Origin of the sequence: Acinetobacter sp. CIP 102637 (genome assembly GCF_000368425.1) — a bacterium.
Lineage (GTDB): Bacteria > Pseudomonadota > Gammaproteobacteria > Pseudomonadales > Moraxellaceae > Acinetobacter > Acinetobacter parvus.
This window is the reverse complement of sequence record NZ_KB849435.1, coordinates 393,889-434,908: the sequence shown is the minus strand read 5'-3', so window position 1 is coordinate 434,908 and position 41,020 is coordinate 393,889. Positions and strand designations below refer to the sequence as shown.

Annotated in this window: 34 protein-coding genes, 2 pseudogenes and 1 CRISPR repeat array; of the genes and pseudogenes, 16 read left to right on the top strand and 20 right to left on the bottom strand. The window is 42.4% G+C overall.

Annotated elements, in window-relative coordinates:
* The 5 genes and pseudogenes from F967_RS05075 to F967_RS05055 all read left to right on the top strand — a co-directional run.
* Window positions 1-249 (top strand): annotated as a pseudogene (locus tag F967_RS05075) (IS701 family transposase); the annotation flags it as partial.
* 167 nt (window positions 250-416) lie between these two features.
* Window positions 417-1,004, top strand: coding sequence for a 5-formyltetrahydrofolate cyclo-ligase (locus tag F967_RS05070; protein ID WP_004675848.1), 588 nt, complete (start codon window positions 417-419; stop codon window positions 1,002-1,004).
* Between the two features lie 146 nt (window positions 1,005-1,150).
* Complete coding sequence (gene lon, locus F967_RS05065; protein ID WP_004798601.1) at window positions 1,151-3,580, top strand: endopeptidase La; 2,430 nt, start codon at window positions 1,151-1,153, stop codon at window positions 3,578-3,580.
* Between the two features lie 316 nt (window positions 3,581-3,896).
* Window positions 3,897-4,376 carry a 23S rRNA (pseudouridine(1915)-N(3))-methyltransferase RlmH gene (gene rlmH / locus F967_RS05060; RefSeq protein ID WP_004770208.1) on the top strand — a complete coding sequence of 160 codons (480 nt, stop codon included), beginning with the start codon at window positions 3,897-3,899 and terminating at the stop codon, window positions 4,374-4,376.
* 106 nt (window positions 4,377-4,482) lie between these two features.
* Entirely contained in the window at window positions 4,483-5,256 is a 774-nt protein-coding gene (locus F967_RS05055) for a DODA-type extradiol aromatic ring-opening family dioxygenase (protein ID WP_004681300.1), read from the top strand.
* A 281-nt stretch (window positions 5,257-5,537) separates the two neighbouring features.
* Here F967_RS05055 and F967_RS05050 read toward each other — a convergent pair whose 3' ends face one another.
* Both F967_RS05050 and gdhA read right to left on the bottom strand, forming a co-directional pair.
* Entirely contained in the window at window positions 5,538-6,596 is a 1,059-nt protein-coding gene (locus F967_RS05050; RefSeq protein ID WP_034431044.1) for an RNA-guided endonuclease InsQ/TnpB family protein, read from the bottom strand.
* Between the two features lie 203 nt (window positions 6,597-6,799).
* Window positions 6,800-8,167 (bottom strand): NADP-specific glutamate dehydrogenase, encoded by a 1,368-nt coding sequence (gene gdhA, locus F967_RS05045; RefSeq protein ID WP_392389552.1) that lies wholly within the window; start codon window positions 8,165-8,167, stop codon window positions 6,800-6,802.
* 384 nt (window positions 8,168-8,551) lie between these two features.
* Between gdhA and F967_RS05040 the strand changes: the two genes are divergently transcribed.
* Window positions 8,552-9,349 (top strand): RnfABCDGE type electron transport complex subunit B, encoded by a 798-nt coding sequence (locus tag F967_RS05040; protein ID WP_004681307.1) that lies wholly within the window; start codon window positions 8,552-8,554, stop codon window positions 9,347-9,349.
* Complete coding sequence (nth, locus tag F967_RS05035) at window positions 9,350-10,036, top strand: endonuclease III (protein ID WP_004681309.1); 687 nt, start codon at window positions 9,350-9,352, stop codon at window positions 10,034-10,036. It abuts the gene before it with no gap.
* Here nth and F967_RS05030 read toward each other — a convergent pair.
* The 4 genes from F967_RS05030 to F967_RS05015 all read right to left on the bottom strand — a co-directional run bounded on the left by F967_RS05030 (window position 10,033) and on the right by F967_RS05015 (window position 12,903).
* Entirely contained in the window at window positions 10,033-10,215 is a 183-nt protein-coding gene (locus F967_RS05030; RefSeq protein ID WP_004681311.1) for a hypothetical protein, read from the bottom strand. The two genes, nth and F967_RS05030, sit on opposite strands and share 4 nt — an antisense overlap.
* Window positions 10,216-10,275: 60 nt before the next feature.
* Window positions 10,276-10,929 (bottom strand): adenylate kinase, encoded by a 654-nt coding sequence (gene adk / locus F967_RS05025; RefSeq protein WP_004681312.1) that lies wholly within the window; start codon window positions 10,927-10,929, stop codon window positions 10,276-10,278.
* Window positions 10,930-11,012: 83 nt separating this feature from the next.
* Entirely contained in the window at window positions 11,013-12,326 is a 1,314-nt protein-coding gene (locus F967_RS05020) for a DUF445 domain-containing protein (RefSeq protein WP_004798596.1), read from the bottom strand.
* A gap of 58 nt (window positions 12,327-12,384) precedes the next feature.
* Complete coding sequence (locus tag F967_RS05015) at window positions 12,385-12,903, bottom strand: hypothetical protein (RefSeq protein WP_004755791.1); 519 nt, start codon at window positions 12,901-12,903, stop codon at window positions 12,385-12,387.
* 229 nt (window positions 12,904-13,132) lie between these two features.
* Here F967_RS05015 and mrdA point away from each other — a divergent pair, with 229 nt between their 5' ends.
* The gene (mrdA, locus tag F967_RS05010; RefSeq protein WP_004798594.1) at window positions 13,133-15,157 is read left to right on the top strand and encodes a penicillin-binding protein 2; all 2,025 of its coding nucleotides are present in this window, start codon (window positions 13,133-13,135) and stop codon (window positions 15,155-15,157) included.
* Complete coding sequence (gene rsmD / locus F967_RS05005) at window positions 15,157-15,705, top strand: 16S rRNA (guanine(966)-N(2))-methyltransferase RsmD (protein ID WP_004755796.1); 549 nt, start codon at window positions 15,157-15,159, stop codon at window positions 15,703-15,705. Before mrdA ends, rsmD begins: the two co-directional genes overlap by 1 nt.
* Here rsmD and F967_RS05000 read toward each other — a convergent pair.
* Window positions 15,702-16,109 carry a hypothetical protein gene (locus tag F967_RS05000; RefSeq protein WP_004763907.1) on the bottom strand — a complete coding sequence of 136 codons (408 nt, stop codon included), beginning with the start codon at window positions 16,107-16,109 and terminating at the stop codon, window positions 15,702-15,704. The genes rsmD and F967_RS05000 overlap by 4 nt on opposite strands.
* A gap of 326 nt (window positions 16,110-16,435) precedes the next feature.
* Between F967_RS05000 and F967_RS04995 the strand changes: the two genes are divergently transcribed.
* The 3 genes from F967_RS04995 to F967_RS04985 all read left to right on the top strand — a co-directional run bounded on the left by F967_RS04995 (window position 16,436) and on the right by F967_RS04985 (window position 18,577).
* The gene (locus F967_RS04995; protein WP_081399071.1) at window positions 16,436-17,464 is read left to right on the top strand and encodes an IS701 family transposase; all 1,029 of its coding nucleotides are present in this window, start codon (window positions 16,436-16,438) and stop codon (window positions 17,462-17,464) included.
* A gap of 88 nt (window positions 17,465-17,552) precedes the next feature.
* Window positions 17,553-17,900, top strand: coding sequence for a hypothetical protein (locus tag F967_RS04990; RefSeq protein WP_004681322.1), 348 nt, complete (start codon window positions 17,553-17,555; stop codon window positions 17,898-17,900).
* A 41-nt stretch (window positions 17,901-17,941) separates the two neighbouring features.
* Window positions 17,942-18,577, top strand: a complete 636-nt coding sequence (locus tag F967_RS04985) for a DUF2238 domain-containing protein (RefSeq protein WP_004798588.1) — start codon at window positions 17,942-17,944, stop codon at window positions 18,575-18,577.
* 30 nt (window positions 18,578-18,607) lie between these two features.
* On the opposite strand, the gene sohB is transcribed toward F967_RS04985, so the two are convergent.
* The 7 genes from sohB to F967_RS04950 form a co-directional block, all read right to left on the bottom strand.
* Window positions 18,608-19,570 carry a protease SohB gene (gene sohB / locus F967_RS04980; RefSeq protein WP_004798585.1) on the bottom strand — a complete coding sequence of 321 codons (963 nt, stop codon included), beginning with the start codon at window positions 19,568-19,570 and terminating at the stop codon, window positions 18,608-18,610.
* 147 nt (window positions 19,571-19,717) lie between these two features.
* Window positions 19,718-20,632: a phosphate ABC transporter ATP-binding protein PstB gene (pstB, locus tag F967_RS04975; RefSeq protein WP_004755804.1), complete on the bottom strand. Its 915-nt coding sequence runs from the start codon at window positions 20,630-20,632 to the stop codon at window positions 19,718-19,720.
* Between the two features lie 14 nt (window positions 20,633-20,646).
* Window positions 20,647-22,041 carry a phosphate ABC transporter permease PstA gene (pstA, locus tag F967_RS04970; RefSeq protein ID WP_004798582.1) on the bottom strand — a complete coding sequence of 465 codons (1,395 nt, stop codon included), beginning with the start codon at window positions 22,039-22,041 and terminating at the stop codon, window positions 20,647-20,649.
* Window positions 22,038-23,417: a phosphate ABC transporter permease subunit PstC gene (gene pstC / locus F967_RS04965; RefSeq protein ID WP_004681327.1), complete on the bottom strand. Its 1,380-nt coding sequence runs from the start codon at window positions 23,415-23,417 to the stop codon at window positions 22,038-22,040. The genes pstA and pstC overlap by 4 nt, the downstream gene beginning before the upstream one ends.
* A 99-nt stretch (window positions 23,418-23,516) precedes the next feature.
* Entirely contained in the window at window positions 23,517-24,548 is a 1,032-nt protein-coding gene (locus tag F967_RS04960; RefSeq protein WP_004681328.1) for a substrate-binding domain-containing protein, read from the bottom strand.
* Between the two features lie 298 nt (window positions 24,549-24,846).
* Window positions 24,847-26,379 (bottom strand): pyridoxal phosphate-dependent decarboxylase family protein, encoded by a 1,533-nt coding sequence (locus F967_RS04955; RefSeq protein ID WP_004755813.1) that lies wholly within the window; start codon window positions 26,377-26,379, stop codon window positions 24,847-24,849.
* Between the two features lie 3 nt (window positions 26,380-26,382).
* A complete protein-coding gene (locus F967_RS04950; protein ID WP_004759219.1) occupies window positions 26,383-27,753 on the bottom strand; it encodes a diaminobutyrate--2-oxoglutarate transaminase in 1,371 nt (456 codons plus the stop codon).
* Window positions 27,754-28,219: 466 nt separating this feature from the next.
* Between F967_RS04950 and F967_RS04945 the strand changes: the two genes are divergently transcribed.
* Window positions 28,220-28,921 carry an SIMPL domain-containing protein gene (locus F967_RS04945; RefSeq protein WP_004798579.1) on the top strand — a complete coding sequence of 234 codons (702 nt, stop codon included), beginning with the start codon at window positions 28,220-28,222 and terminating at the stop codon, window positions 28,919-28,921.
* Between the two features lie 58 nt (window positions 28,922-28,979).
* Here F967_RS04945 and F967_RS04940 read toward each other — a convergent pair whose 3' ends face one another.
* Both F967_RS04940 and F967_RS04935 read right to left on the bottom strand, forming a co-directional pair.
* Window positions 28,980-30,074: a fatty acid desaturase family protein gene (locus F967_RS04940; RefSeq protein ID WP_004798577.1), complete on the bottom strand. Its 1,095-nt coding sequence runs from the start codon at window positions 30,072-30,074 to the stop codon at window positions 28,980-28,982.
* A gap of 14 nt (window positions 30,075-30,088) precedes the next feature.
* Window positions 30,089-31,156, bottom strand: a complete 1,068-nt coding sequence (locus tag F967_RS04935; RefSeq protein WP_004798575.1) for a ferredoxin reductase — start codon at window positions 31,154-31,156, stop codon at window positions 30,089-30,091.
* Window positions 31,157-31,425: 269 nt separating this feature from the next.
* Here F967_RS04935 and fabR point away from each other — a divergent pair, with 269 nt between their 5' ends.
* On the top strand, window positions 31,426-32,124 hold the full coding sequence (gene fabR / locus F967_RS04930; RefSeq protein WP_004759216.1) for an HTH-type transcriptional repressor FabR: 699 nt from the start codon (window positions 31,426-31,428) through the stop codon (window positions 32,122-32,124).
* Between the two features lie 220 nt (window positions 32,125-32,344).
* The gene (dps, locus tag F967_RS04925) at window positions 32,345-32,842 is read left to right on the top strand and encodes a DNA starvation/stationary phase protection protein Dps (protein WP_004755823.1); all 498 of its coding nucleotides are present in this window, start codon (window positions 32,345-32,347) and stop codon (window positions 32,840-32,842) included.
* A 65-nt stretch (window positions 32,843-32,907) separates the two neighbouring features.
* Here the strand turns inward: dps and rapA are convergent, their stop codons facing one another.
* From rapA to thiE, 4 genes are all read right to left on the bottom strand, one after another.
* The gene (gene rapA, locus F967_RS04920; RefSeq protein WP_004798572.1) at window positions 32,908-35,745 is read right to left on the bottom strand and encodes an RNA polymerase-associated protein RapA; all 2,838 of its coding nucleotides are present in this window, start codon (window positions 35,743-35,745) and stop codon (window positions 32,908-32,910) included.
* A gap of 145 nt (window positions 35,746-35,890) precedes the next feature.
* Entirely contained in the window at window positions 35,891-36,535 is a 645-nt protein-coding gene (locus F967_RS04915) for an RluA family pseudouridine synthase (protein ID WP_010589397.1), read from the bottom strand.
* Window positions 36,536-36,686: 151 nt separating this feature from the next.
* Window positions 36,687-37,994: a glutamate-1-semialdehyde 2,1-aminomutase gene (hemL, locus tag F967_RS04910; RefSeq protein WP_004681343.1), complete on the bottom strand. Its 1,308-nt coding sequence runs from the start codon at window positions 37,992-37,994 to the stop codon at window positions 36,687-36,689.
* Between the two features lie 51 nt (window positions 37,995-38,045).
* Window positions 38,046-38,657 carry a thiamine phosphate synthase gene (thiE, locus tag F967_RS04905; RefSeq protein WP_004681344.1) on the bottom strand — a complete coding sequence of 204 codons (612 nt, stop codon included), beginning with the start codon at window positions 38,655-38,657 and terminating at the stop codon, window positions 38,046-38,048.
* Between the two features lie 285 nt (window positions 38,658-38,942).
* Between thiE and F967_RS04900 the strand changes: the two are divergent.
* Window positions 38,943-39,497 (top strand): annotated as a pseudogene (locus F967_RS04900) (helix-turn-helix transcriptional regulator); the annotation flags it as partial.
* Between the two features lie 353 nt (window positions 39,498-39,850).
* Window positions 39,851-41,020: a CRISPR direct-repeat array (repeat unit 28 nt; unit sequence TTTCTAAATGGCGTATGTCGCCCTGAAC).

The window sequence follows — 41,020 nt, the reverse complement described above, 5'->3', positions numbered from 1 at the left end:
CAATATCACCGAGTGATTAAACAGGTTTGTCATATTGAAAAGTTTCAAGTAAGACGATCTAAACTGATTTTGAATCATATTTTTTCAGCCTTGATGGCCTACGTCGAGATACAAAAGAACCAGTTTGAGGGGATCTTTGAAAATGTATATCGTTGGCAGAAGAAATTATTTAGACCAATCATCAAAGACTTCATTGATGACTTTATTCTCGATAAAAATCATCTGCTACCACAGAGAATCTATAAATAATAGTGCGTAAGTCCTATAAATTGTAAACTTAAGACATTTAGGCGACAATTTATGTCGCACAACTCATCCTGCTTTCCATAAGAACCCGATCTAATTATTCAGTTCCATATTCAAGAATCTCGCCAAAATCGGGTATCATTCTTCAAAAGAAAATCATTTCAAATCTCATGAACCAGCTTTTAAACCCATTAAGAAAACAGCTTCGCCTAAAAAGAAAGCGACTTTCTCCTTATGAACAAAAGAAAGCTGAACAACAGGTTTTAAATCGACTCAGATATTTGCCACAGTTCAAGTCAGCCCAAAAAGTTGGCCTATATCTACATGCCTTTGGTGAAGTGCATACCCGAAAAATCATCCAGTTCTGTTTTCAAAAAAACAAGCAGGTCTATCTACCCACGATCTGTAATATGAACCAAAATCTGGTTTGGGTAAAAATCAGCTCCAATCAATATTTAAATAAACGTTTTTCCCATCATCCTCTCGGTATGAAAGAACCAATGGCGACGCGTGGGCAGCATGTTTCCACCCTGGATTTACTGATTATGCCTTTATTGGCCTGTGACCAGCTTGGAACGAGAATCGGTATGGGAGGTGGATTTTATGATCGTACTTTGGCAACTGCCCCACATCGTCCTTTTCGGCTGGGTCTCGCCCATTCTTTTCAATATATAAATGAACCTTTATTCAGACAAAAATGGGATCAACCCATTGATGGATTATTAACCCCTCAAAATTTTTATTATTTCAAACGATAAATAGCTAATTTTATTAATTTTAACCGCCAATCTTGAGTAATTTAGTCTTTTTTTTAATATTTTATAAATTAAAACCCTTGTAATTTTAAAAATGCACTTCACTATAAAAAACATGGCAACACCGTTGTCACTCATTAGGAGTGCCCATGTCTGAATATATTTTAAATAATGAATCAAGCTTAGAGCCACAGGTTCCAAGTGTATTACCACTATTAGCATTACGTGATGTTGTGGTCTATCCACACATGCAAATTGCGCTATTTGTGGGTCGTGAAAAATCGATCAATGCAGTGGATGTGGCTCGTAACGGTGACAATTTAGTATTTGTAGTTGCGCAAAAAGATTCGCTTACAGAAGAAATTGATCACGATAACCTCTATCAATATGGAACCGTGGCTAAAATCGTACAGGTCGTCAATCATGAAAATGATGAAAACTGCATTAAAGTACTGATTGAAGGTCTGCATCGTTCTAAATTAGAGCGCATTATTGATGGTGAAGAATACTTGACTGCCGAGCACAGTCTCAGTCCAATTACATTACCATTGGATGAGGAAGCTCAAGCAACTCGCTTAAACGAATTACGTACCCTGTTCGCCCAATATGCGGAAGCGAAACTGCGTAATGCGCGTGAACTGGTTGCAGCGGCAAATAAAATCGAAGACCTGTTACAACTGATGTTCTTCGTTGCGACCCGTGTGCCTTTAAACATTGAAGTGAAACAAAACTTTTTAGAGCACGACGAGTTTGAAGCGCATTTGCAAGAGTTGATGAGCTATTTGGTGAATCAATCTGCTGAACAGCAAATTGAACAAACGTTACATGACAGTGTTAAACGTCAAATGGAAAAGAACCAGCGTGAATACTTTCTAAATGAAAAAATGAAAGTTATTCAACGTGAGCTTTCCGATATGAATGGTGGTGCTGAGGATGACGTTGCGGAAATCGAGAAACGTCTTGCTGAAGCAGATTTACCTGAACATGTACGCAAAAAAGCTGAAGCTGAGTTCCGTAAACTCAAGGCAATGCAACCTGCATCCAGTGAAGCAGCCGTTGTTCGTAACTATCTAGAAGTCATTTTAGATACGCCTTGGAATAAGGCGAGCAAAGTCAGCATTAACTTGGCCAAAGCACAAGAGATTCTTGATGAAGATCACTACGGCTTAGATGACGTCAAAGATCGTATTGTTGAGTATCTGGCGGTTCAGTCGCGTGTTAAAAAACTCCGCGGGCCAATCTTGTGTTTAGTCGGCCCTCCAGGTGTAGGAAAAACTTCTCTTGGGGAATCAGTAGCGAAAGCGACTGGTCGTGAGTTTGTCCGCATGGCCCTCGGTGGCGTACGTGACGAAGCTGAAATCCGTGGTCACCGTCGTACCTATATCGGTGCGATGCCAGGTAAAATTGTACAGTCTTTAACGAATGTTGGGGTTAAGAACCCACTGTTCTTACTCGACGAAATCGATAAGATGGCACAAGACTACCGCGGCGATCCTGCTTCTGCATTGCTTGAAGTGCTTGATCCATCACAGAACAGTAAGTTCAACGATCACTATTTAGATCTTGATCTGGACTTGTCTGAAGTGATGTTCATCTGTACTGCGAACAGCATGAATATTCCAGAAGCTTTACTGGATCGTATGGAAGTGATTCGTCTACCGGGTTATACCGAAGATGAAAAAGTGAATATTGCTGAGCGTTACTTAGTGCCGAAAGCCATTAAAAATAATGGTCTACGTGCAAAAGAACTGACTATTCATGAAGAAGCCATTCGCGACATCGTACAACGTTATACATGTGAAGCTGGTGTGCGTAGCCTTGAACGTGAAGTGTCTAAAATTGCACGTAAAGTTGTGAAAGAGGCGGTGAGCAAGAAGTCTAAAAACCTACAGGTTGATGTGACTTCTGCAAATCTTCCAGAATACCTGGGTCCACACAAGTTTGACTTTGGTGTTGCTGAAGATGAAGCGCAAGTGGGTCGTGTCAATGGCCTGGCTTGGACTTCGGTGGGTGGTGAGTTACTGACCATTGAAGTTGCTGCCGTAAAAGGTAAAGGTAAATTCATTACCACGGGTTCGCTCGGTGATGTAATGAAAGAATCAATTACCGCAGCAATGACCGTTGTTCGTACACGTGCGGATGAATTGGGAATTGAATCATCTCGTTTCGATGAAACTGATGTCCATGTTCACTTACCTGAAGGTGCAACACCAAAAGATGGCCCATCAGCTGGTTTAGCCCTGACCACTGCCCTTGTATCGGCATTTACAGGTATTCCGATTCGTCCAGACATTGCCATGACAGGTGAAACAAGTCTTGGTGGTCGTGCGATGCGTATTGGTGGCTTGAAAGAAAAGCTTCTTGCGGCACACCGTGGTGGAATCAAGCTGGTGTTCATTCCACAGGATAACGTCCGTGACTTGGCTGAGATTCCAGACAATGTTAAGGAAGGCTTGGAAATCAAGGCTGTGAAAAGCATTGATGAAATCCTGCCTTTGGCTTTGACGGATACACCAAAACCTTTGCCGAAAACACCGATTCTAAAACCAGTGGAAGAAGCAAAGGCTGCACGTCACTAATCCTTGAAAAAATTAAAGAGAGCTTCGGCTCTCTTTTTTTGTTACATATTTTGGTTGAAAAATAACCAGTATATTGCATAATGAAATGGAGTCGACAAAACAAAGGCCAAACTTGACTCATGAACTCATTTTAGTGCCATCTGAACTCCAGACAGATGGCACTTTGATCGCAGCTCATACGCATGTTGAGCTGCGTTTTTTATGGAGAGAATAATCCGCTATTTTGTATCTTTTATGACAAGATAAACCGTTTGCACCATCCCATGACAACCAGCAGCATTTATAATGTGCTGAATCTATCGATTTAAACAATCCTATGAAAATTCGTATTCTCACCATTGGTCAAAAAATGCCTGCCTGGGTACTCACTGGCTTTGAAGATTACTTCAAACGTATCCAGCCCTTTGTACAGACTCAGGTGATTGAGCTGCCTATGGCGAAACGTGGAAAAAATGACTCTGAGGCAGATATCCTAAAATACTGTCAAATTGAGGGTGAAAGTATTTTGAATGCCCTCAAGCCAAATGAGACATTGATCGCTTTAGAAGTCGGCGGGCGCGAACTCAGCACTGAAAAGCTGGCAGACACCATGAAGCAATGGATGCTAGAGGGCAATGACATCGCACTTGCCATTGGTGGCCCAGATGGCCATTCCGAAGCGGTACGCAAGGCTGCGGCCTGGCACTGGTCATTGTCCAAGCTCACCATGCCCCATCCCATGGTGCGTATCTTGCTTATTGAACAACTGTATCGTGCGATGAGCATTAACCATAACCATCCTTATCATCGGGCATAGCGCTATACTTGTTCTGATTTTAGAACAATATGTTGAAGTTTAACTACTGTCATTCCTTTAAAGAATTTGTCACGATAATCAGGTCTCTCCAATCAGGTGCGCTGTTATGAACTTGCAAACTTTACCAGGGTTATTTATCTCTCATGGTTCGCCAATGCTCGCACTTGATCCTGAGCAGGTTGGTCCTGCCCTATATCGCCTAAGCAGCAATCTGCCAAAGCCCAAGGCCATTGTGGTGATGTCAGCGCATTGGGAAAGTCAGGCGCTGGAAGTCAGCACCTCCACTCGACCACAAACCTGGCACGACTTTCGCGGCTTCCCACCTGAACTGTATCAGATTCATTACCCTGCGGCAGGCGCGCCAAAGTTGGCCGAGGAAATACTGAGTTTATTTGCAGAAGCAGATATTGCGGCCCACGCAAACAGCACCCGTCCACGCGATCACGGCGTATGGATGCCGTTGTTACATATGTATCCAGAGGCAGATATTCCTGTGATTGAAATTTCCCTGCCAATTCACATGAATGCGGATGAAATTTACAAAATCGGGCAAACGCTTGCACCATTACGTGATCAACAAATCCTGTTGATTGGTTCAGGCAGTATCACCCACAATCTGGCTGAGCTATCATGGCACAACCCTACAGATGTGCCGATCTGGGCCAGTACATTCAGAAATGCAGTGGTGAGCAAATTGACCCACCAGAACTATGATGCGGTGCTGGATTGGCCATCATTACCCTATGTCCAGCGCAACCATCCCACACTTGAACATTTTGCCCCACTGTTTTTTGCGATGGGGACAGGTCATCGTTTTACGATCGTACATAGCAGTTTTTCAATGGGTTCACTGGGCATGGATATTTATCGGTTTGATTAAAATTTCATATCGTAAAAAGGGACGGTCATCATCGTCCCATCCATAAGGCCATAATTGCTGGAATATTACAAATAAATACATTTAGCAAACTGAATACCTAAACGTACTACATGCTCTTTTTTAAGAATACTTTAAGCTTAACACTGTTATTTATTTACTGTCATTTTGAACATGAAAATCAAATATTTAGTTCTTGCCTTACTTCCACTTTCCCTAATAGCCTGCCAATCAGCACAAAATATAACTGACAGCGTAATTACACAATTGACATCCTCCCCGACCTAAAGGACGGGGATTCCTCCTGCGAGACGCTCATGTCCGAGCGCAAGAATATTCAGTGCGGAATTTACATCCCGATCATGGAGCGTACCGCACTCCATGCACTGCCATTCTCTTATTCCTAAGCCTGCTCTACCTTTCGGACTACTGGAGCGTGAGCCACAGCACGAGCAAGTTTGGGTGGTATACGATTCATTGACTTCTTCATACCATACCCCTGCGTTCTCGCATTTATACTTAAGCATGGTTCTTAGTGTTGTCCAACTTGCATCTAGCACTGATTTAGCTAATTTAGTTTGTGCGAGTGCTTTGGCATTCACATTGCCAACGAAGATTGCTGCATGTTCATTCACCAGTTTATGGCTGAATTGATGCAGCATGTTTTGACGTATATTTTTAATCTTGGCGTGAATCGCTTTGACGCGTTTCTTATTTTTTGCACGTTGAGCAATGCCAAGTTTTTGTTCGTATTGTCGATAGATTTTAGGGGCTTTGAGTTTCACACCATCTGAGCATGTTGCAAGGTCTTTTAGCCCTAGATCAATGCCAATGGCTGTGGTTGATGTTGTTTTCTCTATCTTTGGTGCTTCTACAACTAAACAGACATACCAACGCCCACGACTATCCTCAACAAATGAGCCTGTTTTAACATTGTATTTGCTTAGTCCGTAGCTGTCCCATAGTTTGAATTGGTGCTTGCCATATTGAACATAGCCATCAGCATATTTGATTGCTACTTTCTTGAACGGTATCCAGCCCAATGAACGCCTAGCTGATTTTTTATTGCTGACTCGCCATTTCAGTTTTGCTTTTTTGAATTGCTTGCGTCTTGTCACTAATTCTTCTGTGACCGCCTGAATCGTTTGGCTATGCAAATTACATTCTTTCGATGTGCCTTTTGTGTATTTGGTAATGTCGTATGCTGAAAAGAATTGTTGTTTGCGTTGTAGATGCTTGAAACACAAATCATTGACATAATTCCAAACAAAGTTTACCTCCAACGCTAGTTGGTCTAGCATCTTGCAATGTTTGTCTTTTATTCGTAATTTGAGTGTCTTCATACAATTATTTTAACCGTATTTTTCTTAATAGTGATTATAGCAAAAGTATTTAAAACGACATTTCATGTCGTATGGCTTACGCCAGTCGCTTATATCCTCGGGCTAAACCCCGAGGTTTTACGCTCCAATGGATAAATAAAAAATCCGATGCTTTTAACATCGGATTTTTTTATGAAAAGTCTTTCTTTATTAAAGAGGAATTTTTAATAAATGCCCTGACCTAGAATTGCGTCAGCCACTTTTACAAATCCAGCAATGTTGGCACCATCCACATAATTGATGCTTCCATCTTCCTGCGTACCATATTTCACACAGTTGCGATGGATTTCTTTCATGATCGCATGCAGGCGCTCATCCACTTCCTCAAATGACCACCCCAAACGATTGGCGTTCTGTGACATTTCCAGACCCGATGTTGCCACACCGCCCGCGTTAGAGGCTTTACCTGGTGCATAGAGGATTTTTGCCTCAACAAACTTCTCCACCGCATCCAGTGTCGATGGCATATTCGCACCTTCAGCCACACAGATGACCCCATTGGCCAAAAGAATTTCAGCATCTTCGCCATTCAACTCATTTTGTGTCGCACATGGCAAGGCAATATCAGCACGAATATGCCAAGGTGTTTTACCCTCAAAATATTCAAAACCATGTTTAGAGGCAAACTCTGAAATACGACCACGTTTTACGTTTTTCAGTTCCATCACTTCATCCAGAAGCGCCTTGCTAAAACCATTCTTCAAATAGACTGTACCATTTGAATCAGACAGGGTCACCACTTTTGCACCCAGGAACATGGCCTTTTCTGCCGCATATTGCGCCACATTGCCTGAACCAGAGATGGAAACCGTTTTACCCGCGAAACTGTCGCCACGAGTTTTCAGCATTTCTTCGGCAAAGTAAACCGTACCGTAACCCGTTGCCTCTGGACGCGCCAACGAACCACCAAACGAGATCCCCTTGCCTGTAAATACACAAGAGGTGTCATTGCTGAGCTTTTTCATCATGCCCGTCATATAACCAACCTCACGACCACCCACACCAATATCTCCTGCTGGAATATCAGTGTTTGATCCTAAATGACGGTACAACTCAAGCATCAAGGCCTGACAGAAACGCATAATCTCGGCATCAGACTTTCCTTTGGGGTCAAAATCAGAGCCACCCTTGCCCCCACCCATTGGCAGTGTGGTCAGTGCATTTTTAAAGGTTTGCTCAAAACCCAAAAACTTCAGGATAGACAGGTTCACTGAAGGGTGAAAACGCATTCCCCCTTTAAATGGCCCAATTGCCGAATTGTACTGCACACGAAACGCGCGGTTCACATGGGTTTCACCCTGATCATCCATCCATGAAACACGGAACTGAATCACCCGTTCAGGTTCAACCAAACGCTCTAATAGACCATATTGAGCGTACTTTGGGTTCTTCTCAATGAAAGGCCATAAACTCATCATTACCTCTTCCACAGCTTGCAGAAACTCTGGTTGATGTGGATCACGAGCTTTAACATAATCCAGGAAGTCGCTTAGGCTACTGTATTTCAATGTTTGACCCTCAAGTCGAATGATTCATAAAAGTGCAAAAAAAACGCACCAAAATAGTTTAACGCACCTATTTAATACTTATTTTTTTTAATTCACAATATTTTTTTCAATCATATTATTTTTAATTTTTATAAATCAAATATTTAAAAAGAAAAAATAACGAACATTCCTATAAAAAATACCATGTATCATTTTAGTGCATTATTTAATATATTAAAGAATTTCAATTAATTAAACAAAACAAGAAAGATATGATTTATTTTAGGATTACTTGGTTAAAGTGCAATATTCGCACCATTTTTTGTCAAAATCCAACACTTTAAGCCAACTGTTGTTTCCAGATGTTCACCGCCAACACCATCTATTTTTTGTTATACTATTCCGTCCCATTTTGTTTCCCCTGTTGTTATGTCCCTGCCCCCACCACATTCCCTGATTGTCCAGATAGACCAGCTTTTACCACAGACACAGTGTGGTTTATGTGGGCATCGTGATGGATGTTTACCCTACGCACAGTCCATTGCCGCGGGTGAAGATGCGAACAAATGTGTTCCAGGCGGACAGCCTGTTGCGGATGCGCTTGCCACACTGTTACAGCGACCACAATTGACTGCCGAACCCAGTGTCTGGGAAATACAGGCAGATGGTCGCCCACAGCAAATGAAAGCGGTGATCCGTGAAGATGAATGTATTGGATGCACCAAATGTATCAGCGCATGTCCTGTAGATGCCATCATCGGCAGTGGTAAACTCATGCATACGGTGCTGGCAGATCTGTGTACCGGCTGTGAACTATGCATCCCACCTTGTCCAGTTGACTGTATTGACCTGGTTGCCGACATCAAGCCACTGCCAACCCGAGAACAGCGCGTTAAGGAACAGGATGAATTAAGGCATCGTTACTATGCCCATATCCAGCGTGAAGAAAAACGCCGCCTAAATCGTAAAGGTCCGATTGTACGGGCTGAAATCGATACCGAGTTGTTTGCCCAGTTCTCCCAGGCACTCAATAATGTGCCTGTGATTACATTGGCAGACAAGCCCAAAGAAAGCGCCCCAATTGATGCAAAAACCACGATAGAACTGGCTAAAATCCGCACCCAGATCAAGAAGCTGGAAAAACAGTTAAGCGTACGGGCTGATGAACAGAAACAGGTGCAACTGCTTAGCCTACAGCAACGTTTAAATGAATTGCAGGAAGTCTAAATGCCCGTTAAGAATATGACCAAAAAGCAAATTCAGGTTTTCTTTGAACGCTTGCATGAGCAACGTCCCGATCCCCGTACAGAGCTGAACTATTCATCGCCATTTGAACTGCTGATTGCGGTGATGCTTTCGGCACAGGCGACCGATGTCAGCGTCAATAAGGCAACCGATAAACTCTATCCTGTGGCAAATACAGCCCAGGCCATCCTTGATCTTGGTGTCGAGGGACTCAAGGCATATATCAAGACCATTGGGCTCTATAATGCCAAGGCTGAAAATGTCATTAAAACCTGCCAGATTTTGCTTGATCAATACCAGGGACAAGTACCCGAAACACGTCAACAGCTTGAAGCGCTGCCAGGCGTAGGCCGTAAAACAGCAAATGTGGTGCTGAATACTGCATTTGGACAGCCAACCATGGCAGTAGACACCCATATTTTTCGAGTGGGAAATCGTACAGGTTTAGCCGTTGGAAAGAATGTGTTAGAGGTTGAGCATCGTCTGGTTAAGGTGATCCCCAAAGAATTTATTTTGGATGCCCATCACTGGCTGATTCTACATGGCCGTTATTGCTGTATCGCCCGTAAGCCGAAATGTTTTGAATGTGTGGTTGCAGATGTCTGCAACTGGCCTGACCGCTTTGAGTTTGGTGCAAGCAAGACCATTGCAACAAAAGACCTCAGTTAATCCTGAGGTTTTTTATCCTGCCGCAATTTTGGATGTAGCTGACGCGATTTTCCATTCTGCCGATTTTCCAGTGCCTGCTGTTTTTGCACATGGCGCAGCATTTTTTGGCTCTGGTACGCCAGAAACAAGAGTAAAGCCAAACTTAAGATCACAACCAAAATAAGAACCACTTTTAGCACAAGCTTTCTCCCAAATAAAAAGAGCCCTATTCAGAGCCCTTTCATCATTCGCAATTCAGGTTATTTATCCAGAATCGCAAACAGGTCTTTTTGTACATCATCGATGGCACGCAGACCATTCAACTTATTATAAGTCGGTGCATTCTCACCAGAAGCGGCACGCGCCTGATAGAAACCAACCAATTGCTCAGTTTCGCTATGGTAAGACGCAAGACGCTTACGAATGGTCTCTTCCTGATCATCTGGACGCTGTACCAGCTCCTCACCTGTTTCGTCATCCTTACCTTCCACTTTTGGCGGATTGTAAACCAGGTGGTAAATACGACCAGACGCTGGGTGCTGACGACGACCAGAAAGACGCTGAACGATTTCTTCGTCAGGCACATCAATTTCGATCACATGGTCAATGCTGATACCCGCAGTTTCCAGAGCCTCAGCCTGTGGAATCGTACGTGGGAAACCGTCAAAAATACAACCATTTTCACAGTCAGGCTGGGCAATACGCTCCTTAACCAAACCAATAATCAATTCGTCTGAAACCAAACCACCTGACTCCATGACGCTTTTCGCCTTTAAGCCTAGTTCAGTACCTTCACGAATTGCAGCGCGGAGCATATCACCGGTTGAAATTTGTGGGATATTGTAGCGCTTACAGATCAACTGAGCTTGAGTACCTTTACCTGCCCCAGGTGGTCCGAGTAAAATAATGCGCATAAAAGAACATCCTCATTTAAAAACAATAAATCTTAAATTGAGCAATATGATACAGATTTATTGCTCAACCAACATCAAATTAATTATAAGAAAGCAACAAATAAGTGGATTAAACCAGCAATGAAACCAGTTACACCACCCAATAAAATTAGGATCCACTCATCTTCTTGGAACGCAGGTCGCAATAAATTCTGGAATTCTTTCGGCGTTAGTTCACGGATACGGTCCCTAAACATTTGAAAGATTTTTTGTGCGCGGCTGGCGTTCAAGGCTGGGTCACATACAGGTCCCATGGTAATTTCAATTGAGCGATCAATCAAGTCAGTCTTGAGTCTAGCATATTCCCTAGGGCCAAGTGAAAGCTGCAATGATGTACGCACCAGTGGCGTTTCCATAATTTCATTGATATGGCGCTTGACAATACGGCGGGTCTTGTCCTTTTTACTACCATACATCATTTCAGTCATGATGGATTTTAGGGTAATCAGGTCTTCGGTCACCACATTGGCAAACACATCAGAAACTTCTTCCTGACGCTTCATGAATGCACCCTGAACATTATAGGTGCCAATCTTCAACACAGGCACAATCCACGGGAACTTACGGTCTTTGGTTAAACGGAAAATCTGTGGATAGCGGATATAATGGGGTTCGATTGGGTTGAACACCATCCAGATCGCAATCCAGTTGGTCAGAAAACCCCAGATGGCGGCCCAGAACGGAACAGTCCAGTGCCAAGGCACCACAAACCAGACAATCATCTGGAACACACCAAAGAACATCCCAATCAGCGCACTGATATGCCAAATAAAGTTAATTTCCTTTTGCCCCACTTTCAGGAACATCCGCACCATCAAACGGCGGTCACCTTCCATCTGGCTCACCACCATTTCACGCATGTCAACCAGTGACTCAACATTCATGGTCAGCTCAGTCACCAGTTCCTTTAGGGTATTTGGCAACTGTTTATGCGCCTGTGCATAAATACGGCGCTTAATTGAATAAGGCAGGTTTTCCCACAATACCGCATTGCGTTCCAGCATAACCTCATCAATCAGGTGTTCAAGTTCAAAACCAACCTGCTCACCAATGATGTTTGCCATGTCCTCAGGGTCCATCGCTTCCAGAAACTCTCGCAATGAACCTAATTTTGATAGGGTATTGTCAGTAATAATGCCTGAAATACGTCCTGCCTTACGTGGCACAATCCCTTGCCAACCTACAGGTAATGGGCCTAAATGGAATCCCCAGAAATTAATTGGGTAAAACACCATTTTCAAAGCCATCCACACGTGTGCCCATGTTACAAAGGCAGTCACTGGAATGATACTTAAGACTGCCAGATGGTCAGGTCGATTTAAGAAAATCTGCCACAATTCATTGACGTAATCAAACATGCATGACTCTCAAAGTTATTGATACATTATGGCCTATAGATGAACAGCTTGCACTCTCCTACAAACCAAAACTTAAGGTGTATGAAAACTGAAGCACAGGTTCTGCTTTTTTAACAGTCTTCCCATCTGCCCCTTTCAATGGTTCACGTACGCCCGCACCCACACTGAATGTGCTAATCCGTTCATTATTCAACCACACAAAGGCCATATCAGCCCCTACACCCAAATTCGCCTTTACTTTTCCACCATAATTTTTACTGTCCAGATGACCTGCATACAGCCCAACGTAATATCCGTTTTTATCTGTGCCTGTCAGGTAATATGGATAACGGAAGCCAACCTGACCGCCCGCCTCATTATCATCGTTTAAAAACGCACCCGCTTTCGCATAAGCAATCCCGTATGGATTTACCCATTCAAGGTTGGCGTGTAATAATTTTTTGGTTACACCAGCCCCAATATTCCAGGTTGAAACTTTTGCATCCTTTAGTTTAGGTTCAGGCTTAAATGGATTTTCTTCAGCGTGAACCAAACCAGTACATGTTAAAACCGCCAGCAAAAGGTAAATTCTTTTCATTATTTTCTCCACTTTCCCTAAGAGTGTGTCCTATTTCAAACAGTTTGTGACTTTAACAGAATTATTTTGCTCCTAATATACAAGACCATACAATTTTAATGTCTGCAAAGTCAAAAAGTGTCGCACCACATTTGCATGAAGTACTGAAAATTCTACAGTATGATCATTCAACTTACGTTAAAATAGCCAACCGCTCCATTCTTTTATTTTGTAATTAAGTCGACACCGTATGAAACAGCACTTTCCTTTAAAAAACATGCAACAAGAAAAGCGCATTTACAAGGGTCGAATCTTTTTTGCAATCTTTATTGTTGTGATCTGTCTGCTCATCCTGATCTGCCGCTATGCCTATTTGCAGATTGTGCACTATGACGACTTCACCACCGCCTCCGACAAGAACCGAATCCGCCTGCAACCACTGGCCCCTGCCCGTGGTTATATTTATGACCGCAATGGCGTGCTTTTGGCCGATAACTATCCCGTGTTTACCGCCACGCTCAGCCGTGCAGATGTCAGCGATATAGATGACACAATCAACCGCCTGATTCCTGTACTGGGCCTAACGGAAGAAGACGTTGAACGCTTTAAGAGTCGGGTGAAAACGGCACGGAAAACTGAGCGGATTGCCATCAAGCTAAACCTGAATGAAGCGGATATTGCCAAATTCAGTGAAGTGAAATATGCCTTTCCTGGGGTAAAGATTGAAACACAAATGACCCGCTATTACCCGCATGGAGAGCTTTTCGCGCATGTGCTGGGTTATGTGGGCCGTATTAATGATAAAGAACTGAAATCTATTGACAAGGATTTATACGCAGGCACCAACCTAATTGGTAAAATTGGAGTGGAAAAAAGCTACGAAGAATTATTGCATGGTACCCCAGGCTACGAATCGGTAGAGGCCGATGCACATGGCAATATCCTGCGCAACCTGGGACGAAAGGCGCCGATTCGCGGCAATGACCTGTATTTGTCGATTGACTATGGCCTCCAGATGGTCGCGGCACAACAATTGGCGGACCGCCGTGGGGCAATTGTGGCCATGGACCCACGTACTGGTGAAATTCTGGCACTGGTTTCCAGTCCCAGCTTCAATCCCAATTTATTCGTAACGGGCATTAGTTCGAAAGACTATAGTGGTTTACGCGATAATTTAGACCAGCCACTTTATAACCGTGCGGTTCAGGGTGTCTATCCTCCTGGTTCAACCATTAAACCAATGTTTGGACTAGGTGGGATTCATTATGGTTTGGTTGACTGGGGAACTGCGATTTCCGACCCAGGCTATTTCAACTTACCTGGTGACAGTCACCGCTTCCGTGACCATAAAAAAACGGGACATGGTGCGGTCAACCTGCATAAGGCCGAAGTGGTCTCCTGTGACACCTATTTCTATATCCTGTCTTACCGCATGGGTATCGAAAAAATGAATGACTGGATGCGCCAGTTTGGTTTCGGGGAAAAGACAGGTGTTGACCTGCCAAGTGAAAGCAGTGGCTTATATCCAAGCCCTGAGTGGAAAATGCGTACCCGCAAATCCAAGTGGCTAAAAGGTGAAACCATTTCGGTCAGTATTGGTCAGGGTGCATTTACCGCAACACCATTACAACTGGCAATGGCAACGGCAATTACAGCGAACAAAGGGTCACACGTCACCCCTCACGTGTTGCGGGACAATAAGGGTGCAAAAAAATTCACGGTGCACAATGCCCCTGATGGTAAAATTCAGTTCAATGGGACAGAACAGGACTGGCTGAATATGCATGCAGCCATGATTGATGTCATCCAAACAGGAACAGGTCGAGGCATTAAAGGTGGCCTACAGTATTCAATTGCTGGAAAAACAGGTACAGCCCAGGTCAAGAGTATCGCACAGGGCAAACGCTACAATGAAGCGGCCTTATCCTCAAGACAATGGGACCACGGTTTATTTGTCGGCTTTGCACCAGCAGACAACCCTGAGATTGCGATTGCCGTGGTATGGGAAAATGGTAAGCATGGTGGTTCCGCAGCGCAACTGGCGCGCCCAGTTTTCGATTACTGGTTAGTGACACGCAACAAGAATCCGCTGCGCCCTGCAAACCATCAGGTGAGTGGCGGCTTAATGACAGCAGGCATCAAGCCAAGCGAATTGCCAAGCGGCAATACCACTGCACCAACAACGGCGCAAACCTCACTGCCAATATCATCTACGGTGACCCCTGCCCCAGCCGTTACACCGCCACCGCAGCCAGCCGATGGAACCACTGAATAATGAAGAACCAATTACGCATTATTGGGGGTGAATGGAAACGACGTTCCCTGCCCTTTGCCAGTATTGAGGGTTTAAGGCCAACCCCTGACCGTGTCCGTGAGACCTTGTTCAACTGGCTGATGTGGGATATCCAGAATGCACAGGTGCTGGACCTATGCAGTGGTTCGGGCGCCCTCGGTTTTGAAGCGCTCTCGCGTGGCGCAGCAAAAGTGGTGATGATTGAACCCAACCCAACTCAGGCACGTTTTTTAAAGGATAATATCCAGTTATTAAAAGCGGAAAATTGTCAGTTGATGATCTCAACCGCGCAGCAGGCATTAGTGAAATTACACAGTGGCTTTGATGTAGTGTTTCTTGATCCACCCTACAGCCTTGATTTATGGCAAGAGCTTGCCGAGTTGACTGAACCATTGATTAATCCGAACGCCTATATTTATGTTGAGGCAGACCGTGACCTGTCACAGCTAAAACTTCCAGCCAGTTGGCAAAAAATCAAGGAAACCAAGGCAGGTATGGTACGTGCAGGTTTATATCAAAAGATGGTCTAAAATATTCGCAACCAGAAAAAGCGAACCAACTGCCCCCGATCAAATGGAAAGCTGGACAAGTACTCATAGCCAATTCGGTTGGTTGGATTCAGTTGGTAGATGATGCCATATCCCAATGAAACTGAAAAATCATCCAGAGATAAGTTACTGGTGTCACCTGTCAGCATTTTATGGTTAAACTGGTTGGTTTGATAGGCGGTATAATTGTAAATACGCCAGCGCTCACCCTGAAAAAACAGGTTATGCAAAATTGAATAATCTGTTTTCTCTTGCTGTGGATAGGCTGAGTCAAACATTTCTTCAGCATCATCATTGACCGCTGTAAAAAAATTATAATCCCCTGCATGACAGATACAGGAGAAAAATAAAATAAAACAGGATAAAAGTGCTGATTGACTACGCATAGCATGTTGAATTAATTCGATCAAGAATGAGCATAACCTGTTCCAGAAAGTTTAAGCAAATGGAACACACTCATTCACATCCCTTTTTTCCGCCTTGCGTATCTTCACATTCTGCTCCTCAGACTGATGGTTATATAAATTTTTCATTTTTGTTTTCCCAGATATATTACATGATTAAAATCAAATATATAGAAAAAAATATGCGCTTCATCTCAAAACTGGATTTTATGTCGTACGATTTAAGTCATTTAATTGCTTATGTTAGACATATAGGACTTACGCATTGACGGATTCAAAAAAGTATTAAAATACTTTATAACGTATCTGTGATCAGACGAACTAAACATGCTTCTACAGCAACTTGTACATTACCCATTTATATGGGCTTTCTCATGACAGAACCGAACTCTATTAGCTGCACACAACTTGCCGAGACTTATAATATCTCGCATGATAGTGTAAATCGCTTTCTAGAGCGTGAAGACTACACACCTCACGACCTATATCAAGAAGCAATTCAACATATTGATAATAATAAACTTATAGTCAGTATTGATGATACTGTTTTAGATAAACCGTATAGTCAGCATATGGACTTAGTTAGCTATTTTTGGTCAGGCAAACACCACCGATCCGTCAAGGGTATTAATCTCATTACCTTGTATGCGACAGATCAAAATGGTCAAAATATTCCAATTAATTTCCGAATTTATGACAAATCTGAGGGTAAAACCAAGAATGATTACTTTATGGATATGTTAAGTGAAGTACTCAGTTGGGGTGCAAAGATTCAATTTATTACAGGTGATAGTTGGTATTCATCGACTGGAAATCTAAAAACCATAAGAAAACATGGTATTCGATTTATGTTTGGTATCGACTGTAACCGTAAGGTTTCCCCAGAGAAAGGACAATGGTTTCAACTGCGTTTATTGCCGAATTTCCATCAGGGTCAAGTGGTCTGGCTCAAAGATTTTGGCTTTGTACAATTATTTAAGACTCAGTTAAAAGAACAGCAGAGGTTTTATATTGTGCATCAAGATGAAGATGATTTATTGTCCTTTGATGGTTTTTATGAATTACATTCAAGTCATTGGAAAATAGAACAATATCATCGAGTAATTAAACAGGTTTGTCATATTGAAAAGTTTCAAGTAAGACGATCCAAGCTGATTTTGAATCATATTTTCTCAGCCTTGATGGCCTATGTTGAGATACAAAAGAACCAGTTTGAGCGGATCTTTGAAAATGTATATCGTTGGCAGAAGAAATTATTTAAACCAATTATCAAGAACTTTATTGATGAATTTATTCTCGATAAGAATCATCTGCTGCCACAGAAAATCTATAAATAATAGTGCGTAAGTCCTAACATAATTAATTTATTTCCAGAATAAATTCTATATACAATAACAATCTTTAAAAATTTTTATTCTAAATATCATGAAGATCTTATTCGTGCTGATTGTGATTGCCCAATTAACAGGATGTGTATTTGGACAATCAAGTGAAGTTAAACGTGCTGAAAAAATTTTGCAGCGTTTCCAGTGTAAAAACGTGGAGACCAGTCAGCTTGCGACTTCCTCCATTACCAATTTTTATCAACAGACACTTGCCGCAAACAAGGACAAAGCCAGCACCTATATTGAACAGTATAAAAATGGCGAGGATCTGTTTGACATTCCACTCGATGAAGTTGTACAACAAAAGTACCAGCTCTATCTTCAGGCTTGTCAGGCGCTTGGCGGTGTTGCAGCATCACCTTTAATACCAGATTCAACTGAACAATGATAAATTACCCTGCCTGATGATTTTTTCTTCTCGGATGTGGCATGATTGAAAAACAACTTGGCTTAAAACATTATATTGCGCTTGGGATCATCGCCCTTGCCGTGGCAATTGCCAGCATACAGCCGCTTGAGCTTGAGTCCTATCTCCTGCATCAGGTGGGCACTGTGTTTATGCTGGTTGTGCTGATCATCAGCATGAAAAAAATTGGCATCAATTTTTCCAGTTTTTGCTTGTACCTGCTTTTTCTTTTCATCCATATTGTTGCGGCACATTATTTGTACTCCTATGTGCCTTACAATGAATGGTTAAAGTCCCTATTTCATTTTGACCTGAATCAGGTGATGGGCTGGTCTCGGAACATGTATGATCGACTGGTGCATTTTGCTTATGGATTATTGCTTTACCCATTTTTTCTCCGTTGTTTTCAGGTCTGGTTTCCTACCGCAAAACCATTGACCTTGTTCCTGCTGGTGATCCAGTTTGTGATGGCTTCCAGTATGCTCTATGAGTTGCTCGAATGGGGACTATCCATTGGCTTGTCGCCTGAAGATGCGGAAAACTATAATGGACAGCAGGGAGATATGTGGGATGCACACAAGGATATGTTTCTGGCCACAATCGGATCAATCCTTACAGGGCTGCTCTATTTAGGCAGAAGCAAAAGAAAAGCACCTTGAACAGGTGCTTTTTAAATCAGAATCAATTAATTAAAACTTAGGGTCACGCATCTGAACCAAGGTGCTGTTTGCCTTGGCGAGGCTATCAGCGATTTTTCCCATCACCGTTGGAATCAGGGTCTCAGCCATTTGTGCCGCCTGCAAACCCAGTTTTTCACCAAATGTTGGGCGTTTGCGGGTATTGATCACATAGACATCATGTTGTGACAAAAGACTGAGTAAATATTCATCCGAGGTCTGTAATTTATCCACCAGATTTAATGCACGTGCATCTTCACCATACCAGTGCTCACCTGTTGCAACCTTTTCAACGTTGAGTTGTGGGCGGTATTTTTCAATAAAGTGCTTAAACAGCACGTGGGTCTGCTGTAATTCCTCTTCAAACTTGGCCTTACCCTCAGCAGTATTTTCACCAAACATGGTTACGGTGCGTTTATATTGACCAGCGGTGTACAGTTCAAAGTCCACATTATGCTGTTTCAATAAACGGTTAAAGTTCGGCACCTGTGCAACCACACCAATTGAACCCACCACGGCAAACGGTGCTGAAACAATTTCATTGGCAATACATGCCATCATGTAGCCGCCACTGGCAGCAACCTTATCAACACAAATCGTCACATGAAAACCCGCATCACGTAAACGAACCAATTGAGCCGCAGCCAAACCATAGCCATGCACCATTCCACCTGGGCTTTCCAGACGTACAATCACACGGTCATGTCCAGCTTTGGCGGTTGCCAAAATTAGGGTAATCTCTTCACGCAGGGTATCGACTGCAGAGGCCTGAATATCACCCTTGAAATCTAAAACGAAGATTTTCTGGTCATTTTTCTTACGAACCTTGGCTTCTTTGGCAAGCTGCTGAACCAGTTGTAATAATTCCAAACGGGATGCTGTTGTTTGCGCAATTTTTTTTCTTTGTTCATTCACACGCGCATTTAAATGGCTAATACGAATTTCAGCAGGAAATTTAGGTAAATGGAATAACATAAAGTAAGTGCTCTTGAGTTCGTCTTTATGCCTCTAAGATGTGGTCTGTTCAATAAAAATTCAATAGCGTTTTTGCAAAATAGATTCATTTTCATCTGTATCATAAAAAAAAGAGCCCGTAGGCCCTTTGATATATACGGGATGGTATCAACCAAAACGCCCTGTAATATAGGCTTCAGTCAATTGATGGTCAGGCTGAGTAAACACTTTCTCAGTCGAGTTGACTTCAATCAGGTCACCCAGATGGAAATAAGCGGTACGATCAGACACACGCGCTGCCTGTTGCATGGAGTGGGTCACGATTGCAATAGTGAATTGCTCTGAAAGCTCTGAAATAAGCTCCTCGATCTTAGCTGTTGCGATTGGATCTAATGCCGAACACGGTTCATCCATCAAAATCACTTCAGGGCTGACCGCAATGGTACGCGCAATACATAAACGCTGTTGCTGGCCGCCAGACAAACCTGTTCCTGGCTGGCTTAATCGGTCTTTGACTTCATCCCACAGACCTGCTTTACGCAGACTATTTTCAACAATTTCTTCCAGATCATATTTGTCACGTGCCAGGCCATGCAATTTCGGGCCATAGGCAACATTGTCAAAAATTGATTTTGGAAATGGGTTTGGCTTCTGGAACACCATCCCTACCTGTGCGCGCAGCAATACCACGTCAAGGTTAGGATCATAGATGTCCTGATTATCCAGTGTCACCTTACCTGTCACACGACAGCTATCAATCGTATCATTCATACGGTTTAAGGTACGCAGGAATGTTGATTTACCACACCCCGATGGACCAATGAACGCAATCACTTCATTCTGGTAAATATCCAGATCAATGCCTTTGATCGCTTCAGTCTCACCATAATAAACATGAACATCTTTGGTACTGATTTTCACTTCACTGGTTTTTGGCTTTTTACCTGAAGAAGCCGTTTCAAACTGAGAAACAAATGCAGTACCTGATTGCTGAACTTGCGCTTCAGATGAGGTAAATTCTGTTTGCTGTGGATTCACTGATTTATCCTTTTCTACGGCGTTCATAATATCAATCGTATTCATTGTACTCTCCTCAACTACCAACGCACTTCAAATTTCTTACGAAGCCAAATTGCAAGGCTATTTAAACCAATCATTAATGCAAGTAACACAATAATCGCTGCCGCGGTACGCCCTTCAAAGAAATTACGCAGCTCATTGCCCTGCCATAAATATACCTGTACTGGCAATGCGGTTGCCTGATCCAATGGTGTAGTCGGAATGCTGGCAACGAAAGCACTCATACCAATCAACAATAATGGTGCAGTCTCACCCAGCGCATGTGCAATCCCAATGATTGCACCAGTCATAATCCCTGGCAATGCAAGTGGCAATACATGATGAAAAACGGTTTGAACTTTTGATGCACCAAGACCCAGAGCAGCCTGACGAATCGATGGTGGCACCGCTTTTAATGAGGCGCGCGTGGTAATAATCACGGTAGGCAAGGTCATAAGACTCAGTACCAAACCACCCACCAGTGGCGCAGATAAAGGCAACTGCATCCAGCCAATAAAGATTGCCGCACCCAGCAGACCGAACACAATCGATGGAACTGCTGCCAGGTTGTTGATGTTCACTTCAATGATGTCGGTCATCATGTTCTTTGGCGCGAACTCTTCAAGATAGATTGCACTCGCCACTCCAATTGGAATCGAGATGATGATGACAATCAGCATCATGAACAATGAACCCATGAATGCCCCAGCCAAACCACTGCTCGCAGGTGAACTGCGTGAATCTGGGCTAAAGAACAGATTGGTATTGAACGTATTGGCAATAATCCCCTCTGCCTTTAACTTATCTGCAAGCTGGCGCACTTCTGGCTCAAGCTGTTGCTGGTCATCAGGCAGGTTACGGTCAATATTTCCAGCTAGCCAGACATCCACATTGGCATCAGCCAGAAACTTAATCTCCTGCTTGCTTCCAATCAGGGCTGGATTTGCTAACACCATGTCACGTAAACGGTACGCTTCAGAACTGGTGTACAAGCCACTTAAATAATCACGCTGATCTTCAAGCGATTTATCTTTTGAAACGATGCCATTCACGATCAGGGCATCCCAGTCCACCATACCCATTTCAGTTTGCCAGGCCACCATTCGCTCTTCAAACTGCGCGGGGGTTTCACCTGCCGTCTGCTTTGGTTTTGCACCAACATTAATAATCGCTGGGTCAAAATAAACTGGAACAGTTATGCTGCTTTGCCAGAAAGATGGCAGACCTTTTGCCAGAATACTACCAAACAGCAAGGCAACAAATGCAAGGCCAATCACCACTGCCGAGAAGCCAGCAAAACGGAACGCCTTTTCTTTGCGGTGGCGCTTTGCCAAAGAACTTTGGATTTTTCTTTTGCGCTGTTCACGTTGTTCAGCAGCCACTTGTGGATCAAATACGTTCTGATCCAGAGGAGATGTATTTGATGAACTCATTCGTATTGCTCACGATATTTGCGCACGATGTACAGTGCAATAATGTTTAAACCCAAAGTAATTACAAACAAAGTCAGACCTAGGGCAAATGCAACTAAAGCTTGCGGACTTGCAAAATCTGTATCGCCTGTCAATTGCTTAACGATTGTTACGGTAACTGTAGACACGGCTTCTAAAGGATTCGCATGCAGTAATGGGCTATTCCCAGCGGCTAAGACCACGATCATCGTCTCACCAACTGCACGAGAAACGGCAAGTAAAAAAGCACCTGTGATACCTGGTAAAGCGGCTGGGAGAACAACTTGACGAATTGTTTCAGATTTTGTCGCACCCAAACCTAGCGAACCATCTCGCAATGCACGAGGTACTTGCGTAATAATGTCGTCGGATAAAGATGAGACAAATGGGATGATCATAATTCCCATGACAAAACCAGCAGTTAATGCACTTGTTGCGTTGATGTTCACACCGATGCTTTCACCGACCATCTTAAAGAATGGGCCAATCACCATGAGTGCAAACACACCGTAAACAATCGTCGGAATACCCGCTAGAACTTCAATTGTTGGTTTAGCCCAAGAACGTAAGCGAGAGGAAGCGTATTCCGCTAAATAAATCGCAATCATCAAGCCCACAGGTACAGCAACGAGTAGTGCTATACCACTCACCATCAAAGTCCCCCAAATTAATGGGAGAATACCGTAGCTACCTTCGGCATTACCTGTGGTACTAAAGCCAGGGTTCCACTCTGTTCCGAAGAAGAAATCAACAGGACTTACAAATTTGAAAAAGTGTAATGCTTCACTAAGCATTGAAAGAACGATACCAACAGTTGTAAGAATCGCTACCCCAGAACAAAGGATCAAAGCAACATTGATAGCTTTTTCAACTTGGTTACGGGCACGATATTGTTGACTTACATGACGTTTAGCCCAAACAAGACCCGCCAATGCAGCACTAATCACTACTGCAAATTTTGCAAATGAACCAATCGTTTGGAATTTTGCTAACTGCTGTGCAGCAGCAACTTCATAAGCAGCGGCTTGATCAGTTACCCCGAATCCTGAAGCAATTGCTTTAACACGATCAATAAGAACATCACGACCAGCTTCATCTAAAGTTGAGCTAATCGATGAAGGAATATTATTAAAAATAATATGTTGTAAAACGCTTGGTTCAACCAAGTTCCAAATCATCAAAATTAAAAAAGCAGGAATACCACACCACAAAGCAACTAAAGCCCCGTAATAAACTGGACGTGAATGTAGTGTTACTGAGTTATTTCCCTTACCTGCTAGGTTACGGCTTTTACTCAGCCCAATTTGATATGCAATTGCCACAAGGGCTAATAACACACCGATAAGTAGCAGATTCATGTAATCTCCACGTTTTCTCAATTTTCATGATTTGAAAAAACTTAGTTAGACAAAAAAGGCTGATGAACCTAAGTCGCACCAGCCTCCCTTTTAACAATATTACTTAACTGTTTTACCCGCTTTGAAATCAGCTAGAACTGTTGCACGTTCTTTATCGCTTAGAGGAATCAGGCCAGCTTTTTCCAGTTTAGAACCTTTACCAGAAATTTTCTTGTTAAGGAAAAACTCTGGATACTGAGCTAAACCTTTGATTGATTTTAAGTGTTCGCCTTTCACATAGAAGTAAAGTGCACGAGATACTGGATATTGACCACTTAAAACAGTTTTCTCAGAAGGTAATACACCATTTACTGTTGCAACACGTAATTTATCGCGGTTTTGATCATAGAAACCTAAACCAAATACGCCTACTGCATTAGGAGAAGTTTTTAAACGAGCTAGTGTTTCAGTGTAATCACCTGCAATTTCAATCACACGACCATCTTTACGGAAGTTTGAACATGCTTTTTTCTGTTCTTCTTTATCTAAATTTTTGAAATAAGCAAATGATTCACAACCCGCTTCAACCATTTTTTCTTGGAACACTTCACGCGTACCATGGTTTGTTGCTGGAATAACTAAGGTAATCGGTTCATTTGGTAAGTCATCATCAATTTGGTTCCATCGTGTATATGGGTTTGGAACCAATTTACCACCTGAAGGAAGCTGTGCAGCCAATGCAGTAAATACATGTGCTGGATCTAAGTTATAAGCACCCTTTCGTGAGTTAGACGCAAATACAATACCGTCATAACCAATTTTGATTTCTTGCACTTGATTTACGCCTGCTTTTTTACATGCAGCAAGCTCTGAATCTTTGATTTTACGTGAAGCATTTGCAATATCGATGGTATTATCACCAACACCTTGACAGAATTGCTTTAAACCACCTGAAGTACCACCCGAACCAACAACGGGTGCCTTGAATTGTGGGAAAGTATTACCAAACTCTTCTGCAACGATACTTGCATAAGGCAACACAGTGGATGAGCCAGCAATTTGAATCGTATCACGAGCTGCATTTGCAGTCGTTACTACGGTTGCCCCAGATACAGCTAATGCAATTGCGATGTGACGTGGATTTAAGCGCATTCGATTTACTCTCATTGATGCAATTTGATTTACAACGCTCTGAATGAAGTGTTGTACTTTGTTTAATTGCATTTTGAGTGGATAATATGACAATTAGGTGACAACTTTATGACGCTTTTATGATGTTAATAACTGTAAGGTAGACAAGAGCATTATTGGCTATTTTTTAACTCATTATCTACAGTTTTATAATCACCTTGTTTCTAATGATTTATAGCAAAATGATTAAAAACAACTCATTACAGATCGAATATAAAAAAGACCGCCTAAGCGATCTTCTTTTCTACATAACACCCGATTAATCAATCGGCGGTGTATAGGTACCATCTGCAATCGAATCCTTAATACGATCGGCTTCTGCCAACACAAGTGCAAGCAAGTTTTGAACGTTTTCAAGCGTTGCAACTGGGCTTAAAGTGGTCATTTTCAATGATTGAACCTGACCAACTTTAGTCACACCAATATTCGCCTCACCACGTGCAAATAATTCATCTGCAACGTTTTGGTTCAAACTATCTATAAACTCAGTTGGATAACCTTCTGGAACAACACGGAACAGAACAGAAGCAAATTGTGGTTCAACTAACAGCTCAAGGCCATCTGTTGATTTGATATAGTCTGCAACTTCACGTGTTAATTTCACGCCGTGATCGATCATTGAACCATAAAGCTCTTCACCTAATGCTTCAACTGTCATCCACAATTTCAATGCATCAAAACGACGAGTCGTTTGTAAAGATTTAGACACAAGGTTAGGTACACCATGTTCTTCATCATAAGCAGAGTTTAAGTACTCCGCTTCATAATGCATAAAGCGATAGTTAGCTTCATCTTTTAATAAGAAAGCACCACAGCTAATGCTTTGGAAATAATGCTTGTGGAAATCAAGCGTGATTGAATCTGATAATTCAATTCCATCTAACATTGTACGATGGTCATTGGAAAGAATCAGTGCACCACCCCAAGCGGCATCAATATGCATCCATGAACCATATTTCGTGGTAATTTCACGGATTTTCTTGAGTGGATCAATTGCGCCCGCATCCGTCGTACCCGCTGTTGCAACAACACAGGCTACGATTTTGCCTTCAGACTGAAGATGCGCCATGGTTTTTTCCAGTGCATCAACATCCATCTGTGCGTTTTCATTCACAGGAACAGTGACAACAGACTGGAAGCCCATGCCCATCATTGCCATGTTCTTTTGCACAGAGAAGTGTGCATTTTCAGAACAAATGACTTTGACGTTTTTCATTGCTTCTGCAGGAATACCATCGCGCTGAACCGACCATGGCTTGCCATTTTCATCTTTCCAGTTTTTTGAGATACACCAGTCACGTGCCAGTAATACACCCATCAAGTTAGACTGTGTTCCACCCGAAGTGAATACACCTGCTTGACCTGCACCATAGCCCACTTTTTGACGTAACCAATCAATAAGCTGAACTTCCATCAATGAACCCGCTGGGCTTTGATCCCATGAATCCATAGATTGGTTGGTTGCATTGATTAACACTTCCGCAATTTGGCTCATCACCATGGTTGGGCAATGCAAATGTGCAAGTGAGTGTGGATGATGTACTTTTAAACTTTTGTTGAGGAAAAGCTCAACCATACGTTGTAATGATTGTTGTACACCTAAACCTTCTTTCGATGGATGAAAAGAAATTGCTGCTCGCAAATCTTTAATACTTCCACCTGTGTACATTTTATCATTTTGCAACCATGCTGAAACGGCTTTAACCGCTTCACCCATTGCTGACTGATAGTCAGCAATGGATTGTGCATCATTGCAGAGTAACGCTTTACGATGTTCTGCAAAATCAACCATGGATTAGCCTCGTACTGCTTTTAAAGCTTCTGCAATCGCTTTTTTGAAGCGTGCAACTACTTCAACACATTCGTCTTGATTGATGATAAGTGGGCAAAGTAAACGAATTACCGTACCGTTACGACCACCTTTCTCAAGTAAAAGTTTATTGTTGAAACAAGCCGTTTGAATTGCCGCAGCTAATTGTGCATCAGCAGGTAGTGAACCCATATGGTCAGCTGGTTTACGCTCATCAACGATTTCAACGCCGATCATCAAACCACGACCACGCACATTACCAATACATGGGAATTCTTGAGCTAATTTTTTGAATTCAGCTTGTAAGAAATCACCACGCTCTTGCGCATTTTGAGCTAGGTTTTGTTCAGAAATAGTTTTTAAAACCATTAAACCTGTACCCATTGCCAACTGGTTGCCACGGAAAGTACCCGTGTGACCTGCTGGCTGCCAAGCATCAAACTTACGCTTAATACCAAGCACTGCTAATGGTAAACCACCACCTACAGCTTTTGACATTACCACAACATCAGGCTCGATACCTGCATGTTCAAAGGCAAACATTTTACCTGAACGTGCAAAACCAGCTTGAACTTCGTCCAAAATTAAAACGATGTTGTGCTTTTCAGTCACTTCACGAATTTTTTGTAACCACTTAACAGGTGCAGTTACGACACCGCCTTCACCTTGAATTGCTTCAAGAATCACAGCAGCAGGTTTCGTTACACCACTTTCAACATCTTCGATGAAATTTTCAAAGAAGTAAGTCAAAGCATCAACACCCGCTTCACCACCTAAACCAAGTGGGCAACGATATTCATGTGGATAAGGCATAAACTGAACGCCAGGCATAAGACCATTCACGGCATTTTTAGCACTCAGGTTACCTGTCATCGACAGTGAACCATGAGTCATACCGTGGTATCCACCTGAAAAACTGATCACTGAGCTACGACCTGTATAGGTTTTTGCCAGTTTGATGGCTGCCTCAGTTGCATCTGCACCAGATGGTCCACAGAACTGTAAGCAATATTCTTCTTTACCGCCTGGCAAGTAAGCCAAAAGTGCTTCAGTAAAAGCATCTTTTAAAGGAGTCGTTAAGTCTAAAGTATGCAAAGGCAAGCCACTTGCCAATGTATCTTGAATACTTTGAATCACCGCAGGATGATTATGACCTAAAGCCAATGTTCCTGCCCCAGCTAAACAGTCGAGGTATTGAGTACCCTCAACATCTGTAACCCAGCAGCCCTGTGCTTTCGCTATCGCTAACGGTAATTTACGTGGATAACTACGAACATTTGATTCCATCTGACTTTGGCGAGTCAGATAATATTCGTTGGTTGCATTAGCGGCAGGGTTTACGGAAGTAACGCTCATATCGAATTACCATCTCTGATATGGGTAAAAGAAATAAGTCTGGTGACTTGCGGTCGTTTGACTCGGTGCTTTTTAGAATCTAGTGCAGACAAAATGTTTTATATCTTTCAACTAGGTGCGAGATGATACCTAATTTTGAAATAAAATAAACTCTTTTTATGCCTGACATTCATCTAATATTATTGAAAAAATGTTTCTTTCAATTAACTATGATGAATTATCATCATACTATGTGACAAGTGAAAGAAAGTATGCTTTTTTTATTTGCAGTTTGTATTTTAGATAAATGGTCAAACACTTTTAAATAATCCATTATTTTTTAATCGTTTTTATTTATTTTTATGTTGCAAAACCTCCCTAATCCATTACAAAGACACCACAAAATATGCAAAAGTTCGCCATCCGTTGTTTCTAATATCAGACTTGTAAAAATAAATGTTTAATACCAAATTTTAAGGAATTTTTTATGCGTACTTTAGCACTTGCAACATTAATGATCGGAGCTGCACTTAGCCCAAGCCTTTTTGCTCATGAGACTGAAAACTTGAACTATAATATTGTGAATATCCAAGCAGATGCAGCACGCCAAGTTGCGAATGACGAAATGCGTGCAGTTCTCTATATTGAGAAAAGCCACAAGCAACCTGCTGAGCTTTCGAATCAAATCAATCAACTGATGAATCAGGCACAGGCGATTTCGCGTAAATATTCACAGGTCAAGGTCGAAACTGGTGCGCAAAGTACCTACCCTGTTTATGACAATGACAGCAGCAAGTTAAAGGAATGGCGTGCCCGTGCTGAAATTCAGCTTGAAAGCAAGGACTTTAAGGCGGCAAGCCAGTTGATTAGCGAGTTGCAGCAAAGCTTCCAGACCCAATCCATCAATTTCACCGTATCGGATGAACAGCGCAAGAAAGTTGAAAATGAGTTGATGATTGAGGCCTCGAAAAACTTTCAACAACGTGCCCAAGCCATTACTCAGGCATGGAATAAAAACCAATATAATCTGGTCAGTTTAAACCTAAATACCAGCAACTATTTCCCACAACCAATGATGCGGGGTGGCATGGCAAAATTTGCGATGGCGGAAGCTGCACCTGCACAGGACATGGCGGCGGGTGAATCAAAAATCACGGTTAGCGCCAATGGGTCGATTCAGTTTAAATAATTCGAAAGTTGAACTGACCTCAGCATAAGGGCGAACACAATTCGCCCTTATGCTCTAATCACTTTTTAAAAGGCAGCGCATATTTAAAAATACGTCCGACCACTTCACCAAACTGTTTGACAAAGCTGGCATTGTTGTAATTTAAGCCATATTTTTTACATACCGCTTCAACTTTCGGTGCAATTTGGCGATAACGGCGTGCAGGGATATCAGGAAATAAGTGGTGCTCAATTTGATGACTCAAATGTCCCGTCAAAATGTGAAATGCTTCCGAGCCAGTCAAATTGGATGAACCACGAATCTGGCGCATGTACCAATGCCCACGACTTTCATCTTGCAGCACTGTTTTTGGGAATACTTCTGCATCTTTGGTAAAGTGACCACAAAAAATAATGCTGAATGTCCAGATATTACGAATACCATTAGCAACTAAATTTCCAGTAAACACAGGAATGGCTGATGGCCCTGCAATCAATGGGAAAAATACATAATCCTTAAACAGTTGCTTCGCTATTTTTTTCTGCGCTGGTTGCCATTCTCGTTTAAATTGCGCCATTGATTTACGCTTATAAATCACTTTGCCGAGTTCAAGATTTTGAATCGCAACTCCCCATTGGAATAGTAAGCTGAATGGCACAATATAAATCGGTTGAATTAAAGTAAACTTTGTCCAACGTTGTTCGGGAAATAAACGAAATACACCATAACCCACATCATCATCCATGCCTTTCACATTGGTATAGGTATGGTGCTTATAGTTATGAGTTTGACGCCAGTTATCCGAGGTGCCAACCGTGTCCCACTCATAGGTTAGACCATTAAATTTAGGTTCATTCATCCAGTCATACTGCCCATGCATGACATTATGGCCCAATTCCATATTTTCCATGATTTTGGCAAAACTAAGTAAACCTGTACCCAATAGCCATGCAGGCGGAAACCATCCAGCAAACAACAAGGTACGACCTAAGAAACTACTATAGCGGACTGATGAATAAACACGGCGAATGTATTTGGCATCTTTTTCGCCCAAATCGTCCAGCACCTCCTGCTTGATTTGATCCAGTTCCCTGGCAAAAGCAGCCAGTTCGGCTTCGGTTAAATTACGATTTTTAGGATTTTGAAAAAATTGATATTTTACAGGCATATTCATATTCAATTTCTCTCTTAGAGATCAATCACAAGATCAGATTGAGCTGAATTTACGCAAATCTTGAGTAACTGGCTTGGCTCGTGGTTTGCTGAACCATTGAGCAAGTTTTTGGTCGCGCCTTGTGCTTTGGTGCAGGCACACTTATTACAGATTCCCATACGGCAACCATGCTTTGGCTTGATCCCCTGATGTTCCAAACTGCTTAGAATCGACTGGCCTTTTGGAATGGCGATGGTCTTGTTGGATTGTGTCAATGTGACATTGATAAAACCCGTATCAGTTGCATCTATATCAAACTGGCTTAGACCAAAAGCTTCGGTCTGGATTGAGGCGGCATGCTTAAACAATGTTTCCGCCATTGCCACAAAGCCTGATGGGCCGCAGGCATAAACTGTGGTTTCATTTAAAGATTTAAGTTGATTAACGTGAGACTGGTTTAAGCGTTGATCCTCTTGCTGTGTATAAAAAATCTGATAAGTAAAATTCGGAAAGTTTTCAACAACTTCTTTTAGGTACTCAGCATAAGCCGCATCTTCATGCGTTTTCACCCAATACATCAGTTGCACAGATATGGCTTTAAGCTGTCTGGACTGACAGAAAGCCTCAATCAAGCTCAGCATTGGCGTAATGCCACTACCTGCCGCAAGTAACAATAGCTTTGGTGTTTGAACCTGCTGCTGCATTTCACCATAAGGCTGTCCCAAACGCAGAATATTACCTGTTTGACTTTGATCGACCAACCAAGAACTGACCAGACCTTGATCAATTTTTTTCACCGTTAGGCAGAGATGGTCTGCATCGACCTGCATCAGGCTATAGGTTCTTTCATAATGACGACCTGCAATTTCCACCGTCACAGGATGATGCTGACCTGCAACACCACGTTGCACATGGCGGTTACATTGCAATATCAGGCTCACCATATCCTTTGCCACAATTTGTTTTTTTACGACTTTGGCAAGAGGTTGATTCATTGACCATAAAGGGTTGATTTTCTGTAACCAGAAATTGGCATCATGACTGCTCATGACGCTTTGAGCCATTGAGTTAAACAGGGAAGCCCTCTTTTCGATTGCTTGCATGCGCAGTTACTCTAATTGTTTTCTTAATTATTATACATATGTATATTTATTTGTATATACACTTGTATATTTATTCAAAAAGAATTGTAAACAGGATTTTTTACAAAATGTTTACCATAAAATGAAAAGTGCGCAGTCAAGGGCAGTGTCTTGCAGAAATGGAGTTTTCCCTGTTTCCCACAGTGGAAAGCAGCCCCGATTGATTTACATTTCACAAGCCCATCGACAATCGCTATAATCCCAAGCAGCTTATTTATGTTTTGAAAATGATGGTTCATTCTTCTGTTTTAACACCCAGTCCCAAACCAGCAACAGATGAACAGGATGTTGTTTCCATAAAATCTCCTGTACGTTCAGTTGGCCGAAAAGCCACCATTACCAAAGAAGAGTTATTTCAAGCCACCCTGAACCTAATTGGCCCACAAAAGAGCATCTCCTCCCTGAGTTTAAGGGAGATCGCGCGTGAGGCGGGCATTGCACCCAATAGTTTTTATCGTCATTTTAGGGACATTGATGAACTCGCAATCGCTCTGATTGATCGGGCAGGTTTGGTACTGCGTAAAATCATTCGTGAAGCACGCCTACAGGCGGTATTGCAACATAGTATTATCCGCAGTTCAGTCGAAGTTTTTATTCAGCTTCTGGATGCGGATGAAGGTTATTTGGGCTTATTGTTACGTGAAAGCTATACGGGTTCAACTTCCTATAAAGAGGCTGTAGACCGCCAGCTTTCATTCTTCCAGCAAGAGTTGCACGAAGACCTGATTCGTCTGGAACAGATCAACAATAACAGTCACATGCCCCATGCGGATATTGCCGCTAAAGCCATCACCCAACTGGTGTTTAACATGGGTGCGAAAGTGATTGACCTGTCTGCTGAACAACGGATTGAAGTCGCAGAACAAACCATGCTCATGATCCGTATGATCCTGACAGGTGCCCGCCATTTAACAGAAGAACCGCTCTAGTTTTATGTTTCCGTGTGGTGCAGCCCTTATTTGTACCACACTCAATCAACCCACTTACATTTCTTCCCACATTCCCTTCTTTGTATTTCGCACAGTATTCAAACTGATACAAAAGCAGTCAAAATCTAAACACTCAGGCGTATTCAACGGCGTAAAATAGTTATCGAAATAAATGGTTTTGATCCATTTTCATGCTTATTAAAATTGAAATGAGGTAACTATGAGTTCTTCAGCAGCGAAAGCTTTAAAAGTTTATACACGTAATAATTTAGATGACTCCATTAAAGAAGCAACGGTCAAAATATTAAATCAAATACTTGCAGATCTTATTGATTTGTCCTTGCTCACCAAGCAGGCCCACTGGAATATGCGTGGTAGCAACTTTATTGCCGTGCATGAAATGCTGGATATGTTCCGTACTTCGTTGATTACCCATCTGGACAATGTGGCTGAACGTGCGGTACAAATTGGTGGTACCGCATTGGGAACGACCCAGACCGTAGCGCAAACATCGCATTTAAAACCGTATCCTGTGGAAATCCATGCGGTACAGGATCATTTAAAAGAACTTGCCGATCGGTATGGCGTGGTGGCAAACCATTTACGTGACACGATTGATGAGATTCAGGACCCGATTTCTGAAGACATTATCCATGCTGCCCTGGAAGACCTGGATCAATATTTATGGTTCCTTGAAGCCAATATCGAACAAAAGTAATTTCTGTTCAGCAATAGAAAAACGAGGGTCAAATGATCCTCGTTTTTTTATTGCATGGTGATGATTTAAGGTTTGACCACCACCAACACCTGAATCGCTTCTGGGGTAACAGAAAGTCCATCAAGTAGTCCTAAACCTTCTTTTTGGAATTTCTGTAAACGCTCAATTTCATCTTGGCGAATACTTGGATTGAATTGCTTCAGATAAGTTAAACGGTCAATTTCATATTGCCATTTACTACTGTAGTGCTCTTTCGCTTGTTGCATCAATTCAGGCAAAGAGGTTTTGGCAATATCTAAAGCTTGTGCGTAACGCTCTTCAATTACATTGCGGCGTGCTTTCACCACCTGACGACAGCTATTGCCATCCAGATGATGCAAATATGGACGTAAAATGCCTGGATCAATCTTGGCAGACAAGTCCTGACCATTTTCACTCAGCAACACACGAATCAACTGTTTTGGCAGGCTTGATGGCAGGTTCAAGGCTTTTGGTGCAACCACATCCACCTTAAACCACACTTCCAGTAACAGCGAACCTTGCTTTAATGCATTTGATTTCAGCAAAGCCACATTGGTACTGCCAAATGACTGTGTACGGATCATTTCCATGACACTTTCAATAAATGGATGTTCCAGTGTCAGATATTGTGCATCTTCACGGATTTGCGCCTGATCACGATAGAATGTCGCGGTCATACCCTCTTCGTCTAGAGTTAAACCCTGCACCTGCATCTGGTCGGTTGGCTTGATGATGACCGTACCATTGCTTTGCTCATCAAAGTCAATATTGGTCGATGACATAAAACGCTTTACGAACATTGGTAAAGTCGTATTGTCATCATAATCCTCAAGCGCCTGTACAATGCCCTGCGCCACCACTGGACGACAAGAATTGTACTCAAGCAAACGGTCACGACCTGCCTGTAGTTCTGCTTCCAGAGCCTGACGCTGTACATTGACTTCTTCAAGCAAGTCTTCAAAGGTTTGCCCTTGATCTGCCAATAAGCAGTCTTTCAGTTCAACGATAAAGTTCTCTTGTAGCGTTTGAGCAGTTGGAGAAATATTGCTGAAAATATTCAGTGCTTCGTTATACCAGCGGAACATACGCTCCTGCGCTGTACCGATCAAATATGGCACGTGAATTTGAATGCGGTTTTCCTGGCCAATACGGTCCAGACGGCCAATACGTTGTTCCAGCACATCAGGGTTGGCAGGCAAATCAAATAAAATTAAATCACTAGCAAACTGGAAGTTACGCCCTTCTGAACCAATTTCAGAGCACAGTAAAATCTGAGCACCATAACTATCTTCAGCAAAATATGCGGCAGCTTGGTCACGCTCTAATAAGCTCATGCCTTCATGGAACATTGCTGTACGAATGCCCGCATGTAAACGTAGGGCATTTTCTAAAGCTTCAACTACAGGTCCACTACGTGCGATCAACAGTACTTTTTTGTGCTTGAGATCTTTACGCAGTACTTCCATCAACCACGGCACACGAGGATCGGTTTCCATCCAAGAACCATCGAGCTGTCCCTCTTCAGGCCACATTTGTTCTCGCATTTTGCCGTCAAAAGACCAGTTTTCTGGGGCTGGTAGTGGTGCTGGCTGGCAATCACGGCCTGGGAAGCCCTGAATCGCCTCACGGGTGTTACGGAACAGGATACGACCTGTACCATGACGATCCAACAGTTCATGAATCGCTCGCATACGTTGTTCAGGCTGATCATCAATACGATGACCCAACAAGCCCTCAAGTGCAGCTAAATGCTCTTCTGTTAAAGCATCATCTGACATCAATACTTCTGCAATTTTCGCAGTTTGCTGGTATTGCTCTTCCTCATCAAGGAAACGGTCAAGGCTGCTAAAACGTTGCGGATCAAGCAGGCGTAAACGGGCAAAATGACTTTCTACACCCAGTTGCTCTGGGGTTGCAGTGAGAAGCAACACACCCGCCGTTTGTTCTGCCAGTTCTTCAACCAGATCATAACGATCATTACCGCCCTCTTCCTCACTCCACATCAAATGATGCGCTTCATCAACCACCAGCAAGTCAAAACCTGCTTCCAAAGCCTGTTCACGCAAATCATCATGGTCAACCATCAAATCGACACTGGCAATAATGCATTGCTCAGTCAGGAATGGATTCAGGTCTGGATCATGCTCTTTGATCGAAGCGGTACGTGTTAAATCAAACAGGGAGAATTGCAAATTGAAACGGCGACGCATTTCAATCATCCATTGATACTGCAATGAATCAGGCACTAAAATCAGGATACGTTCTGAACGGCCTGTCTTGAGTTGCTGGTGAATGATCAGGCCCGCTTCAATGGTTTTACCAAGCCCAACCTCATCCGCAAGAAGAACACGGGGCGCAAAGCGCTTACCCACCTCATGCGCGATATAAAGTTGGTGTGGAATCAGGCCAACACGTGCGCCGAGCAAACCACGTAATGGGCTGGTGTGCATTTGAGCCTGCAACAACATGGCCTCAATACGCAGGTCATACCATTCCTTATAATCGACCTGACTGGCCAACAGACGTTCTAAAGGTTTTGACAACTGGATTTGCGCACCAATACGGGTTTCATTCAGTGCCTTGCGTTCCTGTTCGCCATTTGCCAAAGTGCGAACCACATCGTAACGGAGCACGCCATGACGGTCTTCGATGGATTCAACAATCCACTTGATGCCTTCCTGATCCTGAACTTCATCATTCACATTGAAGATGATACGGGATAAAGGCGCATTATTGCGTGCATAGACACGGGTTTCATCACTTTTGGGGAATAAAATGCTGATAGAACGTTCATCTACATCAATAAGAACGCCTAAACCGAGTTCTGTTTCTGTATCTGATAACCAACGTTGACCAATAGCAAACTGCTGCAATTTTTCCACCTTTATCTCAAGTTAGCCTACATATTGTATTCCGTAGCCCTGATAGGGTTTAAGGTATTTTATGTAGTTTTCAACCATGTATTTTGACACAAAGCACCATCTAATAGCGTGCATCACATCATGATTTATTAAAAAGTTTTAGCAATTAAAACGGTACGGGACAGTCAAAACTGAGTTGTGTCCCTGTCTTCGGGTGAGCAAAACTTAACTGCGTTGCATGTAAACACAAACGGTCATAAAGCTGCTGCTGTTCTGGCGTGGCATATAAGGTGTCACCAAGAATTGGATGACCTAAATATTGCATATGCACACGAAGCTGATGGGAACGCCCTGTAATCGGGATGAGTTTAACGCGTGTTACCATTTGTCCCTGAATATCGAAGTGTTCAATGGCCTGCCATTCTGTTAAGGCTGGTTTGTGATGGGAATCATCCACAATATGCAATGGTGGGCGGCTTGGATCATAGATTACAGGGATATCAACGGTGCCCTGTCCCTCTAAATGGCCCGCAACCAATGCCTGATAGATTTTTGCGGTTTGACGATCCTGAAATTGACGGGAAATGGCGCTTTGTCCAAACCTGGATAGGCCAAAAACCAATATGCCCGAAGTATCACGGTCCAAACGGTGGATGAGTAAAGTTTTTGGTTCTAGTTTTAATAAACGATTAATCAAGCAATCTTGTAAATCAGGTGTTTTCCCTGGCACCGTCAGCAACCCTGCGGGTTTATGGATGACCATAAAATCTTCATCACGATGAATCAAATGTTCACTTAGAAAATCACTCAAAGTAGCCTTCCAACGACTGGATGAAAACAAGCGGGCAATCATAAAAAGCTTAGACTAGAAATACAATGAAAAAATCGATTTAATTCTAATTTTTTATTCCATATCTAAAAAACACCACAACAATAGTCATGGTGTTTCCTGATATCTGAAATTACGCAGAAGCTTTCATTTCAGCAAATGTTTCTTTTGCAGCTTGAATTGTCTCTGCAATGTCTTGATCAGAGTGTACTGAAGAAATAAAACCTGCCTCAAAAGCCGATGGTGCAAGGTACACACCACGCTTTAACATACCGTGGAAGAATTTTTTAAATGCTTCAACATCACAGGCCAACATCGAATCAAAGCTGGTAATGTCCTCTTGATCGGTGAAATAAAGGCCGAACATACCACCCACCTGCTGGGTTTTAAATGGAATGCCTGCCTCATCTGCCGCCGTCTGTAATCCTGCAAGCAATTTCGCTAACTGTGCCGAAAGCTTGTCATAAAATTCAGGTTCACGAAGATGCTTGAACATGGCAATCCCTGCACGCATTGCCAATGGATTACCTGACAATGTACCTGCTTGATAAACACCGCCTAAAGGTGCGATACATTCCATGATTTCGCGTTTACCACCAAATGCGCCCACAGGTAGCCCCGCACCAATAATCTTACCCAGTGTCACCAGATCAGGCTTCACATTATACAGGGTGTGTGCCCCGCCTAGAGCAACACGGAAACCTGTCATCACTTCATCAATAATAAATACGGATTTGTATTCATCACAGACATCACGAATGGCCTGTAAAAATCCATTAATTGGTGTAACCAGATTCATGTTGCCTGCCACTGGTTCAATAATTACCCCAGCAATCTCATGACCAAACTTGGCAAAACATTCTTTCAAGGCTTCAATATTGTTATATGGTAGCGTTAAAGTATGTTTGGCAAAATCGGCAGGTACCCCTTTAGATGTCGGCTCACCCTCACCCAAAGTAAGTAAACCTGAACCTGCTTTAACTAATAACGAATCTGAATGGCCATGATAGCAGCCTTCAAATTTTACAATCTTGTCACGACCTGTGTAACCACGCGCCAGGCGAATCGCTGTCATGGTCGCTTCAGTTCCTGAACTGGTCATACGAACCAATTCAATCGCTGGCATGATCTCGCAAATGGTGTCTGCCAAAGTCGTTTCATATACTGTTGGTGCGCCAAAGCTTAAACCATCCTCAGCTGCAGTTTGTACCGCCAGAATAATATCAGGATGGGCGTGACCTAAAATCATTGGTCCCCATGAACCGACATAATCTACATAGCGTTTGCCATCGACATCCCACAAGTATGCCCCTTTTGCCTTTTCAATAAAGACAGGCGTACCACCAACACCGTTAAATGCACGTACAGGTGAATTGACCCCACCTGGAATATGTTTATTTGCTTGTTTAAATAACTGTTCTTGCTTTGGAGATAAACTCATAAAAGACTCAACCTAGAATCGAAGAATAAAATGTCGAAACGATGCAAAAAATTATGCAAATAACTTTGCCCATGCATTTACACGAGCAGGAATTTCAGCTGTTGACCGTCCTAATATATCACTAATTACCGCACAAAGGCTTGCTCCTGCCTCAATGACCACTTGGGAATTTTCAACGGTCAAACCACCAATGGCACATATTGGTACTTTAAACTTCTGCTTTGCTTGTTGAATGACTTCAACTCCAACATTACCTGCTTCAGGTTTAGTTGAAGTGGCATAGACTGCGCCAAATGCAACATAAGTTGCACCTTCAGCAATTGCCTTTTCAGCTAGTTCTAAGCTGTTTAAGCAAGTTCGCCCAATAATCGCCCCCTGTGGTAGACATGCGGCCGCATCAATAATTTCGCCATCAGATTGTCCGAGATGAACACCCAAACCAAATTGTTCTGCCAGCGATAAATCATCATTAATCACAAATGGAACCTGATATTTTTCACACAGGATCTTAATCTGCTCCACTTCAAGCGGCTGATCGGCTTTTGCGATTTTTTTACGACGATACTGCAAAATGGCAATATGTCCTGTTGCCAACGCAAGCTGTAGTTTTTCTAGTAATAATTGGATTGGATCATCATTGGTAATCAGGTAGAGGCCGTGCATAAATTACTCAGTTCAACATATAATTTTTCATTCCTACTTTAGTCAATATCACATTCAGAATCTATACCGATCATTTTATCATTCTATTTTTTGCTACAATATCAATAAAAATTGCTTTTCTTCTTATCCTTTGCATTACCTTGATTCAAGCACAGTCTACTGTTTCTCTCATTTCATCGGATAATGATACAAAAAGACTACATTTCTCCATTTACCTGATTTAAGCCAAACAAAAACTATATAAAATGAGTAATGTTACTCTGTTAATATATCAATGGTTTTTAGATGAATCTCATCGAACAAGGCGCAGTACGGGGAATTCTGGACAAGGTTCAGCATATTGATGACTCGCTAATATTTCTGGAACATTTAAATCACCATTTTGATATACAACTTTCCCAACTGTTGGCAGTGGATTTAGAGGTACAGGCCCTGTCCTTTACTATCCATCACAGTCTCAACATCGATGCAGATCATCTTAATCAAGTGGCATTGACTAATATTCGTCTGGAAATTGATGATGATCCCCGCTTAAAAAATCGGTATCTGCCCCCTTTCAAGGCTGGATGCATGATTCCCAGCATTTTACTGAACAGGAAATTACTCAAACACAAGTGTATCAACAAGTACTGCAACCGCTTAACATTCAATTTGGTTCAGCAATTCAGCTTGTTTATGACTAAAAAATTTGTGTGATATTGGCTTTACTCACCAGCCCTGATCGTGGCATTGAGCAATGCCGAACTGCAACCCATTTATGATCTTGTGCCATTCATTCAACAAAAAATTCAGCAACATCGCCATCATTTTGAATATTCAACTCGAACTTTACTAGTGTCTGTTGAGAATTACCGAGAGTTAATTAAACTCGCGCACAATTGCATCATGGCTTCAAAACTCGTATCTGTTTTACAACTACGCATCGCTATACGTTTAAATTCTTTTAACTTACAGAAATCGTTTTCAATGAGATGACGCCATTTATACATAATCGTATCAAATGCTCTCATTACTTTTCGATTAGATTTGGGTGGGATCACCACTTTCACTTTACGTTCATTGAGTTCTTGAATCAGCCAATCTGCATCAAATGCTTTATCCGCTAGTAATGCTTGAAAATCAACATCTTCAATTAAAGGTTTGGTTTCTTCTCAATCGTGATATTGACCAGGCATTAATCGAAACTTATAGTGTTTCTAAATGGCGTATGTCGCCATGAACAAAAAGGCAACGTCCGTTGTACTTTGGCCAATTTTCTAAATGGCGTATGTCGCCCTGAACCAGCAGCACAGTGGGCATTTCTACCCATTCAATTTCTAAATGGCGTATGTCGCCATGAACCAAAAGTTTCTGACGTTGTTCTTTCCAGTGCTTTTCTAAATGGCGTATGTCGCCCTGAACAGGACGATGCAAATGATAGTGTTCACCCACAATTTCTAAATGGCGTATGTCGCCCTGAACAACGTTGTTATTAACGGCAAAGACTTTGTTAATTTCTAAATGGCGTATGTCGCCCTGAACGATAAGAGAGCACCCACTTCTTTTTCCCACTTTTTCTAAATGGCGTATGTCGCCCTGAACATGGATGGTTGGTAAAATTGTTGTAATGAGAATTTCTAAATGGCGTATGTCGCCCTGAACCGTGGTGTTTGTGGTGACTGTCTTAAAAATAATTTCTAAATGGCGTATGTCGCCCTGAACATGAGCACTATTGTAATCTTGCTGAAGAATACTTTCTAAATGGCGTATGTCGCCCTGAACGCTTCAGATAGTTAATTTCCGTCCTTTTTGTGTTTCTAAATGGCGTATGTCGCCCTGAACGTTATCACTGGTCGCCAAACTGTGAGATAACATTTCTAAATGGCGTATGTCGCCCTGAACTTCGCCACGGAATAATTTGCTTTCATTTGCATTTTCTAAATGGCGTATGTCGCCCTGAACTCCGCATAAAAACCCCGCACCATCACAATAAATTTTCTAAATGGCGTATGTCGCCCTGAACTGTCTAACCACAATTGATATGGTGATTTGTATTTTCTAAATGGCGTATGTCGCCTTGAACAATTCGTTTGAGAATCTTAGTGAGGCTTTTAATTTCTAAATGGCGTATGTCGCCTTGAACGGTCTGTAAATCATGCGAAGAACGTCGTGAGTTTTCTAAATGGCGTATGTCGCCTTGAACCTGATGCACAAGAAGCATCAGCGATTATTAGTTTTCTAAATGGCGTATGTCGCCTTGAACTTGCAAATCCTTATTTATGCCCTGCCAAAGTCTTTTCTAAATGGCGTATGTCGCCCTGAACTTATGGACCGTTTAGATATTTGTCGCTTTGTGTTTCTAAATGGCGTATGTCGCCCTGAAC

What these genes read in the sequence shown, in the direction of transcription:
- F967_RS05070 (WP_004675848.1), top strand. Translation starts at nt 417, where the DNA reads ATGAACCAGCTTTTAAACCCATTAAGAAAACAGCTTCGCCTAAAAAGA.
- lon (WP_004798601.1), top strand. Translation starts at nt 1,151, where the DNA reads ATGTCTGAATATATTTTAAATAATGAATCAAGCTTAGAGCCACAGGTT.
- rlmH (WP_004770208.1), top strand. Translation starts at nt 3,897, where the DNA reads ATGAAAATTCGTATTCTCACCATTGGTCAAAAAATGCCTGCCTGGGTA.
- F967_RS05055 (WP_004681300.1), top strand. Translation starts at nt 4,483, where the DNA reads ATGAACTTGCAAACTTTACCAGGGTTATTTATCTCTCATGGTTCGCCA.
- F967_RS05050 (WP_034431044.1), bottom strand. Translation starts at nt 6,596, where the DNA reads ATGAAGACACTCAAATTACGAATAAAAGACAAACATTGCAAGATGCTA.
- F967_RS05040 (WP_004681307.1), top strand. Translation starts at nt 8,552, where the DNA reads ATGTCCCTGCCCCCACCACATTCCCTGATTGTCCAGATAGACCAGCTT.
- nth (WP_004681309.1), top strand. Translation starts at nt 9,350, where the DNA reads ATGCCCGTTAAGAATATGACCAAAAAGCAAATTCAGGTTTTCTTTGAA.
- adk (WP_004681312.1), bottom strand. Translation starts at nt 10,929, where the DNA reads ATGCGCATTATTTTACTCGGACCACCTGGGGCAGGTAAAGGTACTCAA.
- F967_RS05020 (WP_004798596.1), bottom strand. Translation starts at nt 12,326, where the DNA reads ATGTTTGATTACGTCAATGAATTGTGGCAGATTTTCTTAAATCGACCT.
- F967_RS05015 (WP_004755791.1), bottom strand. Translation starts at nt 12,903, where the DNA reads ATGAAAAGAATTTACCTTTTGCTGGCGGTTTTAACATGTACTGGTTTG.
- mrdA (WP_004798594.1), top strand. Translation starts at nt 13,133, where the DNA reads ATGAAACAGCACTTTCCTTTAAAAAACATGCAACAAGAAAAGCGCATT.
- rsmD (WP_004755796.1), top strand. Translation starts at nt 15,157, where the DNA reads ATGAAGAACCAATTACGCATTATTGGGGGTGAATGGAAACGACGTTCC.
- F967_RS05000 (WP_004763907.1), bottom strand. Translation starts at nt 16,109, where the DNA reads ATGCGTAGTCAATCAGCACTTTTATCCTGTTTTATTTTATTTTTCTCC.
- F967_RS04990 (WP_004681322.1), top strand. Translation starts at nt 17,553, where the DNA reads ATGAAGATCTTATTCGTGCTGATTGTGATTGCCCAATTAACAGGATGT.
- F967_RS04985 (WP_004798588.1), top strand. Translation starts at nt 17,942, where the DNA reads ATGATTGAAAAACAACTTGGCTTAAAACATTATATTGCGCTTGGGATC.
- sohB (WP_004798585.1), bottom strand. Translation starts at nt 19,570, where the DNA reads ATGTTATTCCATTTACCTAAATTTCCTGCTGAAATTCGTATTAGCCAT.
- pstB (WP_004755804.1), bottom strand. Translation starts at nt 20,632, where the DNA reads ATGAATACGATTGATATTATGAACGCCGTAGAAAAGGATAAATCAGTG.
- pstA (WP_004798582.1), bottom strand. Translation starts at nt 22,041, where the DNA reads ATGAGTTCATCAAATACATCTCCTCTGGATCAGAACGTATTTGATCCA.
- pstC (WP_004681327.1), bottom strand. Translation starts at nt 23,417, where the DNA reads ATGAATCTGCTACTTATCGGTGTGTTATTAGCCCTTGTGGCAATTGCA.
- F967_RS04960 (WP_004681328.1), bottom strand. Translation starts at nt 24,548, where the DNA reads ATGCGCTTAAATCCACGTCACATCGCAATTGCATTAGCTGTATCTGGG.
- F967_RS04955 (WP_004755813.1), bottom strand. Translation starts at nt 26,379, where the DNA reads ATGGTTGATTTTGCAGAACATCGTAAAGCGTTACTCTGCAATGATGCA.
- F967_RS04950 (WP_004759219.1), bottom strand. Translation starts at nt 27,753, where the DNA reads ATGAGCGTTACTTCCGTAAACCCTGCCGCTAATGCAACCAACGAATAT.
- F967_RS04945 (WP_004798579.1), top strand. Translation starts at nt 28,220, where the DNA reads ATGCGTACTTTAGCACTTGCAACATTAATGATCGGAGCTGCACTTAGC.
- F967_RS04940 (WP_004798577.1), bottom strand. Translation starts at nt 30,074, where the DNA reads ATGAATATGCCTGTAAAATATCAATTTTTTCAAAATCCTAAAAATCGT.
- F967_RS04935 (WP_004798575.1), bottom strand. Translation starts at nt 31,156, where the DNA reads ATGCAAGCAATCGAAAAGAGGGCTTCCCTGTTTAACTCAATGGCTCAA.
- fabR (WP_004759216.1), top strand. Translation starts at nt 31,426, where the DNA reads ATGGTTCATTCTTCTGTTTTAACACCCAGTCCCAAACCAGCAACAGAT.
- dps (WP_004755823.1), top strand. Translation starts at nt 32,345, where the DNA reads ATGAGTTCTTCAGCAGCGAAAGCTTTAAAAGTTTATACACGTAATAAT.
- hemL (WP_004681343.1), bottom strand. Translation starts at nt 37,994, where the DNA reads ATGAGTTTATCTCCAAAGCAAGAACAGTTATTTAAACAAGCAAATAAA.
- thiE (WP_004681344.1), bottom strand. Translation starts at nt 38,657, where the DNA reads ATGCACGGCCTCTACCTGATTACCAATGATGATCCAATCCAATTATTA.